Consider the following 57,671-nt stretch of genomic DNA (forward strand, 5'->3'; position numbering starts at 1 on the left):
ATGAGTCTTTGATACTCATTAATCAGTCTTTGATACTCGTGAATGAGTCTTTGATACTCATTAATCAGTCTTTGATACTCGTGAATGAGTCTTTGATACTCGTTAACCAGTCTTTGATACTCGTGAATGAGGCTCAGAAGTTCATTAATGAGGCTTTGATATTTGTTTACCTGCTTGTTTGGCTAGTACTTGGGTTATCTTACCTTGCGATCGTTTTTTTGATTGCAAAAATTAATAGCTTTGGTTTCTGTGGAAATAATTCCGAATTTTTTGGGTTGGCAATTATATAAATGCGCAGCAATAATTACATGATTATAAATTCTTTGCATCAATCAAAGATGTAATCATGAATAATTACGAGCCTGAACGGAAAAATGATAAACCTAAATATAAAGGTAAATATCGCGTTGATTCAACAAGGTTACCAGCATGGAATTATGCTAGCAATGGTGCATATTTTCTGACTCTTTGCACGCAGGGTAAAAAATACTTTTTTGGTGAGGTTGTGCAGGGGGAAATGCAGTTATCGTCAGTTGGAGAGGTTGTTCAAAGGTTGTGGGGTGAGATTCCTAATCAATTTTCTAATTGTGATATTGATGCGTTTTGCGTTATGCCTAATCATATTCACGGCATTTTGATAATTAATCAAGCACAAGGTTCTGTTGATTTTGAGGAAGGAGGGGACGCGGTGAATTGCGATAAACAGGGAGGGGACGCGGTGAATTTGATGAATTCGCAAGGAGACGCGATGAATCGCGTCTCTACAAGAGGGGGGGTGACGGGGTTGTTTAATCCGATGTTGTCGAAAAATTCGGTTTCTAAAATTTTGCGGTGGTATAAGGGACGATGTACGTTTGAAATTAATCAAATTTATCAAGGTTTTGGATGGCAAGAAAGATTTCATGATGAAATAATTCGCGATCAATTCGCCCTAGATAATATTCGACAATATATTATCAATAACCCAATCAATTGGCACCGCGATCGCCATCGACAACCCCATTAACCCCTTGTAGAGACGCGATTCATCGCGTCTCCCTGTGTGACGGAATTCATCGCGTCTCCTTCTTGAATCGATTCATCGCGTCTCCCTGTGTGACGGAATTCATCGCGTCTCCCTGTGTGACGGAATTCATCACGTCTTCTTCTTGAATCGATTCATCGCGTCTTCTTGTTGAATATTCATCGCGTCTCCCTGTGTGACGGAATTCATCGCGTCTCCATCGTAATGAATCCCGTCCAAATTTCAACCATCCAAACAAGGAACATCATAAAACCGATCCAGCATTGCCCGCACAGATGGCGGCAAAGATGTAAAGTGAATATAAAAGCTATTCTCCGGTGCTGGTTTTTCTAACACCTTGGCATAAAAATCTTCCCCTACCCCTGGCGACACATCCTTATTCAGCAAAATTAACTTCAAATTTGTCAAAGGTGGCGGTAATTCTCCCCCATCGCTGTTGTATTTAATCAAAGCTTCTCGATGGGAAAGTTGAATAATTTCTCCCGCATACAAGCGATCGCCTACATGTTTGCTTTCTAAGGTGACGTACTGGAGTAAAATCGGCTCAGGCAATTCGTGGAATTCTTCTGTAGACTTGGTGAGATATAAGTTATGCTCCCCCGCAATCCCGCTAATTTCATACAGATTAATCGGATCTTTGACTCCTTTCATCTGCACCTGTTGTTTACCATCTACTTTGACAATATCCCGTACTTCCTCTAACACATCCTCAGAAATAATAATTTGTCCGCCGACGCTACAGGCTTCAATGCGGTAGGCGAGGTTAATATGATTCCCCACCACACCATATTTTGTGCGTTTGACTGAGCCAATATTACCAACGACAACCTCACCTGTATGAATCCCAATTCCCATTTCTAGGGGAGGGAAACCCCATAGTTGCATTTGCTGGTTAACGGGAATCATGGCTTGTTGCATGGCGATTGCACAAGCGATCGCTCTTTTTGTATCATTCTCTCTCATGGTAGGCGCACCAAATAATGTGAGAATCCCATCACCCATGAATTCATCAATGGTTCCTTCATAATGGGTAATCACATCTGCCATATATTCCAGGTAAAAGTTGAGAATCTTAATTACTTCCTCTGGGGATAGTCGTTCGGCTGTCGCCGTGAAACCACGTAAATCGGAAATGAGGATGGTAATTTTTTTGCGGGTACCGCCTAACTCTAGCCCTTGGGGAGTTTCTAGCAAATTGCTGACAATCTCATCACTGAGGTAGCGCCCAAAGATTTGGCGAATCAGTGCATTACGGTTTTTTAGTTCCTGATTTGTCTTGGCTAATGCTTGAGTGCGATCGCGTACTTTTTGTTCTAAAGTAGCAAACAATTCCTTTAACTGTTGCGCCATGCTGGTAAAGGATTCCGCCAGTTCGCCAATTTCATAAGAACCTTCAATTACTAACTTTTGTTCCCAATTTCCATCAGCCAAATCCCTAGCTGCATGATTTAAGCGCTGAATTGGCTTAACAATCCACAGAGATGTTTGCAAACCCAACACCGTTGCAATAATTAGCGATAGCAGACACAACATAACTGTGAGTCTGGTATTTTCCTGAATCCGCGCCATAAAATCCGCTTCGGGAATCACCACCGCAATTAAACAATCCAATCCCCGGCTATCTTTTAATGGTGTCACCTGGAGAAATTGACGTTCTCCCTGAATCTCAAAATCTAGGAGTTGGCTATTGTGAATTTGCGCAAAATCGCCAAATTTCTGTTCTAAATGTTTCGCACTCTGCTGAATCAGATAATTTTGACTTTCAGAAGCTTTAATTCTTTGTGTGGGCGGATTCTTACTCTGGCGGTTACTTGCATCGGGGGTAGATGTCGCCACCAACAACCCGGATCGCTCCATAATAAAAGTTTGACCAGATTTACCAATCTTCAAACTTTGCAAAAATCTATTGACTTCGTAAAAAATAAATTCGCTACCCAGTACCCCCTTGAGTTTCCCCTGCTTGTCATAGACAGGTTGGGCGGCGGTAATTGCTAATCCTCCCGTACTAAAATCGCTGTAGATTTTACTCCAAGTTGGTTTACCAGCTGCAACAGCTTCCTGATACCAAGGGCGTTGACGGGCATCAAAATTAGGTAGAGATTGGATCAGTTTTGTGCGATCGCCTTGATTATTGGTAGCAAAATACTGATTATGTCCTGTAGTGCGATCGCGTTGCATTACCTGTAACTCACCATTGGCTAACCTTCTAGCGCCTAAATATTCCCCAGCCGCGTCACCATAAAAGTTATAAGTAATTACCGAAAAAGTCCGAATTTGCTGCCAAAAATACTTCTGTTTATACTGAGTATTTTGTATATCTAACTGCCCTAACTCAATCGCATTAGCATTGAGGCGATTAATTAAATGAGGCGTTTCAATATAAACCAGCAATTGATCCTTAACTCTTGCAGTCACCTCATCCCGCAACTGGGTGGCGACTTCATTCACCGCCTTTTGTCCATTAAGAAAAGAGAAATATCCGGTAAGTCCTACCGCAGTAATCACCTGGAGTAGTGTAGAAAAAACAAAAATTACTCGTAGGGGCATTTGTTTATACATAACTTCATAGCTGGATGCGCGATGACGCATCAGCCGATATCCTCCAGGTGAATGTTCCTCTCTACTCAGGATTCCCAGATTAGATAGTGAAGGTAATATTTTTTTCGTTGACGGTTGACGGTTGACGGTTGACTGTATTTACCGAACTATTTTAGAGATAATTGTGTTTAAAATAACAAAACCCGCATGAGCGGGCTAATACCAATTTGAAAAAAGAATGCGACAGATGGTAGGGGCATGGCACTGCCATGCCCTCTAGAATATATTGATGTGTCGCAAACATTATTTGAATTGGTATAAATAGAAGATGAAAGCACTTAGGGACTTCCAAATAAAAAAATATACAACTATTGATTGTGGGGTGGGCGTCTCGCCCGCCCATAGTCAAAGGCGGGCAAGACTTCGGCGTGAGCGCTCAGTCGAACGCTGCCCACCCCACAAGATTGGATAATTTATTTCTTGGAAGTCCCTTATTTAGGGAATAGGTTGCGATCGCAATAATCGCTCAACTACAGTGCGAGAACTGCGCCCGCCTCTTGTAATTAAACGATGCCCTAGTACATGGGGCACGAGAAATTTGACATCATCGGGAATGGCATATTCACGCCCTAAAATAAAAGCGAGGGCTTGGGTAGCTTTTTGTAACGCCACCGTACCACGGGGACTGACACCAAGGGAAATTTCCTCATCTTGCCTTGTCGCCCTTACCAAATCTAAGATGTATTGCTGTAAAGTCGGTTCTACCCTCACTTGCGCACAGAGTTGCCGTAATTGCGTCACTTCGTCCAAAGTAATGCAAGCTTGCAAATCTTCAGCTTTGATATTATCAGCCAAATTTTGCAGCATTTGCAGTTCTTCTGACTCGGAAGGATAGCCCAAACTCAAGGACAGCATAAACCGATCCATCTGTGCTTCCGGTAGCGGGAAAGTTCCCTGATATTCAATGGGGTTTTGGGTGGCAATCACAAAGAACGGCTTAGGTACAGGACGAGAAACCCCATCAACTGTTACCTGATGTTCTTCCATTACCTCTAACAACGCTGACTGAGTTCTAGGTGTAGCGCGGTTGATTTCATCAGCTAAGAGTACATTAGCAAATATTGGCCCAGGAAGAAAGCTAAATTCGCCGCTTTTCGGGTTCCAAATGTTAGTCCCTGTAACATCAGTTGGTAGTAAATCCGGGGTACATTGTAGCCGTTGAAACTTACCATCAACAGAACGAGCTAAAGACTTAGCTAGCAGAGTTTTACCAACACCAGGAACATCTTCTAATAAAGCATGACCACCGCCAAAAAGAGCAACCAGCACCAAACGTATTGCTTCAGTTTTACCAACGATAGTACGAGACAGGTTTTGTGTTAAAGCGTCAATTTTTTCTCTCATGCACCAGGATTGGGTGTATAGGGCATTGGGCATGGGGCATTGGGCATTGGGCAATTCAATTTTGGATTTTGGATTTCCGATTTTGGATTAGGGTTAAATCTAAAATCCAAAATCTAAAATCTAAAATTCCTAGCCCCTAACCCCTAGCCCCTTTATTGTTCCCAACCAAGCGGCACAACTCATCATGGAAATAGCAAAACTTCTTTCGCAATATTGCAATCGAGTTGAATTTGTGCTTTGAGTGCTTCTAGAGAAGAAAATTTTTGTTCGGGGCGTAAAAATTCCACCAGCTGCACAGCTAGCTGTTTACCGTACAAGTCTCCCGCCCAATCGAATAAATGGACTTCTACCGATGTATTGATACCTGCAACGGTGGGACGATTACCAATATTCATCACTCCCAATAGGGGGACAGATGTCTGTGATGTTTGCTCTGTGAGGAAAACGCGCACGGCATAAACACCAAAGCGGGGTAAAAATTTATCTTTTGGGAGTTGCAAATTCGCGGTAGGAAAGCCAATGGTTCTACCCAATTGTTGCCCTTGAATCACCAGCCCAAACAAAGTGTAAGGCCTGCCTAATAAAAGATTTGCATTTTTGACATCGCCATTTTCTAAGGTTTGGCGGATGAGGGAAGTGCTAATTGGTAAATCTGGTGTAGGTGAAAAGTTGGCACAATGATTTTCTGGTGGTAATTCAGCCTTACCTGCGTATTTTTCTAGGGTAACTATGGTGACAGGGATATCATATTTTGCGGCGAGTAGTTGTAAATCCCTGGCTGTACCGGTACGCTGTTTACCAAAACAAAAATCTTGTCCCACACTCAGCTGCTGACATCGCAGTTTTTGCACGAGAATTTTTTCCACAAATTCTTCAGGCGATAAAGCTGATAATTCTTTATCAAAGGGTAATAGTACTAGTTGTTCTATGCCGAGCGATCGCAATTGGGCAACTTTTTCATCTAGGGGAGTTAATAACGCCCTGGGTTGTCCCGAAAAAAACTCCTGGGGATGGGGATGAAAGGTGACAACAGTTGAGTATATATGGTTTGTAGCGTCTGTGGGTGAGAGTTCGAGTACATTGCTCTCTTCTGCATCCAAAGTCCTTGGTGGGACTTGTTTGTTTGCTCGCTGCAAAACTGGTTTAATTACTCTTTGATGGCCAAGATGCACGCCATCAAATTTGCCAAGAGCCACAGCCGTTGGCGTTAACAGTTCTTCGGTTGCAGAAGCAACCCACACAGAACACCCATTTTGAGACAAATTTAGCACTTGATTCTGGGATTTTAGGTTTATTTAGCTATCAGCCACAAGCTACCTGATGGGTAACCGCCTAGAGGAGAAAATGCGATCGCAACATCTGGGATTGCCCTGTTTGTCAAGGCGAGATGACATGTTTTGCCATCAGCCAAGGAAAGTCGCCAACGGTTAACCGCTCGTTACTCAGTCCATAGCACCCGATACCATAGCCATTTTGGCTTGAGGCTGACATTTTGGGTTGTGGCGAGGTTTGACTCGCAAAAGCCCCAACAGAGTTATTCTCCAGGCTTGTTTGCTCCTCTGATGAACTCGCAAAGCTTGTTCTTCAGTTTTCGCAGTTTACCTCAAAGGCCACTCTCTTGCTGAGAGCTTCCGATCAACAATCTAATCTAAAATCTCGAATCAATGCGACTGCTATCTTTAAACAAAAAATTAGCTGACTGATAAAGATTCCGATAAAGGCACGGAAACGGGAATATTGACTACTAGCCCTTCCTTGGCCATGATGGCATTAGGGAATTGCTCTACCGCTTGTTTGGCGATTTTATCTAAAAAATCATCGTTATGGGCAGGGTCGTGGTGGAAAATTACCAGAGTCTTCACCTTAGCAGCTTTAGCAATTTTTACCGCTTCTTGCCAAGTGGAATGTCCCCAGCCAATTCTCGGCGATGTGGGCAAATGATACTCTTCATCAGTATAAGTAGAATCATAAATCAGCACATCGGCATTCCGGGCTAACCACAGGACATTTTCATCGAGGCGATCGGGAAAATGTTCTGTATCAGTAATGTAAGCTGCAGCACCGCCAAGCCAGTTGACGCGATATCCCACCGCTTCACCGGGGTGATTCAGTGGTGCTGTTTCTACGGTAATGTCATTAATATGTATTGGTTGCCCCGGTGTAATGTCACAAAAATTCAAGTTAGCCTGCATAATTTGCAAAGGCACCGGAAAATTTGGGTGCAGCATTTGGTCATTCAGGCGCTGTTCAATTGTGGAACCATCGGGAGCAATTGCGCCGTAGATTTTAAAACTGTTGCCCTTGACAAACCCTGGTGCAAAGAACGGAAATCCCTGCATGTGATCCCAGTGAGAGTGGGTGAAAAATAGATGACCTTCTAACGGCATTTGTGACAATAAAGATTGTCCCAAAACATGTAGCCCGGTGCCACCATCGAAAATTAAGCGGTTACCACCTACTTGCATGGCGACGCAAGGGGTGTTACCGCCATAACGCACGGTATGTGTCCCTGGACTGGGGATGCTGCCGCGAACGCCCCAAAATTGCACGGTAAATTGGTGTTCTAACCTAGACATGGGTGTTGCTTTCTGGACTGAGCGGGCGATCGATAAAACAAATTGTTACTGATGATTCTTCAGTTTATGCGGTCTTACCATTTTAATAGAGGAGAATTTCTTGGTAAAACAGCATACCCTTTTTCAGGCTATTTTTGTCAGCTTGAGTGAGACATTACTAAGCAAAAATCCTAAGTTATTAGGATTGAGTTTAGCGATGGGAGCGAGAGCGCTCCTACTTTATAGCCTAAATTTCGGGAAAATAGATTTAAATACCTCCTCAGTTGCAAATTTTTCTAAAGAAGACAAAGTTATTACGTAAATTTAAATTCCCAATCCCCTAATTGGTTAATGCCAGTTGCGTAGGTAAGATTGTATTGTAATGGCGTGATACTAATGTAATTTTTACGGATAACATGCACATCAATGGGGATGTGTTGAGGTAAATTTAAACCCTCTGGGGGTTCAACATCCTCCAACACTTCACCGGTTAACCAGTAGTAGGTTTTACCACGAGGATCGACGCGCTTATCAAATACATCCACATAGCGCCGTACTCCCTGCCGTGTAATCGCTACGCCAGCAATTTCTTCCCACTTCACTGGGGGAATATTTACATTCAGTAACATTAACTCAGGCAGAGGTTTGGCAGCCAGTTGGGCTACGAGATTTTGGGCAAAGCGAGCAGCAACTTGATAGTCTTTATATGTATGACTGGCAAGGCTGAAAGCTATACTGGGAAGACCTTCTATTATACCTTCCATTGCGGCAGACACGGTTCCGGAATAGAGAATTTCCGTGCCTAAATTAGCGCCTTGATTAATTCCAGACAGTACTAAGTCGGGGGGAGATTCTAACAAAGCCCAAAGCGCCAATTTCACGCAGTCTGAGGGCGTACCATCGCAAGCCCAAGCTTTGACATCTGGATGAAAAATTGACTCGACAATTTCGGCGCGAATCGGTTGGTGTAAGGTTAATCCATGACCAGTTGCCGATCGCTCTCGGTCTGGGCAAACTACAGTCACATCATGACCGGCTTCTGCTAAACTGTTGGCTAAGGTACGAATACCTAAAGCAGAAACTCCGTCATCATTGCTAATGAGTAATTTCATGGTGATTGGTCATTAGTCATTTGTCATTGGTCATTAGGGACTTCCAAGTCAAAAAATATTCCATTCCTATTGTTCACTGTTGACCGTTGACTGTTGACTGTTGACGGTTCACAGTTAACAGCCAAGGACTTGAACCGAATAATTTATTTTTTGGAGTTCCCTTAGTCATTAGTTATTGGTTATTGGTCATTTGTCAATGTCGAGGGTCACAAATAGCAGACAAAAAACAGATGCAAACACTGAATCCCTTATAAACTGGTAAACAGAGGTTTGGTTTTAATGGCATACTACTAGGGTTATTTGCCGACAAGTCCAAAACTTTGGACGATTGACTATTGACCATTGACTCTTGAGTATTAACTAATGACTAGCAATTTAGAGGCTCAACTTTTAGCACTACGGCAGGAAGGAGAACAAGCGATCGCAGCTGCTGATACCTTAGAACGCCTAGAAGAACTCAGAGTCAGCTATCTGGGTAAAAAAGGGCAACTAGGGGCACTTTTGCGCAGTATGGGGCAGATGAGTGCAGAAGAACGCCCGAAAATTGGAGCGATCGCCAATACTGTTAAAGAATCTTTACAAGATAGTTTAGATAAGCAGCGTACCGCTTTAGAAACTGCGCAAATTCAAGCCCAGTTAGAAGCGGAAACACTGGATGTAACTATGCCAGGAATTTTCAGCCCCCAAGGTCGAATTCACCCCCTCAATGGTATTATTGACCGGGCGTTGGATATTTTTGTGGGCATGGGCTACACTGTGGCGCAAGGGCCAGAGATGGAAACAGATTATTACAATTTTGAGGCGTTGAATACTCCGCCTGACCATCCCGCCCGCGATATGCAAGATACATTCTACTTGCCTGATGGTAATTTGCTGCGGACTCACACATCCTCAGTACAAATTCGTTACATGGAAACTGAAGAACCGCCAATTCGGGTAGTAGCGCCAGGACGAGTTTATCGCCGGGATAATGTGGATGCGACGCACTCAGCCGTGTTCCATCAAATAGAACTTTTAGCCATTGATGAGGGGTTAACATTTACAGACCTCAAAGGCACAATTAAGGTATTTTTGCAAGCTATGTTTGGCGATTTGCCAATTCGCTTCCGTGCGAGTTACTTCCCCTTTACCGAACCTTCTGCAGAAGTGGATTTGCAATGGAATGGGCGCTGGTTGGAAGTGATGGGTTGCGGGATGGTCGATCCAAATGTTTTAAAATCTGTAGGTTATGACCCAGAAATTTATACTGGCTTTGCTGCTGGTTTTGGTGTAGAACGTTTTGCGATGGTTTTACATCAAATGGATGATATTCGCAGGTTGTACGCCAGCGATTTGCGGTTTTTACGCCAGTTTTAAAGCTGATATCTAAATAAACTCTTCTTCTTCGCGTTCTTTGCGTCTTCGCGGTTAAAAAATATGATTAAACCACGAAGGCGCGAAGTCACGAAGAGAAAAAGTAGGCAATTAAGCTAAAAATAGCCTCTGTCTTTGCTTTTTCGCCCGCCTTTCGACTTCGCTCAAGGCTAATAGTCCAAGTAGGGGCGGGTTAAGCGACATAGTCGTGAATTATTGGAGCATATCTGTGAACCCGCCCCTACTGAAGTAGACTCAAGATTTTGAGGATATTTAGTCATCTTGAGATGACTTTGGCTATTAGCAAGGAACTTCAGTTCCTTGCGGTAACTGGGACATTATTTGAATTGGTATTATTTAGACAAACAGCGATCGCAATGTCCACAACGCCAGTTAGCGGCTTCTTTGTCAAAACCAAAGGCGGTTAATAAAAATTGCCAGCGACAATGTTTACTATGTAAATATTGATGCATCTGCTTGGCGGCTGCAAGTTGGTTTACTGGCTGTTTGTTGACTCCTGGCTGAATTTGATAATGGAATGGGTCAAGCCAGTGTAATTGACCGCTACTATGGAGTAGAGAAAGAGCGATCGCACCTTGGGGAAATTGTCGCGCTACATTATTCACTTCTCCCTGTTTGGGTAGTTTTTTGATTAATTGCTGTGCGGTTTGTTGTTGCGATCGCATTTGTTGTGCAAAAAACTCCTGTCTTTGCTTATCTTCCCCATCTAACCATCCTGTAGGTTCGCTAATTAACGTTAAAGCTTCGGCTGGTTTTCCATCTCTTCCAGCGCGTCCGATTTCTTGCACATATTCCGAAAGCAGCAAGGGTGCGTGATAATGTATAACCCAGCGCACATCTGGTTTATTAATCCCCATACCAAATGCACAGGTACATACCACAAATGGCATTTTACCACTTAACCAGCTAGCTTCCACCGCCCGCCGTTCTGTTGCACTCAAACCTGCATGGTACGCAGCCGTAGCATAACCCATTTCCGTAAACCATGCGGCTAAATCCTCGCTATCGCGGCGGGTGCGCACATAGACTAATCCGGCTTGTTGCGGTCGATTTTGGATAAATTTGCGTAATTTCTGCTTTCTTCCTCTGGGAGTCCAAGCTATGCAGACGTTAAGATGCAGATTCGCACGGTAGGGATTGAGACGATAAATATCTGGTTGTTGTAATTGTAAAACTGTGGCGATGGTTTTTTGCGCTACAGGGTCAGCAGTGGCGGTAAAAGCTGCTACGCTAATTTTCGTTCCTGGTGGTTTCGATTGCAGCAAAGCTGGGCGCACTGCTCCTAATCTGCGATAAGCTGGACGAAAGGTTTCACCCCACTGCACTAAACAATGGGCTTCATCGAGAATAATGCCGTTAATCTGCAATTGCGGCTGAGATAAAATTTCCCAAACTGGCGCACTTAGTAAAGTTTCTGGTGATAAATATAATAACCGTAGTTTTTGTTGTGCTAATGCTTGCATTGTTAAACGACGTTGAGATGCTGGTAATTCGCTATGCAACAATGCGGCGCTGAGGTTTAACTGACGTAGTTCTTGCACTTGATTTTCCATTAACGCCACTAAAGGGGAAACTACCAAAGTTAATCCTGTTTGTAGCAGTGCAGGAAGTTGAAAACAAATCGATTTACCTCCGCCTGTGGGCATAATAATTAAGGCATCTTTTTGAGCTAATAAACTGCTGACAATTTCTCCCTGTGGGGAACGAAAATCATCGTAGCCCCAAATTTTCTTGAAGGTATCCAAAACTAAATTCCAAGATGTGGTACCTATTTGATTCATAATTAATAATAGATATATCCCTGCTCTTGCTGAATATAGCCTCTTTCATTCAGCTAACGTTTCAGTAGTTTCATCATTTGCATCTACATCTCGCAGATAAATCAATTTATTGGTAAATTTCTTGAGGTCGCTATGAATGAAGATTTAAAACATAGATTTTATATCAGCATAGATAAATCTAAACTGAATATCCCCATGATTCATCATTTTCTTTGCAGTGCTGATTTAGCAGAAAATATGCCCTTAGAAGTTTTAGCAAAATCAATTGAAAATTCTTTATGCTTCGGACTTTATGAAGATGAACAGCAAGTTGGTTTTGCTAGGGTAATTACTGATTATGCTACTTCTGCGCTGTTAAAAGATGTGTTTATTCTTGAGCCTTATCGCCGACAAGGATTAGGTAAATGGTTTGTGCAGTACATTTTGGAATATTCAGAACTGCAAGCTGTACCTAAGTGGTTTTTAGGAACGAAAGATGCTCATGGATTATACCGACGCTGCGGGTTTAAAAATTTAGCTGCACCAGAAAAAATGATGATGCGCTTTAGTCATTAGTCATTAGTCATTAGTCATTAGTCATTTGTCAGGGTAATTACTGTTGACGATATTTAATGAAATCAAACACAAGATAAAGATTAGGTGTGATTTTTGAGGAGGAAATGGGAATTATAAGAATTTGTCTTTTATTAGGGAATTATTAATTTTAAAAATCTCATATTTTCTTTATTTTCTCTTTATAGAATTAGCATCGGTGCTGAAATGAATTTTGCTGGCAGAGAAAATAAATTTATTATATGAGTACAGTTATTACTGGTAGTTATGACATTCGGTTATTAATTCTTTCAATAGCGATCGCACTACTGGCTGCTTACACCAGCTTAGATTTAGCGGAACGAGTGCGCAGATCAATAGGTTACGCGCAAATTGGCTGGTTAATTGGCGGTGCGATCGCAATGGGAACTGGTATTTGGTCTATGCACTTTGTCGGCATCCTCGCCTTTCATTTACCAATTCCTGTAAAATATGATATATTTACTGTGCTGATATCAGTTTTGGCAGCTATTTTCGCCTCAGGCTGTGCTTTATTTGTGGTCAGTCAGGAAGTAATGGGTATCTCTAATTTACTTGCTGGTAGTCTATTGATGGGGCTGGGTATTACCACCATGCACTATACGGGAATGGTGGCGATGCGTCTGAATGCGAGTATTCATTACAACTATCTATTAGTAGGAATTTCCATTGCGATCGCTTTTATCGTTTCCTTCGCAGCTTTATGGTTAGCATTTCATCTACCCGATCGCCATACTGTAGCCTATAGAAGGAAGAAAATATTTAGTGCCATGATTATGGGTGCAGCTATCCCTACTGTACATTATACAGGGATGACCGCTACTAACTTTCATGCGATCGCAGTATTACATACACCTTCAGCGATGACTGTTGATGCTGCTGTGCTAGCTACAACTATTGGTATCGTCACCTTTGCAATTTTAGGATTAGCATTAATAATTTCCTTAGAGACAACAGCAATTGAGAGAACAGTAGCTTTAGCCAATCTCGAAAATGAAATTATCCAACGTCAACATATAGAAAGATGTTTTCAGCAACAACAAGCGAGTAAACTAGAACAAGCTTTACAACAATTGCAACGCACTCAAGCCAAATTAGCACATACAGAAAAAATCTCTTCTTTAGGACAGTTAGTTGCAGGTGTTGCCCATGAAGTGAATAATCCGGTAAATTTTATCTCTGGTAATTTGTCTTTAGCTAACGACTATATTCAAGATTTAATTAATATAGTCAACCTTTACCGCCAAAAATTTCCCGAACCGGGTAAGGAAATTGAACAGCAAACAAAAGCTATTGATTTAGAATTCTTGCTGATAGATTTACCGAAAATGATTTCTTCCATGCAATTAGGTAGCGATCGCATTCAAGAAATCATGGAATCATTGCGCAATTTTTCGCGCCTAGATGGAACTGAGAAAAAAATTGCCGATATTCATCAGGGAATTAACACTACCCTAATGATTTTACAGCATCGTCTCAAAGCTACCACAAATCGTCCTGCCATTCAAGTTGTCAAGCATTATGGTAATTTACCGAAAATTGATTGCTATATCGGACAACTCAACCAAGTTTTTATGAATTTGTGCGCCAATGCGATTGATGCTTTAGAAGAGTCGAACCAGAACAAAAGTTTTGCTGATTTAGTCGCCCATCCTAATATCATTACCATCACCACCAGTAGCGACGATAATTATATATTTATCAAAATTGCCGATAATGGTACAGGAATGTCAGAAGAAGTGCGATCGCAATTATTTGACCCTTTCTTCACCACGAAATCAGAAGGTAAAGGTACAGGCTTAGGATTAGCGATTAGTCATCAGATTATCACAGAAATGCACGCTGGCAGTTTGCATTGTGTCTCATCTCTAGGAGAAGGTACAGAATTTACCATTCAAATCCCTCTAGTCACAGCAACTTCCCCCCACTCTCCATCTAAACTCTGCTTTTAAAGCGAAAAATATTCCTATTTCTCTCTGCGCCTCTGCGCCCTCTGCGGTTAATAATTAATTTATGAACCACAGAGACACAGAGGACACAGAGAATAAGAGATTACAGCAGAATTGATTGGGTGAAAACGTTTATCCGCCATAAAAATAACCCCCGCAATTCTCCAATTAAGAATAATTGCAAGGGCTAAAAGCTCAGATTTATCTAGACTTTCTGTGGAGTCGCTTCTTCCGCCTTCTCCTTACTTTGCAAAGAAGCATACAACCTATTTAGTGCATTTACGTAAGCCTGTGCCGAAGCCACAATAATATCTGTATTGGCTGCATGACCTGAGAAAATGCGCGATTCATGCTTTAACCGGATAGTTACTTCGCCAATCGCATCAATACCTGCTGTAACCGATTGTACAGAAAACTCAATCAACTGGTTAGGTACGTTAACTACACGGTTAATTGCCTTATAAACTGCATCCACAGGCCCCGTACCAATGGCGGCGTCGGTTAATTCTTGTCCGTCGGGAGTGCGCAAGGTAACGGTGGCGGTAGGTTGGGCGTTGCTTCCACAGGAAACTTGCACCAATTCTACTTTAAACAAATCCGGCGCTTGTTGGATTTCATCGTTGACGATCGCTTCTAAATCCCAATCGGAGATTTCTTTCTTTTTATCAGCGACTTCTTTGAATCTGACAAAGGCTTTATTCAATTCGCTTTCAGATAGTTCAAAGCCCAATTCTTTTAAGCGGGTGCGGAAAGCATTTCTCCCGGAATGTTTACCCAAGACGATTTGATTGTCTGTTAAGCCAATCAATTGGGCATCCATAATTTCATAGGTCAGCTTGTTCTTTAATACACCATCTTGGTGAATGCCGGATTCGTGGGCAAAGGCGTTAGCCCCGACTATGGCTTTATTTGGCTGCACCAACATCCCAGTTAAATTAGACACCAAGCGCGAGGATCTATAAATTTCCTTGGTGTCGATATTGGTTAAGGATTGTTCAGAATCGGCTGGTCTGCCCAAGAAGGGATTAAAATATTGTCGCCGGACATGCAACGCCATCACCAATTCTTCTAAAGCTGCATTCCCGGCACGTTCGCCAATGCCGTTGATGGTACATTCTAATTGTCTCGCGCCATTCTTGACTGCTTCTAGGAAGTTGGCAACGGCTAAACCTAAGTCGTTGTGTCCGTGAACAGAAATAATCGCTTTGTCGATGTTGGGGACGTTTTCTTTTATCCCCTTAATTATTGCCCCAAATTCGCTGGGGGTTGTGTAACCCACAGTATCGGGAATATTCACTGTGGTTGCGCCAGCTGCGATCGCTCTTTCTAAGACTTGGTACAAAAATTCTGGATCGGAGCGTCCGGCATCTTCTGGGGAAAATTCTACATCATCGGTGAAGCTTTTGGCATAGGCGACCATTTCCTCCGCGATCGCAATTACTTCTGACTTGGTTTTTTTCAGCTTGTACTTCAGATGAATATCAGATGTGGCGATAAATGTATGAATTCTGCCTTTTGCTGCTGGTTTAATCGCTTCGGCTGCGGCTTTGATATCATCATGCTTGGCTCTGGCTAAACTACAGATTACCGGGCCATTTTCTGTACCGACGACTTGGGCGATTTTGTTGACAGCTTCAAAATCTCCCGGACTGGCAAACGCAAAACCCGCTTCAATGACATCTACCCCAAGCCGCGCCAACTGCTTGGCTATTACTAGCTTTTCATCTATATTTAAGGTCGCTCCCGGACATTGTTCGCCATCGCGCAATGTCGTATCAAATATGATAATTCGCTCTGGTTGGCTGCTCATTTTCTCTTTGTTTAGTTTAGGGTGGACTTTTTGCTATAACTACACTTGGATTTTAGGTTTTTTACTATTTACGTTTGTAAATATTCATTAACTATAATTTAGGCTTCACTCTTTTCTATTCGGTCTCTAATATCATTCAAATCTATATATCTATCAGTAGCATTACGTAATTCTCTAGCAATCATGCCTTCTGTGGAAACTACTGTAATATGTGTATTTTTTGAGCGTAATAGTTCAATTGCCCGTTCAAAATCGCCATCGCCGCTAAATAAAACTACTCTATCGTATTGATCTACTGTATTAAACATATCGACAACAATTTCAATATCTAGATTAGCTTTTTGCGAGTACCTCCCGGAAGAATCATCATAATATTCTTTGAGAATTTTCGTTCGTACTGTATATCCTAAACTAATTAGAGCATCACGGAAACCTCGTTGATCTTGGGGGTCTTTTAAGCCAGTGTACCAGAAGGCATTGATTAAGGTTGTTTCTGCTTGTTCGTGTTTAAAATATTCTAATACTCGCCTGGGGTCAAAAAACCAGCCATTTTTTTGCTGCGCATAGAACATATTGTTTCCGTCTACAAAAATAGACAGACGATTCATAGGAGATACCATAAAAAATTACACCTAAATAATAGAAAAGAATTGTAGATTGAACAATAGATTATAGCAATTATCAATAGCTCAATTTGCTAATATCTATAAAGTGTATCTTCATGTATAGCTTTTATCTTAACCTCTTTAAATTCATTAATAATAGCGGCAACATTAGAGCAGATCCTGGAGACTCTGAGCTTTGGATATAGGGCAATACAAGGGTTACCCTCCGATCAAAATCTACCAATAAGTTAGACTTAATAACAGTAATCTTAACTGTCTAACAGTTCAGTTTACTCCTAAAGAGGTATGGTAGAACCTGTAGGGGAGAAGTTAGGCTAAAGCGCAGCTCTAATTTTTGCCATCATCAACAGGACAGGATTTTTTTGCTGGATTGGCGTTACCGCAGTGACAGAAGTTGCGGAAAATAAACTTCTGTGCAAAATCTGTGCTTCCCTAGTGGATGAGGATTTTGTCAGCTGTCAATGGCAAATATATATTGAGATCGTTGGCTGAGGGAGGGGGATAAAACCAGTTGCGATCTAACTTGCCCTCTGGGTGATGCTACGATCGTCATGAATACTGATGTCAGTTGCATAGATAATGCTACTGAGCAATGACTACTGACAAGTTTTGCACCATCAACTCGCGATTGGTGGTATAGATGTTGGGGTAGATCTCATCTTCAGCAAGTGTAAAGACCAAGGATTTTTAGCTGAGTTCTTGGGAAAATTACAGCTTGCAGCTGTTTGCAAGAATGAGGTCAGGATTGTAAAAATAACTATAAGTAAGCAAAGTACCGATATGAATCAAAATTTGGGGGAAATTAATTGATAGATGACAAATGTATAAGTTTCTCATTTAAGTCAGATTTCAATGTGGTTGCACGAAAACAGGGTCTGAATAAATAAAAGTTGTTGTACCTTAATTATTCAATAACACGATATGGCAGAAGAACCTACCTCTACCGCAACTAAACAAGATGTCTCTGCTAGCGATGGACGGTTAAGCAAACCGACAAAAGCCACTTCGACCACTTCAATTTACCGTTCCAAGCTGATAACTTGGTTTGGTCATCTGTTGACTGGTGCTTCAGCAATTGGCGCAGCCATACTGAGTACTTCTGGTATGGGTATGGTGCAATTGATGGAAAGTCAGGCGATTTCGACTTTTTTTCAACTGCGGGGGCCAGTAAATCCTCCAGAAGACATTGTGATTTTGGCAATCGACAATCAGTCTGTATCAGTCCCTGAACAGTACTATAAAACAAATCCACAACAGTATGCTTACCTGGAACCACTGAAATCTTTTCCATTTAAACGTGCTGCATATGCCCAAGTTATTGAAAAATTGGTGCAGGCTGGTGCTAAAGCTGTGGCATTAGATGTTGTGTTTGATACCCCAAGTAGTTATGGCCCGGCGGACGATCGCCAATTGCAAGCAGCTTTAGAAAAATACGGTGGTAAAGTTACTTTAGCTGCGCTGTACGAACACTTTGACACCCATCAAGGAACCTTTGTACAGCTAACGCAACCGCAAAGGATGTTTCATAAAGGTTCAGTATCAATTGGGACGGTAAATTTTCCCATAGAAGTAGATGGCAAAATTCACCGATTAGCCAGCGAGTATACGCAGTTACTGGCAACTCATGATTTAATTACTGATAAGATGCCCTCATTTGACGAAGCGGTACTGAGGGCGGCGCAAATTAATTATCCTCGACCTAAAGGCGATCGCATTCATTTTTGGGGACCTTCTGGGACATTTGAAGAAATTCCCTTTTGGTATGTACTCGATCCGGAAAATTGGCAAAATTATTTGCAACGGGGTAAGGTATTCCAAAATAAAATTGTGATTATTGGGGCGACAGCTCAGTTAGGCAATGATTTTTATGCTGTGGCGGCTGGTAGTCACTGGCTGTATCCCGAACGCATGGCTGGGGTAGAAATTCATGCGAATGCGATCGCGACTTTAATGTACGATAAAGCGATCGCTCAAGGTATCACTAGTCCCCCCTTGCGCGGTTTATTTGTACTCACCATCGTTGGGGGTGCAATCTTTATTTGTACTCGCAGTAAACGTGGTAGCACGCGATTTATATTGAGTCTGGGATTAGCCACGATTTGGGGCGGAATGAGCTATGTATTGTTTATCGCCAACGATTTAATTTTTCCCACAACTATACCTATAATTGCGATCGCTTTTAGTGGCTTCACCTATCTGGGAACCGAAATAATTAGAGAAAGTATTAAAAAACGGCAACTAATTGATATATTTCGCAAACATCAATCTTCAGCAGTGGTGCAAGAAATCATCAGCCAACAAGATGACTTGCAAGACTTACTCCAGCAACGGAATTTAGCCTTAGCTGGGATCATACTTGGCGGACGCTATAAAATTGTCAAAGTTCTCGGTTCTGGCGGCTTTAGCGAAACCTACATTTCCGAAGATACCCATCGTCCGGGAAATCCCCGTTGTGTAGTCAAACAGCTCAAACCTGCAAATACCAAATCCACAGGATTGCAACTAGCCAGACGTTTATTTAACTCCGAAGCCCAAACATTAGAAAGATTGGGTAACCATCCGCAAATACCCCAGCTATTAGCTTATTTTGAACAAAACGAAGAATTTTATTTAGTGCAAGAATTTATAGTTGGTCATCCATTAAGCCAAGAATTATCTCCCGGTCAATGTCTATCAGAAACCTCTGTTATTGATACTTTACGAGATTTATTGCAAACATTAGCATTTGTCCATGAAAATAAAGTAATTCACCGCGATATTAAACCTAGTAATATTATTCGCCGCCATTCTGACTGGAAACTAGTATTAATCGACTTTGGTGCAGTCAAAGACGTATCTGCACCGCCAATGGAAAATCAAGAACATACCCCCTTTACCATTGGTATTGGTACTAAAGGTTATGCACCTAACGAACAATGTTTTGGTCGTCCCCAATATAGTAGCGACATCTATGCAGTCGGCATGATAGGTATCAAAGCCTTGACTGGTATCTCCCCCCACGAGTTTAAAAGAGATAGTGAGGGTGAGTTGCAATGGCGCGATAAAGTAGAAGTCAGCGAACCCTTAGCAGACATTCTCAGCCAAATGGTATTGGAAGATTATAAGCAACGCTATCAAACTGCAAGGGAGGCTTTAATCGCCTTTGAGCAGTTGAGTACATATATCAATAAAAATACTATGAGGCAAAATAATTCGTCAATTCCTACTGCACCTTCAGACGATCCCGATGCACCGACTACACCTTGGCAAGATTGATTGAAAGCGGCGGGAAACTTCATCTTCTGCTGGGTGGAGAGGGATAGTCGCCCCGCCGCTTGGGGCATTGGGCATTGGTAAGCTATTCTGCTTTTAAGTTGCACAATCTATAGGATAAGGGACTTCCAAGAAATAAATTATCCAATCTTGTGGGGTGGGCAGCGTTCGACTGAGCGCTCACGCCGAAGTCTTGCCCGCCTTTGACTATGGGCGGGCGAGACGCCCACCCCACAATAAATAGTTGTATATTTTTTATTTGGAAGTCCCTAAATGTAGGTTGGGTTGAACGAAGTGAAACCCAACAAAGCGCCGAAAATGTAGGGTTTCGTCCCTCAAACGCCACTGAGGGAGCCGGGAAACCCGTCCAACGCAGTGGCTCCCCAACCTACGCCAAATCTGTTTTTTGACGCTAACTGAACCGTATTGTTCTATACCCAAAAACTCTACTCTGTTGTGGGTGGAGTTTTTATTATTTCCCTCGTACCAGTTTGCAGTAAAATTAGTCCTTTAGATAGAGGAGGGCAAAATAGATGACTAAGGTCATCATTGTACGCCACGGTCAAAGTAGCTATAACACCGAGCGGCGGATTCAAGGACGCACTGATGCGTCACAATTGACTCAAAAAGGTCAGAATGATGCTACCAAATTAGGCCAAGCCCTCAGTAATATTGCATTCAATGCCATTTACAGCAGTCCTTTACAACGGGCAAAACAGACAGCAGAAAGTATTCATCATCAATTAGTCAATGCTACGGGAAAAGCTGCTGTTATCCAAACTTCTGATAAATTGTTGGAAATAGACTTGCCTTTGTGGGAGAGAATGCTCACATCTGAGGTCAAGGAACAGTATGCTGAAGATTATAAAACTTGGCACGAACATCCTGACGAATTGCGGATGTTGTTAGAAGATGCACAGGGAACTAAAGAACATTTCCCTGTATTGTCTTTATACGCCCAAGCTAAAGAATTTTGGCAAGAAACTTTACCCCATCATCAAGGCGAAACTATTTTGATTGTGGGGCATAACGGCATTAATCGCGCTTTAATTAGCACAGCTTTAGGCGTTCCCCCCAGTCGCTACCATTCCGTACAGCAATCTAATTGTGGCATCACAATTTTAAATTTTGCTGGCGGTTTAGGCGATGCAGTCCAGCTAGAGTCTTTAAATCAAACACAACATACAGGCGAAATTTTGCCTTCATTGAGACCAGGACATGAAGGTGTAAGATTATTACTGGTACGTCACGGGGAAACAGAGTGGAATCGCCAAACTAGATTTCAAGGACAAATTGACGTTCCCCTCAACGATAACGGCAGAAGTCAGGCGCAAAAAGCCGGAGAGTTTCTGAAAGATGTAGCCATTGATTTTGCTGTTAGCAGTTCTATGCAGCGTCCTAAAGAAACAGCAGAGATTATTTTGCAGCACCATCCGCAGATAAATTTAGAATTGCAAGATGGTTTACGAGAAATTAGCCACGGACTTTGGGAAGGCAAATTAGAAGTAGAAATTGAACAAGAATTTCCCGGTGAATTGGAGCGCTGGCGCACAGTTCCCGCCGAGGTACAAATGCCAGAAGGGGAAAATTTGCAACAAGTCTGGGAACGTAGCGTTGCAGCTTGGCAAGCCATTGTGCAAGCCGCAGCAAAAAGTGAACTTAAAACCGGCATAGTTGTAGCTCACGATGCTACTAACAAAACTTTACTATGTCATATTCTGGGTTTACCCGCAGATAATTTCTGGAATTTCCGTCAGGGTAACGGCGCAGTGAGTGTAATTGATTATCCATCAGGCCCCGATGGTTTACCAGTGCTGCAAGCGATGAATATTACCGCGCACTTAGGTGGCGGGGTATTTGATAAAACAGCTGCTGGAGCATTGTAGAGATTGGTGTTAAGGCTGTTGACGGTTGACACTTCGACAAGCTCAGTGCGGCGCGGTTGACGGTTGACAGGATAATTGTAGGTTGGGTAGAGCGTCAGCGAAACCCAACAAAGGGGAGCATCTCAAATGTGCAAAAACGCCCTCACCCTATAAGGGTGGGGCTAGAAATACGAAGCCTGCCTACCCTTCGGGAACGTCTTCGACGAACGCAGGCTAAAAGTTTGATAGCCTGCGAAGGCAGGCTTTGGTGTTGGGTTACCCTACGGGAAGCCGCTCCGCGTCTACGTTCCTCAACCCAACCTACGCCTTTATTCCCCCTGCTCCCTGCCCCCTGCCTCTTTTACTCTGATAGATTGGATAATTTTATTCTGAAATTTCCTAGATGAAAATAGACTAACAGTGGCAGCACTGATAAATAATAGCTGATAGCTCACATGACAACTGAATTGTTACAACAAGTACGGGTTATAGATCCGGTTTCTGGAACCGATAAAATAGCGGATGTGTTGATTGCTGATGGTTTGATCCAAGCGATCGCATCTCATATTACCGATGTTAGTTCCGATACTCAAATTAGAGATTGTCGGGGTTTAGTTCTAGGGACGGGGTTGGTGGATTTGTACAGCCAATCTGGTGAACCAGGGTTTGAAGAACGGGAAACTCTCTCATCTCTGTTGCAAGCGGCGGCGGCTGGTGGCTTTACTAGAGTTAGTATTTTACCGAATACATCTCCCGCGATTGATAACCCGGCGCTTGTGGCACAGTTGCAGAAGGGTAGAAAAGCAGAGGAGGCTGCCGCTACACCCCAGCTGCAAGTATGGGGTGGGATGACGTTGGATTTGGCGGGGAAGCAGTTGACGGAGTTGGCAGATTTGGCGGCGGCTGGTGTGGTTGGCTTTACTGATGGGCAGCCAAGGGAGAATTTAGGGCTGGTAAGGCGGGTGTTAGAATATTTACTGCCTTTTAATAAACCAGTGGCTTTTTGGGCTTGCGATCGCCAATTGGCTGCAAATGGAGTAATGCGCGAAGGTGCCGATGCGTTGCGGTTTGGTTTACCGCCAATACCAGAGAGTGCAGAAACATCTGCGATCGCATCTTTATTAGAATTAGTCGCCAGCATCGGTAATTCTCTCGTGCATATTATGCGTGTTTCTACGGCACGTAGTGTAGAATTAATTGCCTCAGCTAAAGCATCGGGTTTACCAATTACCGCTAGTACTACCTGGATGCATTTATTATTAGATACCAAAGCTGTTAAGAGTTATCACACAAGCTTGCATTTAGATCCGCCTTTGGGTACGCCTAAAGATATGGCAGCGTTAAGGGAAGGGGTACGGACAGGAATTATAGATGCGATCGCGATCGATCATGCACCCTTCACCTATGAAGAAAAAGTCCAAGCCTTTGCAGAAGCACCACCGGGAGCCATTGGCTTAGAGTTAGCCTTACCTTTGTTATGGCAACATTTAGTAGAAACGGGAGAATTCACCGCTTTAGAATTATGGCGTGCTTTGAGTAGTCGTCCGGCAGAATGTTTGCGACAAAATTTGACAGGGTTAACAGCAAATCAAAAAGCAGAATTAACCCTATTCGATCCACAGCAAAGTTGGAAAGTTGAGAGTAAAAATCTGCATACACTTTCTCGTAATACACCTTGGTTAGGGCAACAATTGCAAGGGCGTGTTGTGCAGATTTGGTGTTAGTAGGGACAATACCGCAAGGAACTGAAGTTCCTTGCTAATAGCAAAAGTCATCTTTAGATGACTAAATTTATTTGCATATCCTGAGTCTACTTCAGTAGACTTGGGCTATTAGCCTGAGAATTCATTCTCAGGCGTGTGACAAAACTCAGAGAGAGGCTGTTTTTAGCTTACAGCAGTTTTCACCTATTTGAACCACATCTGTCGTAGGGGCACGGCAGCAGTCAAATTATTGTATGTACCAAAAGATTGTCGGTGCCCATTGGTGTCAACTTAACGTGAAACCCGCTTGGTGAATAAGTTATGCCCTCACCCCCAGCCCCTCTCCCTCAGGGAGAGGGGAGCAAGAGATTTAATTCCCCTTCTCCTGGGGGAGAAGGGGTTAGGGGATGAGGGCGAGGGTTTTTGTACAACAGGCGCAGTATATAGCTTTTAGCTTAAATTGACACCTATGGTCGGTGCCGTGCCCCTACAGCATGGTCTATTTACTTGAAAATAGCTGTAAGTTAACACCAATGAACAATGTTGTGCCCCACAACATATCACATTATTTTTTAAAATTAAAATGAAGATTCTATCCTAATTTGTGGCGGCTGGTTTCTTGCCATTACCGTTGCTATTTACATTAGGAATAAATTCCATTGGTGCAGAATTAGGAGTTGATGCGTCACTTTTTACGGCGCGGCGGCGTTGGTTTTTTGGTACTCCTCCCGCTTTGCCATACTCTACACTGCTTTTGCCATATTTTGTCGCAACTCCTAACAGTATAAGCTCTGTCATATCGCCTAATTCGCGCTCGGTTTCTAGCATTTCTCGGTATAATCCATCCAAGTTAGAAAGGGCTGTATTGTATGCATATTCTTGCGATTGCATCTTCTCAATGAGAGTGCGAAAGCCAGGTAAAGTCAGTCCATTACCTACATCTAAATTGGGATTGATTGAGTTCATGCTAGCAGCACGACGCACGGCTCTTTCTAAAACTTTAGAGCTTCTTTTTTGACGCGCCATATTCTACACCTGCTGATAAATAATCGTTGATATTATTTACCTTAAAAATTTTATGTACCGATCAGCCTGGGAATATTTCGGCAAATATAAAACAGCTTTTGCTACACAGAGATTTAGGTAATAAGTAAGTGAATTCTTGATATAAGTTGATAAATCAGGAAATTAAGCGCCTGATTTGCTGTTTACTTGCGGAAAACACCAAAATGACTGCGCGATTTACCGAAATGAGAAGGTAATAAGGCTTTTTGAGTAGATAAAATAGCTTTTTACTTGCGGAAAACACCAAAATGAGTGCGCGATTTACTAAAATGAGAAGGCAGTAAGGCTTTTTGAGTAGGTAAAATAGCTTTTTGCCTGCGGAAAACACAATAATGAGAAGGCAGTAAGGCTTTTTAAGAACTCGTTTAAGGATTTTGAGTAAGTAAAATGGCTTTTCGCCTACTAAATTCAGCTTTATGTGTTTTTTTGATATAGCGATCGCTAAAATTTTAGAGGATATTTTAAAAGTCTTTTTGTTAGTAGCCAAAAGTTTTAGATCCCCCTAAATCCCCCTTAAAAAGGGGGATTTAAAGAAATTTCCCCCCTTTTTTAAGGGGGGCTAGGGGGGATCGAAACGTTATCGGGCTAGGTTATAAGACAAATGACCAATGACAAATGACCAATGACAAATGAAAAACTGCATAACCCCCCACACCTCAAAGATATATGTAATTGCAACGCCAAAAAACTCAGCGCCAACAGCGTCAGCAGATGATTATGCACCGACAAACTTTATTAAATCTGGCAAAAAACACTAAAAAAATCCTAATCAACCCTGCTATACTAACTAAAATACCCAAAATCTATCTTTTCTGGTCACCAATTACGAATTACAGCCTCTTCAAACGTAACCCGATGAAATTGCTAACTTGGTCAATCGCTACAGCAATGACATTAGGACTACTGGTGAGTATACCAAGGGAAGTTGCCGGACAAACCCAACCACCATTATCAGCACAACAGTCCGCAGAGTTAGCCGAAGCCAAGCGGCTGAATCAACAAGTTGTGCAATTGTATCAGCAAGGCAAATATAGTGAAGCCATCCCCCTGGCAGAAAAAGCCTTAGCGATTGTGGAGAAAGTGCTGGGTCAAGAACATGCACTTGTGGCTATTAGCCTGAACAATTTAGCTGAACTTTACCGAGTACAAGGGAATTATGCCAAAGCCGAACCCCTGTTCCTCCGCTCCCTGGCGATTCTGGAGAAAGTGCTGGGTCAAAAACATCCCGATGTAGCTACTAGCCTGAACAATTTAGCTGAACTTTACCGAGTACAGGGGAATTATGCCAAAGCCGAACCCCTGTTCCTCCGCTCTCTGGCGATTCGGGAGAAAGTGCTGGGTCAAGAACATCCCGATGTGGCTACTAGCCTGAACAATTTAGCTCAACTATACTATTTACAGGGGAATTATGCCAAAGCTGAACCCCTATTACTCCGATCTCTGGCGATTGTGGAGAAAGTGCTGGGTCAAGAACATCCACTTGTGGCTACTAGCCTGAACAATTTAGCTGAACTTTACCGGGAACAGGGGAATTATGTCAAAGCTGAACCCCTATACCTCCGCTCCCTGGCGATTAAAGAGAAAGTACTGGATAAAGAACATCCTAGTGTTGCTACTAGCCTGAACAATTTAGCTCAACTATACTATTTACGGGGGAATTATGCGAAAGCCGAACCCCTGTACCTCCGCTCTCTGGCAATTTTAGAGAAGGTACTGGGTAAAGAACATCCCGATGTGGCATCTAGCCTGAACAATTTAGCTCAACTATACTATTTACAGGGGAATTATGCGAAAGCCGAACCCCTGTACCTCCGCTCTCTGGCAATTTTGGAGAAGGTACTGGGTAAAGAACATCCCGATGTGGCATCTAGCCTGAACAATTTAGCAACACTTTATTGGGCACAGGATGATATCAATCGTACCACCGATTTTCTCACCCGTGGACTCGCAATTGAAGAACAAAATTTGCAACTCATCTATGCTGTGGGTTCGGAACAAAGAAAACAAAACTACGTTCAAACCTTTAGTGCAACTACTAACGCTGCTGTTTCTCTCGCCCTACAACAATCTCCCAAAAACCCCACATTAGCCAAACTCGCCCTAACTACTGTACTCCGTCGTAAAGGACGAGTGCTAGATGCCATGACTGACACAGTGCAGACATTACGCACCCAGTTAGCAGCCAACCCAGAAACCAAAAAGCTGTTTGATGATTGGTTGAACGTGCAGCAACAGTTAGCCGCCCTAGTATATCGCGGACAAGGGCAAGAAAAAATTGAAGTTTATCAAGCGCAAATTAAACAATTAGAAGCCGAGAAAGAACGCTTAGAAGAACAAGTTAGTGCTAAAAGTGCCGAATTCCGCCAAGCAATTAAACCAGTGGAATTAGCTGCTATCCAAGCCCAAATTCCCCAAGATGCTGCAATGGTGGAAATTGTGCAATATCAGCCAGTTAATCCTAAAGCAAAAAAAGACAGCGAAAAATTTGGTAACCCCCGTTATGCAGCAGCAGTGCTGCGTGCTGCGGGTGAACCGAAGTGGGTTGATTTGGGTGATGCTGCAACTATTGATAAATCCGTTGCGAGTTTCCGCAATATTTTGGCTTATGCTCCCATATCTAGTCAAGAAAATAACACTAATTCCAAACAAGAGCGGGGAATTTTTCAAATTGATGGCAAAACTGCTGTAGTCCAGCTTCAGGAACTCGCCCGTAGCTTGGATAAGCAAATCATGGCTCCCATTCGTCCCTTGTTAGGCGATGCGCGTCACCTGTTGCTTTCACCAGATGGGCAGTTAAACTTGATACCCTTTGAAGCCCTCAAAGATGAGCAAAATCAATATCTCGTCCAACGTTACGCTTTCTCTTACCTCACCACTGGGCGAGATTTACTCAGCTTGCAAACCACAGCCAAAGTAGCCGCAAATCCTGTAGTCTTTGCAAATATCGACTACAACCAACAAGATACCACAGTAGCAGCTAAATCCCGTGGTTCAAATCAGCGTTCTATTGACTTTGCTAATTTAAAATTTAGCTCATTAACAGCAACTTTAGCAGAAGGGCAACAAATCCAAAAGATTTTTCCCCAAGCCAATCTCATATTAGGAAAACAAGCCACAGAAGCGGCGATTAAACAATTAAATGCACCGAGAATTTTACACTTAGCTACTCACGGATTCTTTTTACCAGATGAAGAAGTTAAACCCCCAACCAATGCTTTTAATCAGCAATTAGATAAAGCCCCAGTTTTAAATTTAGAAAATCCCTTATTACGTTCTGGTTTAGCTTTGGCTGGATTTAATAATCGTCAACAAAAAGCCGATACAGATGATGGAGTTCTCACGGCTTTAGAAGTTGCTGGGTTAAATTTACGGGGTACAGAATTAGTAGTTTTATCTGCTTGTGAAACTGGACTTGGTGATGTGAAAATTGGTGGCGGTGTTTATGGGTTGCGGCGGGCTTTGGTAATTGCAGGTGCGCAAACTCAACTATTAAGTTTATGGCTAGTAGATGATGATGGCACGAAAGATTTAATGGTGAAATATTATGAGAAATTGCGAGCAGGTAAGGGGAGACATGAAGCGTTGCGAGAGGTGCAGTTAGAGTTATTAAATAATCCCAAATATCAGCATCCTTATTATTGGGCGAGTTTTATTCCTTCCGGCAATTGGCGGGGGATGAAGTAAACTTGGGCATGGGGCATTGGGCATTGGGCATTGGGCATGGGAAAAGCTGCTAATGCCAGTGAAATCCTACTTCTGTGGAAAGGAGATACAGTTTACAGGGTTAACAGCAAATCAAAAAGCCGAATAAACTCTATTTGATCTGCTGCAAAGTTGGAAAGTCGAAAGTAAAAATCAGCTTAGACTGTCTAGTAATACGCCTTAGTTAGGGCAACAATTTCCAGACTGCGTTATCAGGATTGGTATTAATAGGTACAGAGTTCCCCAGTTATTATGGGAAAAAGTGACGATAAGAGCGATCGCATTAATTCAGTTTAGCGTTGATGTTTGAAAAAAATGCGATCGCGCTTCAACGTAATGTTAATGAATCAATAGAGGTTGTATTCGGTTCAATTTGTCGATATCAGAAGGATTTTAGTGAGTTGAGATTGTAATTTAGTAGAAATACGTAAGCATTTTAGTTGATTCCAGATTATAAAGAAATAGTGAAAAGGCGCGAATTGTTTCCAGACTTACGCCCAATCTCTTTGAACCTCTCTTTAGTTACTGTTCTTGGTGCCTTTTACAGTTTATAGTTGCGTTCTCACTGAGTAAGTCTTAATACTTAGAAATTAAATCAATAAAACTGAAATTTCTTGCACTTTTATAGCAGGTAAAAGTTCTGCGCCTAGTTAGAAAAATTTAGCCATAGGTTGAAAAATGAGCAACAAATTATATAAAGTATTTGCAGATGTCGAGCAAAATGCACAACTTCTCTCCAAATATTGGCATAATTTTTCTACAGAAATATCTGAGCATTTACCAGATACATATCACCCAGAACTGCAAGAACTGACAGATAAATTAGAGAGAGCTATTGATAATTTAGTCAACGAACTACAAAATCCTACTCTTACCCTCGCCACAACAGGAACAACTAGTAGCGGTAAAAGCACTTTAGTAAATTTATTATGTGGAGCAGAAATCGTTCCTGTCGCTGTGAGCGAAATGAGCGCCGGAGCAGTAACTATAGAATATAGCGAGCAAAAATCTTTAATCATCCATGAAACTCCTGGTGCATTATGGGAGTGTGGAGAATGGACAGGTATTAGTGATGAGCGTATTTATCAACGCTTGTACGATGTAATGATCAATTACATCGATAACAGAGAAAAACAACCTAATTTAGCTTGTCCACAGTCAAGCATTTCTTATCCTTTCAGACTCATCAAAGAATCCAAACTGGAATTACCCAGAGGTGTCAAGGTAAGAATTATGGATTTACCTGGTTTAGCTTATGTGAATGATGAAGGTAACGCAAATGTAATTAAACAGTGTCGTGAAGCTTTGTGTTTGGTAACATATAACAGTGCAGAAACCGACAAAGAAAAAGTTGGAAAATTATTACAAGAAGTAGTAGAACAGGTGAAAGATTTGGGTGGTTCTCCTGCACGTATGCTGTTTATTCTCAATCGTATTGACGTTTTCAGAGCAGATAGAAATTACCCGGAAACAGAGAATCGCTTTGTTGATAATGCGATACGTAGTATCAAGCACGAACTCACCGAACATTTAAAAGAATATACAGAAGATATTGAAAAATTGCAGGTTATAAAATTGAGTACTTGGGCAGCTTTATTAGCACTGCAAATAAAAAATAATGATGAAATATACAGTACAGAAGCCTGTAAGAAAGCAGATAATCATTTTAATGGTTTAATTGATGAAAGTATATTAGAAGACTTACCCCGTAAAGTTGAAAAATGGTCTAGACATGACCGAAATAGGGTTGCTGATGCATTATGGCAAAAATCCTATGCGGAAGAGTTTCAGCAAGGCTTGAGATCCCATATTAGTCAGCATTTTCCTCGGTTAGTAATTCCCCAAGCCATAGAACGTTTTAATGTTGCTGCTGGTAATGCTGTTAAAGAGTGGGCTTTACAGACAACGACAGCAATTCTAAACAGTTCAGAAGAACGATATCAAGAAGAATGTGAAAAAATATCTTGGATTAAATCAACAATTAATAGTTTCTTAGAAATTAGCGATGAAAATTTAAGAGAACCTTTTAAAAAAATAGATAACAAAATTAAGCAAGTTTTAGCAGACGAGTCAGAAGATGACCCTGTACTGTATTTAGAAAATACTATAAAAAGTTTTAATAAGGTTGAACCATACAATGAATTGGGAGACAAATTATGTTCACTATATGAATGGAGACGGGGAATCGGTCAAGGAATAAACCAGGTATTAGAATCAGTAGCAAAGTCTTTAGAAAATGGAAGAGTACTTTTAGATACTCCAAATTTGAAAAAAGCGAATGCTTTAAATGTTAACTTATTAGGTAATTGTTTAAAAAGACTAGTCAACTTGGGCTATACAGCTTCAGTTGCTAAATCTGGTAAGAAGATGGAAGCAAGAACAGAGGATGAGAAGAAGAAACTTAAGCAATTGAATGAAGAATTAAATGAACTGGCAATTCACTTGAATCTCGTAATGGAAGATGTATTAAAGCAAATTTCTAACCAAGAGCTAGATAGAATGTACCAGGCAGTAGTTGAGCTTTTTAAATGTCATTTATCGCATATAGAAAAAGGTACAAATGATATTGCACCTAATATCGCAATTAGATTTCCTGATTCTCAACTTATCAGAGTTGATAATAAACTCACATTTAATTTACGTTTTAAAGCAGGTTTTGCAATTACATCAGGAACTTGGAAAGAGGCTATACAAGTAGAGAAAACTAAAAGAACTTGGTATACATTATGGCTTGGTAAAAAAACGTATTACGAAACAGAATATAAAACTCGTGCTAGCGATAATGCAGAAATTCCTAGCATAGAAAAGTTACTTGAAAATTGGCAATTTCAGGTAAAAGCAGAAGATAAAGAAATAGTAAAAAAAATCTCACGTTGGTTGCTAGAGCAAATTGAATGTTTAAAAAAAAATGTAGATAAAGTTCAGAATGATGTTATCAATCGTTATCAGGATAGGCTTGATACTGCAAAGAAAGAAATCACCACAGATTATGAAATGCAAAAAAATGTCTGGCAACCTATGCAACAAAAAGCTAAAAGTCTTATTGAAGATTTTAACAGTTTAGGTAAAGCCTTAAAAGAGGAGCTTTAGATTAAAAGTGGTAAAACGTCATTTACAAGATTTACTCATTGTTTTTGATTATGTATATCCTGAGATAAAAGATTTAAACTATGGAATTTTACATAAGGTTTTATACATAATCCTTGATAATCAACCTCAAAATGCCGAATTTATTTGTAATAGATACGGTATCCAAGAATTAGCAAAAAAAGATGATGATGAAGCAATTATGGATATATTCATAAATAAAATAAATAGAGTAATAGCTAATCCAATAAGCATTTTAAATCCTGAAAAAAGAGAATTTTTTTGGATTGTACTAACAGCTTGTCTACTTGTTGGTTCAATTGGATATGTTCAATTTATTCAAAGGCGAAGAAATCAAGGAAGAGCAGGTAATATTAGAAATGTACAACAACCCGTAGCTGTACCTTTACAACCTTTAGTACCTACCCTACAACCTATTACCGTGGCCTTATGTCTTGTTGTACCCGCCTATGTAGTACAGAATTTAAAAGAACAATCTCTAATATATGCTGATGGAATAGAAAAACTCATAGATAATGCATCATATTTTCTATGTACAAAAGTTGCTGATGCTGAATTAGCGCAGCAGAATCTAGATTTGACTGATGAAAATATATTATTGATTGGCGAACGAAGAGAAGTTTACGTCAAAATCCATATTGCAGATGGGCAAGAAATACTTGATAAAACAGTTCCATATATTTTAAAGAGAAATCTACCATCTCATGGTCAAGGAATTGTTAAAAAATTAGCTTGTCTGGGAGATTTATCTGGTTTAGAAAAATTTAATCGTGTATAAGGAGCCTTTAAATGGATTGGAAAACAGCATCTTCTTACTATGAGGCTCGTTTAAGCGAAGCCTTAAACGTACAACGATACGCGGTTAATTTAGCTAATTTACCCCAAGCGGAAGTTCCCTCGCAATTAAAAGAAATACTATTACAAGAGGCAGAACCAGCACGCCGTCAACTTGAAAGACTCAGAAAGCGAGAGTTTCGCATTGCAGTTGTCGGTTTAGAAAAAGCGGGAAAGAGTACTTTTATTAATGCTTGGTTAGAATGCGATTTACTTCCAGCCAAGGGTGGAAGGTGTACATTTACAACCACACAAATTTATTCAGTTCAAAATGACACAGAGCAAAAGCTGGAAGTCCAAGCGAAAACCGAAGAACAGTTTATCAATTTATTAAAGGAACTTGAAGCAGCAAAAGCTCAAGAAGATATCAAAACTATCCGCGAAAATGAAATCACTTTACAGCAAGTAAGAAGAGAAGGTAATCGGACTTTTCCATTTACTCGTCTAGAAGATATTAAAGAATCACTTAAAAAGTATGTAGCCGATGAAAAGTATGCTCATGCTGTTTTAGAAGCAAGACTTTATACTAACAAACTTGCTCAAGCTGAAGGTGTTGTATTTTATGATGTTCCTGGTTTAGATTCAGGTTTAGCAAAGCATGTTGACGAAGCCAAGGAAATGCTGTCAGATTGCGATGCTGTCATATTAGTACAGCGTTTTACTAGCCTGAGAGAGAAAGAACTAGAAATAATTAAATTTACAGAACTTGGTGATAAAAATATAACTGTTGCTGATAAACTTTTTGTATTTTTAAGTCGTATTGACTCATTAGCTACGCCAGAAGCACTGAAAACTCATCTAGAAGAAGCATCTCAAGATTGGTTTAAACGTGCGAGACTTCCACAGGAACGTATTGTATATGGTTCGGCTGGGGCTTATCTACTGTTGAATGGGTTAGCTGGAGAACAAACAAAGTTAGAGATTGGTGATGCACATAATATTCAATCCCAGCTAAAAAGATTAACTGGAATTATTGATGAGGAAGCTTTAAAACAAAAAGGTACTGGTATTCCAGTAATTAAAGACAAAATATTTAATTATATAAATACTGAGCGTGTATTTATTTTAAAAAAGAGATGTGAGGCTTCTATAAATACAATCTTAAGCACCTCAGAAGAAATTTATAATTTAGTCAGAAAACGGTATTCTGAAAATCCTGAAGAAGCAAAACGATTTGAAGAGGATAGAAGACGAGTTTTATTCAATGAATGGTGGAATATTCAATGGGAACAGAAGAAAGCCGATCTGCAAAAGTTTTATTACTCTTCTGTTAGCAATAACTCTCTAGATAATTTAACCGAGAACTATGCAAATAGCATTGCTAAATTTAAAGAGCGATATCTTCAAATTGTTGCTAGCGAAGTTCAAAAGCTGAGAGAAGAAGCATTGAGAAAAAAAGATATTATCTTTGCTGCTAATTCTTACCCACAATTTGACCGCATGAAAGCTAATTTCGCTTGGCGGGAAGATTTATATGGCGATATTAGCAAGCTTTTAGCTTCCATAGCGCGACAACTTGCTATGGAATTGAAAGATGAAGCATTAACTTTAGTCGAATACATGACAAACTTATTATGGGGTAGTAGTCAAGTAAAAGAAAGATTAATTGATAAATCAGAAGAATACTTTTTATCAAAGCTAGAAAATAGCTTAAGTGTCCTATTTTTACGTTTTGCTCGTCCCGTTGCTGAAGTATTAATTCGCGCTCCATTGAATAGCGATGCCCGTGATAAAATTGCTAAGAGTCTTGGGGTAGATATTGAAATAGTTGATAATTATTACACAGGTGAAGAAGCAGCTTTTAAAGTTCTCAAAAGATACGCGAAATATGGTTACCAATTACTTTATAATTCAGTAACCAGACAACAAGTTTTAGGCGTAAAAGAAGTTCCAGCAGCTATTATTAATATTGTCAGCGAATTACAATCACCCCAAAATGATGTCATCTTTGAAGTTGAAAATGATATTAACGCTTTTGAAGAATACTTGCGTGCAGCAATTTTTGAAGCTGCTGGCTTTGAATCTTATTGTATTCAAGAACTCAAGGGGTTGATTGATAATTTTAGAGAAAAGCAAGGAACATGGACAGGGATTGCGCTTAATGAATGGTTGCAAGGTAATCCACTTTTATTGGCAGAAATCCCACCAGAATTGCGATCGCAAGAATCGAACCTAGAAGTTAGCGAACGCTTGCGACAATTATCTACAGCCTTAAAACAAACTCGGATACCAGAAATGCGATCGCAATCCGTGCTAGTTGAAGTGTAACTTCACCTGCTTTGACGGTGGGTTATGCGATCGCGTAACTCACCCATGAACAAAACGAACCGCCAAGACGCCAAGTACGCCAAGGAAGAGAGGTAAACTCTACTCTTCTTTGCGCCTTTGCGCCTTTGCGTGAGATAAAAAAGATATGCTTTATCTAGCCAACTAACTCTTTCACCTTTTTAATAATGCCCACCGGATCGATACCTTGATGGGGGTACTGTTCCCACAAACCACCGCAACCTTCTTTATAAGTTCCCAGGTGCGCATATTTGGGAGTTAACCCCCGTTCTAATAACCAGGTACCGAAACGGCTACCTAAGCCTGTGCGACGGTTGAAGGCTTCGACGACTAAAACAAAGGGTGCTTTACCAATTTTAGCGATCGCATCCTCATCCACGACATTTAAAGTCGGTTTGTTAATCAAACCCACATCTAAGCCTTCCTGCTTCAAGCGTTCTACCGCATCCAAACAACGGTATAAAGCATCGCCAAAGCTAACTATATAACCTTGGGTGCCTTCGCGGATGATTTCATCTTTACCGGGGATAAACTTGTAATTATTGCCAAAAAATTCATTTCCGTTACTATCCAATATATTGGGGACTTTGGAACGGGTGGAGAAAATAAACCGCAATCCCGGATCGAAAAATATCGCTTCTATACAAGCTGTCATTTGATTGACATCGGCGGGAAAGTAGAGTTTTGTGTCATAGCGATCATCCAAGCCATTATCGGCAAACATATTATTTAAGCCGAAGTGACAGGTATTATCCGCCATGTCATCGATACCTGCATGGGAAAAATGACACAGAACGTTAGATTGGTTCAACCGCGCCATTGTAATTTCGGAAATGCACATTTCTAAAAAGGCGCTGAAGGTGGCGAAAATCCCTTGTTTGCCTTTTACCATCCCAAACCCAGCCGCAGCCGAGAAATTACCTCTTTCCATGATGCCTGAGGGGATAAATACTTCGGGATAGGTATCGTGGATTTTCTTCAATCCGCAGGAGCCTTCTAAGTCGCTATCAATTACTCTGACTTTCTCCTTGCGTTCGGCTTCACTCATGCGGCTGAGGACATTTACCACAGCTTCGCCAAAAACGTTGCGATTTGCGCCCCATTTGTCGCTAGCACCGAGAAATGTATAGGTTTGCTTGGGTTTTTCGATATTCTTCAGGTATTCCACCGCCGCAGTCTGTCCGCGAGATTCGAGATATTTAATCGCCAAATCGACGGAAATCACATCATGTCCGTGGGTTGAGCCTTCTAAACCTGCAATACCGGGACACATGGGACGTTTGTTAATAACTGCGATCGCGCCTGGTGTATTTACAGCTTCGCACAGGCGGCTGTACAAATCGTCTAAATCTTCCCCATCGCCCTCAAGTATCTTTAATCCATGTCCTTCTAAGGTTTTGGCGACGGTGAAACCAGGTAAATATTTAGAAGGATGTCCGGCGATTGTCACATCATTATCATCAATGATGAGTTTAACATTGAGATGTTGCGCGATCGCCAAACGCGCCGCTTCTGCATCGTTACCTTCCTGCTGAGAACCATCGGAACCGAGACAGAAAACCACTTTCCCCGGATTCGCCATTGCGATACCATTTACGTAAGGCCACACATGACCCAAACGCCCAGAGCTAAATTTTACACCAGGTGTAAACCCTAATTCTGGATGCCCCGGTAAATGAGAATGGGCTGCACGATATTGTAGAAGCTGCTCTGCGGGTAAATCTCCATGCAGCGCTGACATGAGATACTGAGTAGCCACGCGATGTCCAGCTTCATCAAAGAAAATCGGCACAAATTGTTCAGCAGCACCCCGGAAGAAGGCATCAAGAATCATCACTTCTGGAACTGTATCATAGGGGCCGCCAGTATGCCCGCCCACGCCTCTAGCTGCGCCTGTGGCTGTGAAAAACACGATCGCATCTCGGCAAAGTTGAATATTTGCTTTGAGCGTATCTCGCTGTTCTGCTGTTAGGTTAGCATTGGCAGGATTGAGCGCTAAATATTTGTAAGCACCGAGATCGATAGGAAATTTAGTCATTTGTTATTAGTCCTTTGTTAATTATTGGGCATTGGGCATGGGGCATTGGGCATTGGGCATTGATAACCGTCAACCGTCAACCGTCAACCGCGCCGCACTGAGCTTGTCGAAGTGTCAACAATCAAATTTGCACGAATGTGCTTGAATGCAAGTGAAGATACGGTTAAATGTACGAAAACATGCACTTTACCGCTATTGTGAAATGAATAACCCTAGCAGCAATCTCTCTTTTGGCAGAAGATAGGCTGAATTGTCGGGAGTATCCCAATTTTGACGCAATACCCTAGAAGGGTAGGCAGGCTTCGTATTTCTAGCCCCACCCTTATAGGGTGAGGGCGTTTTTGCACATTTGGGATGCTCCCGAATTGTCTCCTTCCTGGTATGGGAAGCAGCAGTTAAAAGTTATATCAAGTCCGGTAAAATACCGACCGATATGTTGACAGGCTTCTAGCGTAACCCTTACTCTGTAAGGATTCAGAGCAATGGATACAGGGAGAGTTTTATTGATCGGTAATTAGGCGGACATCAAATTGAGTCTAATGCTTGTGATTTGCTGGTATTGAACTGTATGTAATAAGTATAAACTCACAAACGTGCAATTTCAAGATTAAAAACGCAACTTCAGGAAAATTTTTATGTTGACTGCTGAACGCCGACAATTCATCCTTGAACTTCTCAATCGTGATAAGAAGGTGCTATCAACGGAACTGAGTGCTGTATTGAAGGTTTCGGAAGATACGATTCGGCGGGATTTGCGGGAACTTGCAGAAGCAGGACTTTTGCAGAGGGTACATGGTGGTGCATTGCTGACTTCCCCTGCTACCGCCAGTTATGCAGATCGGCAAAAACAAGCACCGAAAGAAAAAGAAGCGATCGCACGGGCAGCAGCTAAATTAGTTTGTCCAGGGCAGGTGGTAATATTAGATGGCGGTACAACAACGCTGCAAGTAACGCGCCATTTACCGCCAGATTTGCAAGCTACTGTGGTGACAAATAGCCCACCAATTGCGATCGCTTTAGCCGAACATCCTTATATAGAAGTTGTGATGTTAGGTGGTAAGCTCTACAAAAAGGCTTTAGTTAATGTGGGTACAGTCACCATTGAGTCATTGCGGATGATTCGTGCAGATTTGTGTATGTTAGGAGTGTGCAGTTTGCATCCAGAGGTGGGAATTAGTGTGCCAAATTTAGATGAAGCCCATGTAAAACGCGCTATGATTGCGGGTTCGGCTGAGGTAGTCGGATTAGTCACAGCGCAAAAATTAGACACAGCCGCACCTTATGTAGTTGAGTCAATTCATGCATTGACTTATCTTGTCACTGCACCCACAGTATCTAATGATATGTTGGCGGCTTATAAAAATTTAGGTTTAACAATTATCCGCGACGAAGATAAATAAAAAACATTTAATATCCTTTCTGCTTCAATACTTATAATGAGAACTAATACCAATTGGAAAAAAGAATGCGACAGATTGTAGGGGCACTGGCACTGCCATGCCCTCTAGAATATTTTGATGTGTCGCAAAGATTATTTGAATTGGTATAACATCAAGACAAGGTGAAAATTTAATTGGAGCTTGAGAAAATAGATAATATAAGTTCCTTTAGATGCCTATGAAACTTTTTTTCAGTTGCCATTTACGCAAATGATTATTCAACAATATCAATTAATATTAGTAATTTATGACATTGACAATGAGGTAATCGTCCAATGGCTAAATTAGAAGAATATAGAAAATATATAAAGCAGGTATTAACAGAATATAGCCTGTACTATAAATCTGACAATCAGGTAGAGGCACAAACTATATTTGATAGCGAACACGACCATTATCAATTAGTATATGTTGGTTGGAAAAACAAACGGCGTGTATATGGTTGTGTTTTGCATTTAGATATTAAAAATGAAAAAATTTGGATTCAGCATAATGGCACAGAAGCCAATATTGCTGATGAATTAGTAGCTTTAGGCGTTCCTAAGCAAGATATTGTTTTAGGATTTCACTCACCTTATAAAAGACAGTTTACAGATTTTGCTGTTGGGTAAAATGCTGATATAGCAGCAATCACCTTTCAATCCCGTTGCCGGGTTTCATTAATTTGAAAGCCAATTATTATCTAGCTGCTGCTCGTTGGGGATATTGTTTCAATCCCGTTGCCGGGTTTCATTAATTTGAAAGGAATAAAACCACTACTGCCACTTACTTGACTATTGCCAGTTTCAATCCCGTTGCCGGGTTTCATTAATTTGAAAGGCGTACATGGATGGATTACACGACCACATTCAGGCGTTTCAATCCCGTTGCCGGGTTTCATTAATTTGAAAGCAAGATGTCTGTATCTTCAAAATCAATAGTATCGTTTCAATCCCGTTGCCGGGTTTCATTAATTTGAAAGCTTGATATCTTTGTGCTGTTAAACTTACTGGATTAGGTTTCAATCCCGTTGCCGGGTTTCATTAATTTGAAAGGATTAAACAAGTACCAACTATGGAATATATTTATGGTTTCAATCCCGTTGCCGGGTTTCATTAATTTGAAAGTTATCGAGCGATTTGATGGAATGATCCAGCTAGTCGTTTCAATCCCGTTGCCGGGTTTCATTAATTTGAAAGTCCGCCAGCCAGAACCTAGTCACAGACAAAATTCTAGAAGCAATTTTGGCGGGACTATTTTAAAAGTCCATTTCAGCCGTTGTCAACAGCGAGCTAAACATTACTCTAAACGCTGAAACTATTTAATTATCAAGGTTCTGACGATTTTGCGGGAGGTGGGGGGTTTTCGCCCGCGCTTTCCCATGCCAAAAAAACGCTTTACCAACTAGATGGTGACATCATAATACGATTATTTCTTGTTGTCGAGGTTGCCAAAAACTTCACGCTAGTCATTTCCGAGCAAATCTCACAATCAAACTTGAAAATATCTCTTCTCTAGCCCCATGCCCCATGCCCCATGCCCCATGCCCCTAGACTAAAGTATTCGCGCATAAAATCCCAGATGCGGCGACTGCGGGGACACCAATTCCGGGTATGGTGCTGTCACCAACGCGGTACAAACCTTGTATTGGTGTGTGGGTGCTGGGAAACATACCTTTATCAGCTGCGATCGCGGGGCCATAGCTTCCCTGATATCTTCTTAAATAACGGGCATGAGTTAAAGGTGTCCCAATTAATTCAACTACTATACGCTGACGAATATCTGGAAGAACTTTCTCTAAAGCACGATATAATGTTTGCGCTTTCTCCTGTTTCTTGGCTTCATAATCTTGATTTCTTACCCAGCCACTATAAGGTTCTAAAGTGTAAGCATGAACTACATGATGTCCTTTTGGCGCTAAATTTCCATCCCACAAGCTAGGAATAGAAATCATGCAAGTATTTCCTGGGGTGGTAATATCCTGCTGGGAATCGTGAACTACTACATGATGTCCGGTTAAATTCTCCAAACCATCAGCGCGGATACCTAAATGTAAATGCATGAAGCTGTCAACGGCTGGCGTTTCTAAAGCTTCCTGGCGATATTTGGCAGGTAAATCTTCAGGACGCAATAAATAATTGTAGGTATCCCAAATACTCGCATTAGAAATGACAATCGGCGCGTGAATAACTTCGCCTTTTTCCAACCTGACACCCACAACTTTACCCGATTCCACCAAAATTTGCTCGACATGACAGCCTAAGCGTAACTCTCCCCCCCAGCGTTTTAAACCCCTCACTAATGCTTGCACAATTGCCGCACTACCCCCCACCGGATACTCAACTCCTGCACGGGAACGTTCGCCGAGCATAAAAGCTACCTCCGGTGTAATTGTCCCATGTGCCTTTAAACCAGAGAGCAGAAAGCATTCCACATCAATCAGCCTGCGTACCCAAGCATCTTTTACAGTTTCATCCATCACCTTACCAACCGAACTTTGCACCAGTGGTAAGTAAGGCAGCATTTTGATTAAGGAAGGTAAGTAATTTTTAAGTAATGTAAATATTACCCGCCAGTCCGAGCGCAAAGCTAAAGTAGGGATATCGCGCATAGCTGCATATAGCCCTAACAAGCGTTCTGTAAAGCGTTGGAGTTCCTGCGCACCTTGGGGTGTAACGCGCTGTACTTCCTGCAAATAACGCTGTGGATCGCGATAAATAGCAATAGTAGCTTCAGGAAAATGGTAGTGTCCTAGAGGATCGTAGGGTATAACTTGAATGGATTCGCCAAGAAGATCCAAAACTTGTTTGAGCGGATTCAAGCTTTGGGTATCAGTTAAACCACAATAGAAAGAAGGGCCAGAATCAAATTCAAAACCTTGTCGTCTAAAACTGTGAGCCGCACCTCCGGGAATCACATGACTTTCGCAGACGATCGCTCGTTTGCCATAATAAGCCAATAATCCCGCAGCACACAATCCGCCAATACCGCTACCAATTACTATGACAACATCTTTATCTTGCATACAGTCTATAGTCAAGAGTCAAGGATCAAAAGTCAAGTGTCAACAGTCAACAGTCAACAGTCAACAGTCAACAGTCAGTAGGGGCGGGTTTATGGGAGATCTTCATTAATCAGTGAGAATATCTATGAACCCGCCCGTACAAAAGTCAACAGTCAACCATTAACCATTGAACATTAACCCTTAACCATTGAACATTAACGATTAACTATTGAACATTAACCCTTAACCATTGAACATTAATGATTAACCCTTGAACATTAACCCTTAACCATTGACCATTGACCATTGACCATTGACCATTAACCATTGACCATTGACCATTGACCATTGACCATTGACCATTGACCAATGACTAATGAACCATTAATTGAACTAAAAGGCGTGTCTAAGTCCTTTGGTAGTAATAAGGTTTTAGATAATATAGATTTAACTATTTATCGAGGCGAGGCTTTAGGAATTATCGGCCCTTCTGGGACTGGTAAATCAACAATTTTACGCATCATTGCGGGATTACTGCTTCCCGATGCGGGAGAGATTTACGTCCAAGGGGTGCGGCGTAAAGGTTTGATTGAAGATGGGGATGAAACTGTGGGGATTGGGATGGTGTTTCAACAAGCGGCGCTGTTTGATTCCTTAACAGTAGAAGAAAATGTCGGATTTTTACTGTATCAGAATTCCAAAATCTCGCGATCGCGGATTCGCGATTTGGTACATACCAAATTAGAGATGGTAGGTTTACCGGGAATTGGGGATCTCTACCCTTCGGAATTATCTGGCGGGATGCGCAAACGTGTCAGCTTTGCACGGGCGATTATGTCTAACCCAGATAACGACAGAGAAGGGCCAGAAATCTTACTTTATGATGAACCTACAGCTGGACTCGATCCCATCGCCTCCACAGTCATCGAAGATTTAATTCGCCATTTGCAACAGGCGCAAGGTGTTTGCAGCACTTATGCCATTGTGACTCATCAAGACAGCACAATTCGTCGTACCGCCGACCAAGTTATATTTCTGTATCAGGGTAGAGTGCAATGGCAGGGTACAGTGAGTGAAATAGATAGCACAGACCATCCATTGATTAGACAATTCATGAGTGGAAGTGTGCAAGGGCCAATACAGGTTGTCGGCTAGATGGATGGAGGAAAATTATGCGATCGCGTACAGTTAGAGAAGGTTCTGTAGGGCTAATTGTCCTTCTAGGCTTGGGAGTCTTTGGGCTAATCGTTATTTGGTTGAATCGCGTGAGTACTAGTCGCAATTCCTACAAAGCAATTGTGGAATTTGCCAATGCTGGGGGAATGCAAAAAGGTTCAACAGTCCGCTATCGGGGTGTGAAAGTGGGCAGTATTTCTGCGATTCGCCCCATGCCCAATAATATAGAAGTAGAAATTGAAATCTTTCAACCGAATCTCATCATTCCCAGAGATGTGGTAGTAGAAGCCAATCAAAGCGGATTGATTAGTGAAAGCATGATTGATATTACACCGCGCACTGCGATCGCAACTACAGACGTAACTGCTAAACCCTTAGATACAAATTGCGATCGCGAAGTAATTATCTGTAATGGTACTCGCTTAAAAGGGCAAATTGGCATCAGTGTAGATGAACTGATTCGCAGTAGCACGAATATAGCTAATAGATATGGTGACCCAGAATTTAAACGCGATATCAAAAGATTACTAGAAACATCCACCGCCGCCGCCACAAGTTTCACAGCGCTGAGTCGGGATTTGCAAAATTTATCCAGAAGCGCCCAAGGACAATTAACCACATTTTCAAGTACAGCCAATTCCGTCCAACGGGCGACAAATCAATTAACTGCATCTTCCACCCGCACAGTTAACGAACTCGGTTCAGCCGCTAAACAATTTAGTCTCACCGCCAATCAAGCCAGTAGATTATTAACTAACTTAGATAACTTAGTTACAACCAATCGGTCTTCATTAGTGGCGGCTTTAAATAATCTTACCGAAACCAGCAATCAATTACGAACTACATTTACAGCTTTATCCCCAGCAGTGGATCGTTTAGCCCAAGGTGAAATCATCAAAAATTTAGAAACACTCTCAGCTAATGCAGCCCAAGCATCAGCTAATTTACGCAATGCAACTAACACTTTAAACGATCCCAAAAACGCCTTATTATTACAACAAACTTTAGACTCCGCCAGACTCACCTTTGCAAATACCCAAAAAATCACCTCAGATTTAGATGAATTAACAGGCGATCCCCAATTCCGCAGCAATCTGCTTCGATTGGTAAATGGTTTGAGTAGTTTAGTATCTTCTACCGAACAAATGGAACAAACTGCACAAGTAGCAGTCACCTTAGATTCCCTCAAAGCCTCAATTAATCAACCAGATGTAAAACTTCCCACCCCTGCGATCAAACCACCAGCCGTCACTATTAATCCTGTACCCACATCTGTGAAAATTGTCGATAAAAATCCACAGCCACCAGCCACCTTATCTCCTCCCCAACCAACGCCAGAAGAACTGTTACAAAAATTGCGCGAATATAGCAAGCAACGAGAACAAGAAAATCTAGGAAAGGTGGATTAGAGCAGAGGCAGGGGGACTCGGGGCCCCCTCTGGGGATAGGGGGAGAGGGGGCAGGGGGCAGGGGGAAGAAATGATTGACTATTGACCATTGACCATTGACCATTGACTATTGACCAATGACAAATGACAACTTTTTCTTACGTAATGTTTGGTATTATGCTTTGCCAAGCGATCGCTTAAAACCCGGTAAAGCGATCGCGCGGACTTTTTTAGGCGAACCAGTTTTACTCTGTCGTACCCAAGCGGGTAAGGTATTTGCACTCCGAGATATTTGTCCCCATCGCGGTATACCGTTAAGTTGCGGGCGATTTGATGGACAGGAAGTAGAATGCTGTTATCACGGTTGGCGTTTTGATTATGGTGGACGTTGTACGGTGATTCCTTCTTTAACCGAAGGGCAAAACGTCGATTTAAATCGCTATAACGTGCAATCCTACGAAATTCTGGAAAAGCAGGGTAATATATGGATATATATGCCCGAACCAGGTAAATATCAGTCTCCACCACCAGAAATGGAAGTACCAGAGATTCCCGGTTTTGGCGATCGCCCGCCCCAATTAGTCGAGGTGATGCGCTTCCCCTGTTTTGTCGATCATGCAGTTTTAGGCTTAATCGATCCCGCCCATTCGCCTTACGTACATCGTGTTTGGTGGTGGCGTTCGGGACAATTGCACGATGAAATTAAGCAATTTGACCCCTCACCCTATGGGTTTACCATGCGTAAACACCAATTACCCGCCAATACAGGTTCAGCTTATAAGTTCATCGGCGGCGGCATCCCGGAAACAGAGATTTCCTTTCGCATTCCCGGAATACGCATCGAAAACACCACCACCACCAAGCATCAAGTCTGCAACCTAACAGCCATCACACCCATTTCCGAAACCGAAACCGAAGTTAACTTTGCCTTTTATTGGACACCCACCTGGGCAGGATTTGCCAAGCCTTTGATACGTTTATTTACCAGAGCATTTCTCGACCAAGACCGCAGAGTAGTAGAAAAACAGCAAATTGGTTTAAAATACGACCCCGTGCTGCGATTAATCAAAGATTCCGATATGCAAGCGCTATGGTATTACCAATTAAAGCGCGAATACGCCCGTTCTATAGCCGAAGACCGTCAATTTGTCAACCCAGTCAAAAGTCAATTATTACACTGGCGAGCTTAGTGCAAAATCTTATTCTCCGCGTACCTCTGCGCCTACCTTTGCGCGCCTTTGCGTTTAAATTCCACCCCTAACCCCTAGCCCCTAACCCCTAGGGCGTGTTTTCAAACCCCGAAAGTAGGTTGCAGAAAGTAGACGCAACCCAACGCAGTAACGTAAATGTTGGGTTACCCTGCGGGAAGCCGCTCCGCGTCTACGTTCCTCAACCCAACCTACAATTAAGTCGAATTTAGAGTTTGAAAACAGTCCCTAACCCCTATTTCTGATTCATAGGAATTTCGATTTTAAACTCAGTTCCTTTTCCCGGTGCAGAAATAAACTTCAGCTTACCCTTGTGCTTATCTACGACAATTTTGTAACTCACAGATAATCCTAAACCTGTACCTTGTCCCACCGGCTTAGTTGTGAAAAAAGGGTCAAATATGCGCGATTGAACGCTCTCACAAATTCCCGATCCATTATCTTTAATACTAATTCTAATTCTACAATCTTCTATAATTTCAGTATGAATTTTAATCAAACCATGCTGGTTTTTATTTTCTTGATTTTCTAAAGCATCAATAGCATTTACCAAAATATTCATAAATACTTGGTTCATTTGTCCCGCATAACACTCGATTTTTGGTAAATTTCCATATTCTTTAATTATGTTAATTCTTGTACCATTAGGCTTATGTTTCAAGCGATGTTGCAAAATTAGCAAAGTACTATCAATGCCTTCATGAATATTTACTAATTTCATATCGGCTTCGTCAAGTCGCGAAAAATTCCGTAAACTCAAGACTATTTCACGGATGCGTTGCGCACCCACTTTCATAGAATTAATAACTTTTGGTAAATCATCATAAATATAATCTAAATCTATATCTTCAGTCATTTCTAATATTTCTGGATCTGTGTAACCATAGCGTTTTTGATAAATCTCTACTAATGAAAGTAAATCAGTTGTATAGTTACTAATATGTGAAAGATTGCCATAAATAAAATTTACTGGATTATTAACCTCATGGGCAACACCTGCTACCAATTGACCAAGTGCAGACATTTTTTCAGCTTGAATCAGTTGCGATTGCGTCTGCTTTAATGAATCTAAAGCGTCACTAAGTTCTTGAGTTCTTTCTTCTACCCGACTTTCTAAATTTTGGCGTGCTAATTCTAATTCATGGGTATATTGCGATAAGCGTTGAATCAGACTATTGAGTGATGTGGCTAATACTCCCACTTCATCTCCTGTCGTCACAGGAGCTAATCTATTAAACTTTAATTCTTCAGTTGTGCGCCTTGCTACATCCGTCACAGCCAAAATCGGCTCTGTGAGAATACGACTGGTGTAACTAGCAACAACAGCAGCCAGCATCACTGATAATAAGATACTGGACACAACAATTCTAAAGCGAATTTTTTCGGCATTAATTAGTGCTGCATTCGCTATTTTTTCGTCTTCATAAGAGGCAGAAATTACATGATTTAGTTGATCGTCAATAACATCATATTTAAGCGCTAATTGACTGCTAGAAAATTCTACCCAAACTTCCTGTCTAATTTCGATTTCTTCAGAATTTAAATTCAAATCCACAGGATTTTTATTAATTAATTCTTCTACTTGAGAGATATATTTTTTAATTACACTTGAGTAAGTTTTCAGAAAAAATGGTATCCCATCAATATGCACATCTTGTTGATAATTTTTGCTATGTAGATGTAAATTTAGTTCAGACCATAGCTTTTTAAGTTCTGCTGAATCTTGAGAGAAATCAGCATATTGTTGATGTAATAATTCCTGCTTGTGAGTGAGCAAGGGAATAATTTGTAGTTGACTAGTTCTGGTTTGTAATAAAGCAGTTTGCAACCGATGTAGTAGATTTATTTCGTAGTAAGCATCATTTCGTTGCTGCTGGGCAAATTTTTGGTAGTAATCTCCAGCCATTAAACCACCAACTATACCCACAACAGCAATACTGAGGCTAATTACATATCCATAACGAATTTTTTGACCAATATTTAAGTTATGAATTTTCTTCCTCAAAAAACTTACCCTTGTCCGTAAAAAATTATTGTTTAAGTTATGAGGAATTCGTTTAGCCTGCATATATTTAAATTTTTATCTAATAATTTAATTTTAGATGGCAAAAACTCTAAATAGAGAATTTATATCGAACCTTTAAAATATCAGTGGCAAATATTCAAAAACTTCAGATTATCTTCCTTTGTAGCAAGCTAGGTGGAAGTTATATATCAGCCTATTCAGTTCTTACACCCACTATCTCCTCTAAATATTACAGCTTTCGGGCTAAGTATTGTATGTATTAATAATTTTGTATTTACAGCATATTACCAGTTGCTGAGGTACAGATTATCGTTGATTGTAGGGGCACTGGCACTGCCATGCCCCGAAGCGCGTACCTCATTTACTTAAAATTTGCTGTATAAGTAATAACCTCAATTAAGTTGGGTGGTTGTTTGACTTAATTAATAGAAATATTACGGAGGAAAAATGAGAAAAAAATGAGGATGGCTAAATATTTAAGGGACTTACAAAAAATAAATTACCCAAATTTCTTAGTGCGAGCAGCGTTCGACTGAGCGCTCACGCCGAAGTCTTGCACGATGAGTGAACACCAGCGAGCGAGACGTTTGTCCTTCGGACACGCTACGCGAACGCACTACAAATTGATTGGGTATTTAAAAAATTAGATATCCCTTAATTGAATCTTGGTTAATAAATGAAGATATCGGTGAACCCACCCCGACGAACAACTGACAATTAAAGAGGGAATAGAAAAACTGTTCCCTATTCCCTGTTCCCTATTCCCTCCTTCGATGACACAGGAAGCGCAATAAAAAAGCATCCTGTGTGGATGCTCTAATTTTTTTTTGACAATCAAGTGTTAGCCTAAGCGCCAACAGCTTCTTTGGCTGCGTAAAGTACTTCAGAGTTAATGTCTTTAATGCCGCGATCGCGTGCAAATTTTTCGGTATTGCGTTTCACTTTCCCGCGCACAAACCCAGGAATTTTGTTTAACTCTGCTAAACCATCTTTTGTCCAATTTAAGTCTGATTCGGCGGAAATTCCTTTGGTAATGACTTCTTTGGTATCATGTCCCCCAAAGATTTCTAAGAGATGATCTTCCATTCCTAAAGTAAAGGAATTGTAGATTAAATCTGTGACTATAAATTATTCATCGAATCTAAACAGTAGAATTTCTGAGGTTAACTATATAATCTAAAACTTAAAATTTAGATATATATTAAAATCGTGCTATTATGCCAGAAAATTCAGCTTTTGTGCGTGCCTTCAACCGAGGAGTAGACCTACTTCAGAACGGAGATAAAGCAGGAGCAATTTTAGCTTTTAGTGAAGCAATCAGTATTAACCCTGATAATGCTTATGCTTACTACAATAGAGGTAAAACTAAAGCTGAACTACAAGATTATGATGGTGCTATTCAAGATTTGAGCCAGACTCTTCATCTCGAACCCAAGTTTTCAAATGCTAAATATCAAATAGGAAAAATTTATCAACATATAGATGAGCAACCGTTATCACCACCAGGGCACCCAGTTCAACTAGATCTCAGAAAGTATCAAAATGGACTACTTAAGTTACAATTCCAAGAGTATGAAGAAGCAATTAAGGAATTTAATCAAGTTTTACATATAAATTCCAATTTTGCACCAGCATTCTACAATCGAGGTAAAAGCTTTCATAAACTGAAGAAAAATGAGGAAGCTGCTAAAGACTTTCAAATAGCTGCCAAATTATTTTGCGAAAATGATCAATCAGAAAAACTAGCTGTTTGGAATCCTTTTGAGTTAGGTGAATCTAATAGAGAGGAAGCAATTACCTATCTTATTCCATACTTATCAAGAAAAAGCTCCTACGACGATAAGAGATTAGCTGCATCAGCTATGCGTAAACTTGCTATGAGATTCAGCAATATTCCTGATTTAGCTATTGAACTTTTGTTAGATAACTTAACTTACCCTGCTCCACAGGTTAGGCAGTATGTTTTGAAAGCTCTCGCAGTAATAAAATTACCTAGTAATGCAATTGCAATTATTGAAAAAATAGCTAATAATGATCCACAGGAATATAATAGAACAGTAGCAAACAATATATTACAAGAATTCAGAGCTAATTCTAATAAACCTCTCCAGAAGCAGAATAAAGATGAACTAGATAATATAGAAGCTTTAGAGCAAGCATATTTAGGTTCTGAAGAATTTGATGATTTTTGGAATCAAGAGTCTTTTTATAAAGAGGATCATGACACATCTATGGATTACGGTTATTTGAGCGACCTAAGTAATCCAGAGGATTATATTTACAACTATTAATAATTTATTAGACTAAGGGCATTTGTTAAAAAATGCCCTTGAATTCATAGAAATTAGCTGTAGGTTTCTAGTTTTGGTCTTGGTGATGGTGGAATAATATCTACTAAATTTGAATGATTAAAGTAATCTTTTATATACTGAGCCTCCTGTCCATAAAATTCAATATTTTCCTGAGTAGGAGTAACTAATCCAATAATCACTTTCTCCCCAGAAAAATCAACAGTTGTTATTGCATTTAAGTTAATCAGTCGATGCCCAATTTTAATGAATTTCATACCTATAGCTAGAAAGAAGGATTCACTATTATACACACTTCGTTTTGTTTGTAATCCCTAAGTAGGTAAACGTGAAAATTTACAAGGGTTTCACGTTTACTTAGCACAGGTGGGCAGTGCGTTGTCTCTAGCCATTTGTCCCATTCTTTTTCAACTTACTCAGAGGTTACGCACATCTGAATCATTGTAATAAGGTAGTCAATGGTATATCTTTCATTCAGAGTATGATAATAAATGGTAGGTGACACTGCGTTAATACACACTGCTAGCTTCTAATTCACTGGGATAGATTATCACTTTACCTAGTAACTCGCTGAAATAGATAACTTGATAATTAGGTGCTAGCTCCGTTTGTAGTTGCTTCCACAGGTTAATTCCTTCTTCCTCAAAAGCTGCTTCAGCTTCTGGGCTTAAATCTGGTGAGTTAGCAGGATCTTGCCAGTTTAAGCTTGCATTATAATCACTAGCCCAATTTTTTAAGCGATTTATGGTTTCTTGACTGAGGGGCAATTTTGCTGGATCGATATTACCAACTTTATCAGCATCTGCCCACCATAAAGGGTCGCACCCATAATCAGCCATTAGTTTTATCGTTATTGGCATAGCTATTCAGGTGGAATTATGGTAAAGAAGCGGGATTAGCTCCAACTATATAACCATTATCACCTACTGTTACAGCTATGTATTGTGTTTTGCCATTAAAAATTACTTCATATATTTCTCTTCGAGGTTCTATTGTTCCTTGATAGCCAATAAAGGTTCCTCTGGTGATAGCAGCCATAACAGCATCTGGGATTTCATTCTCAGAAATTCCGCGTCTGGAAAAATTCTCTTGATGTTCTTTTAATATATGTGCTAAACCACTGCCTCTTCTACCAGCTTTTCCCTCTTCTAAAAATACGATTTTGCCATCAACTTGCTTGGCAATCCGCACAACTTTTTCTGGACTATGCTTAATACCAGACTCACGAAGTTCTGCAAACAACGCCGCTTTTTCATCATCCATATTTAAATTTAGTCATTTAAAATACTCATTATTTGTAATTAAAAAAATCAGGGTAAAAAGTATCTATTACTCTTCACCCTGATTTTTCTGAATTCAACTACTCAACTAAGCCCCAACAGCCTCTTTCGCAGCATATAGCACTTCAGAGTTGATGTCTTTAATACCGCGATCGCGCGCAAATTTTTCGGTATTGCGTTTGACTTTACCGCGCACAAACCCAGGAATTTTGTTTAATTCTGCTAAACCATCTTTTGTCCAGTTTAAGTCAGATTCGGCAGAAATTCCTTTGGTAATCACTTCTTTGGTGTCATGTCCCCCAAAGATTTCTAAGAGATGATCTTCCATTCCTAAAGTAAAGGAATTGTAGATTAAATCTGTGACTTGATTTGTACCCTCATAACCCAAGAATGGTTTGTAACCAATGGGGAAGTTTTGCACGTGGATGGGTGCAGCTATGACACCGCAGGGAATATTCAAACGCTTACCAACATGGCGTTCCATTTGCGTACCGAAGATTGCTGAAGGTTCCACACGGGCGATCGCATCGCCAATTTCCCCGTGATCGTCGGTGATTAATACTTCGTCGCAATATTCGCTGACTTGTTCGCGGAACCAGTCTGCATCATATTTGCAGTAAGTTCCCGCCCAAACCACGTGAATCCCCATTTCCCGCGATAAAATCTTTGTCATGGCGGCGGCGTGGGTGTTATCGCCAAAGACGACAGCTTTTTTCCCTGTCAAGTTTTGGCAGTCAATGGAACGAGAAAACCAAGCAGCTTGGGATACATACAAAGTTTGCTCGTTGATGAAATCTTCGTAATTTACATCAACACCTTGAGCGTTAATTACCTGCTGAATTTTCCGGATACAACGGGCAGTTTCAACTACACCCATTGGCGTAATATCTACGTAGGGAGTACCAAATTGTTCTTCGAGAAAACGCGCCGTTGTTAAACCCAGTTCGCGGTAAGGTACTAGGTTAAACCAAGCTTGGGGCATTTTCTTTAATTCGTTGACAGAAGCGCCTTCAGGAATCACGGTGTTTACCTCAATTCCCAAATCAGCCATCAGTCTTTTCAATTCGGTGCAGTCATGCTGGTTGTGGAAACCCAGGGTAGAAATCCCGATGATGTTAACTGAGGGTTTAGCAGTTTTACCTTCGGGAAGTTCGCCTTTTTTCCGGGCTTTTTCAATGTAGAATTGGACAATTTGTTGCAAAGTGCGATCGGCGGCTTGCAGTTCGTTGTAGCGGTAGTGGTTAACATCCGCTAGCATGACATCGCCTTTAGTTTCTATTTGTGCCCGTTCGACAAAGTTATGCAAATCTTCTTGCAAAATACTTGAGGTGCAGGTAGGAGTTAACACAATTAAATCTGGGTGTTCCTCTGCATCTTTGCGGGTGATATTTTCTACTACCTTCTCCTGAGAACCGCGTGCCAAAACGTTGCGATCTACTACACTGGCTGTTACCGGAGTAAAGTTTCGTTCCCGCGATAGCATGGAGCGCATGACGTTAAAATAGTCATCGCCTAGCGGGGCGTGCATAATGGCATGGACATTCTTAAAAGAACTAGCGACTCGTAGCGTACCAATGTGCGCTGGCCCTGCATACATCCAGTAAGCCAATTTCATCAGTTTTTCTCCCTTTTAAACTGAAACAATACGCAGTCCGTTAATAGATGGACTTTATGATTGCGGAATCTCTCATCGTTGTTTGATTCTCTCAAAACTTGTAGCCTGAATAAAATGGGGTAATTATTAAGTTTCAATTCATGCGATCGCCCAAACCCTGTTACCATCAGCAATCTAGAGTTTAATTTAAACAACATTGTTGTTGTTTAAGTGACATAAATCTTTATTTTCTGCAAACTTTCCTCAAACAAACTGGGGATTGGGAAACTGCGATTCTTGGAGATGAAAGAATTACCTATAGGACTTACGCGCCGAACACAAAAACCCTCAAAAGGGTGGTCAAAATTCAGGTTTTTGGACTATGGACTATTGACCATTGACAAAAAGCATGAAAAATATCTGACACTGCTTAAGTCCTAACCTAATTACTTAAGCTATTGCCCTGCAGACAGAAGATATGCATAACAAAATAATTCTATTCTGACGATAAAACTGTCTGTGGGTTTAAAAATGACAGCAAATAATTTGGCTTTCCGTAAACGTTTACCACTAATTACTGCTGGGATTTTTTTAGGTCTAGGTCTAGGTGGCTTCGTTGATGGTATCCTACTGCATCAAATTCTTCAGTGGCATCATATGTTAAGCAGTGTTCGACCCTTAACGAGTGATACTAATACAGACGTAAACATGGTATGGGACGGCTTATTTCATGCTTTGGATTGGGTATTAACTGTGATTGGAGTAGCATTACTATGGCGTGCGGGAGGGCGTGCTGATGTTCCTTGGTCATCACGAACTTTTGTTGGTTCTTTGCTCATAGGTGCTGGGTTGTTCAATGTAGTGGAAGGAGTAATTAATCATCAAATTTTAGGTATCCATCATGTAAAACCAGGGGTAAATCAATTAGCTTGGGATCTAGGTTTTCTCGCCTTGGGTGCGTTGCTTGCAATCGTTGGATGGATAATGCTAAATCAAGAGCAAAATTCTTCAAAAGTCAGCTTTTCTTCTGAGGATAAGTCTGGATAATTAAAGGAGTAAAATTTGCCTTCATTATGAATATTTTCGCTTCATAATGGTAAATTTATTCAGGTAAATTAATTGCTGGATTGCGGCTAAAGAATCCTCTAGGAGCAAGTTTAAAACTAACTCGGTGTGTTGGCATTACAGGCCAATCTTCCGGACGGGGAATATGGGTAACGCCCATTGTGTACCAAAGTACGATATCTTCACCCGTTAAAGATTCATCATTGGCAATATATTTAGGTAAACCTTGTCCTGGTTGAGTTTGGTTTGGATAATCGCCGCCAGCATAAAGTTCATCTGGGTGATATTTTGTTACCCATACATGATGTGTTGCAAAGCCAGCTTTATCGCGAATCTTAGCACCTTCTACGGGGAAAAATACCGCATTACCTCCTGGCATCAGCATATATGCTGGGGGAGTTCCTATAGTATTTTGACGATTAGGGTTAACAATCATCCATTCGCGGCTGTGTTTCATGTCTAAATCGCGCACAGCAGCTTTTTCTGTGGTTAAGGGAGTATCTGTAACTGCGATCGCATTTCCTAAAGAATTATGATTATCTAAAGGTAAGGCTTGCACATTCATTTCCATGACAGAATTAGCCTCACCATCTACATCCATATCTAGGCGGTAGTTAAAGAAGTGTTGATGATTTACGCCAAAGATATTTTTGGCTAATAGTCTGCCATAAGAATTATCTGGAGATTGTGTTTTTGCATTTGTACCCTGTGCTAACACAATTCCCGTTAAATCATTCTCAATTTCTAAACTGCCATCTTGGTGAAAAATCCAATTTAAACTGTAATCATAATTATCAACTGCCGCCGTCATCGTCATCACTAATTCTCGATTAGGACGGACATAATTTTTTCGGGTATTGTATTCGTAATGCTTCCACAATAGCCCATTATCTCTTTCATAAATACCAATTACCTTGGGCATTTCATAAGGTTCCCCCTGTTCGTTAGCCATCACCGCATTTAATAACAAACCATTCTCCGGAATATCCTTACCTAACTCCATTGAAGTGGCGAGGGAACCAAAATTATATTCACCTACATCAAAGGCATTTCTAAAAGCCCAAGTAAAGTCAGGATGACCATAAGGTACTACCATTTCTGATAGGCTAGCACGGTATAAAACCGGGCGAATTTTTTCTCCATCATCATAAGTTATTTGATAGAGAATTAACCCATTGCGGGGATGCATTAAATAGCGAAAATTCCAACCTTGCCAGCTAATTGCATTACCACGAATGCGGAAACTAGTACCTTGAGGTTGGATTATTTTTAATAATTTTGGTGGTGTTAGTAATTTACTAAAAGATTGAACATCATAATTCCAATTTTCTGAAGATAACGGTAATACCCCGTTATCTATAAAGCTATCGATTTTACCTGTGTTTAAATCAACAGTAGCTACTACCCCTTCAATGGGACTGGCAAAGTAATTCCAATTCTTACCTTTATAGTAAGATAATGCTCGACAAAGACGTTTACCTGTAGTCGTTTCCTTATCAGTTAAAATACCTGGTGCCCAGCAATTAATTTTTACTTTATCAAAATCTGTAATTCCCCGTTTTTGCATAGCTGCTTGCCATTGGGGATCTGATTGGACAATCTGTCGTGCTAAATCGTATTCAGGATTAATTATTGCAGGTTGAGCGTTAGGTATTAGCTTCCAAGAAGTGAGGGTTTGAGTTTTCAAGTCAACTACAGCTTGGTATGTTTGATTTTGCGATCGCTCATACACCACTAAGAAAGCTTGGCGTTGAAAAGACTTACCAGGTGTAAAATTTAGAACTTCTTTTTTATCTGGTTCTTGCAGATTGATTAATGGGAAAACTACATTTTCAGTGAGATTCTTTTCTTTCTTTACCACTGCAACTGCTGTCTTAATTTCTCCTGCTGTTAAGGCTGTGAGGGGATGGGAAATTGACGGTTGTTGTGCAAATAAAATTTCTCGATAACCAAGAGCGCCAATAATGAAAATAATAATGGCAATAATTAAACTCAATAACCGTAGCCGCTTCATCATTATTTAAATATTTATCGGAATATATAGCTATATATATTCTTGGCTGAAATTGATAAACCGCATAAATTTACTGAAATTTTAATATTAATTATGGATGATAATACCAATTCAAATTATGTTTGCGAAACATTAATGTGGGAGCATCCCAAATGTGCAAAAACGCCCTCACCCTATAAGGGTGGGGCTAGAAATACGAAGCCTGCCTACCCTTCGGGAACGTCTTCGACGAACGCAGGCTAAAAGTTTGATAGCCTGCGAAGGCAGGCTTTGTTGGTATAGCAATACCCTAGAAGGGTATTGCGTCAAAATTGGGATGCTCCCATTAATGTATTCTAGAGGGCAAGGCATTGCCTTGCCCCTACAATCTTTCGCCTTCTTTTTTTAAATTGTAATAATTATTCATCTAACTATATTTTTAAATTAGATATTTTGAAAATATATACAGCAGATTGCAAGTTGATGAGGTACAGATTATCGTTGATTGTAGGGGCACTGGCACTGCCATGCCCCTACCTGCGTACTCGCGATCAAGTTAATAATTAAGCAGAAACCAACCGCCGCAAAGATTCAGCACGACGTTTAGCTGTAGAATTATTAGGCGCAAATTTCAGGGCTTCTTCGTAAGTTTGTAGCGCCTGGGCGTTTAATTTTTTCCGCTCATAAGCATGAGCAAGATTATTCAGCGCTGTTACGTAGTCAGGTTGATTTTTCAGAGCTTCTTTGTACTGACGAATTGCTAAATCATATTGCTCTTGAGTAAAGTAAACATAACCTAGCCCATTGTAGATAGGAGCAATATTTTCTTCCCCTTCTTCTTCCGCCGTTTTCAGAGCTTTTTGAAACAGCGTAATTGCTTGGGAATAGATTTTCTTTTGCGAATAAATACTGCCTAACTCGTAATATTCTTGAGTTGTACCCTTCTCTTTACTCAACTTGTTTTTTAAGCGGGACAACGAACTTTCAATCCGACGAGTTTTGAAAATTTGGCGAAAAATAGCCACAACTGCAAAGGCGAGTATACCTACGAAAATCGAGAGATAAACAACCGCTAGACTGTTATCCATTGTCTTGAAAGAGAAAATTATAAAGAGTCTTCTTATTTATTATCAGCTGCAAGGGGAACTGGGAGACGGTTGACGGTTGACGGTTGACGGTTGACGGTTGACGGTTGACTGTTGATTTATGGTAATCCCCAGTATTGGGCGCGTTGCTTGAGCCAACCTTCAGCGATGTAACGCGCGATCGCTTCATTTACCTGTAATCTTAAATCAGCGTACTGCAAGCCCTTGGGCATGGCTACAGATAAGGGTGCTGTGGAGAGTTTGTCTGGGAGTAGGCGATACTGGGGATATTCTTGTATCCAACCGCTCAAAAGGCTAGCATCAGCAGCAAAGGCTTGTACTTCCCCAGTTTCCATTTGCGATCGCGCTTCTGCGTAAGAATTCACCCCGACTAACTCAGCATTGGGCACATAGTACTTCACATCAGCAATGCTGCTAGAGTTATTCAGGACGGCGATTTTACGGTTTACTAAATCTTTTGTCTTCTGGATTCCTGTATCTTTTACTACTAAATATGTGCCATCAAAGTAGTAAGGAACACTGAAACTTACTAAGCGAGAGCGTGACTCTGTGGCTGTAACTCTCGCAATAGCAAAGTCAACTTGATTGTTAAAGACTACAGATAAGCGATCGCGATTTGCTATTGGTTGTAACTTTACAGCATTTGCTTTCCCTAACAAATCACTGGCTAAACGCTGTGCTAAGTCAATTTCCAAGCCTTGCAAATTCCCGCTAGCATCTCTAAATCCCAAGGGACGCAAGTTATCTTTAACCGCAATAGTTAAATAGCCTCGCCGCAGAATTTCTGGCATTTCGGCGGCAGATGCAATTGATCCTGTGGCTAAAAAGCAACAGCTAACAATTAATAATAAGGATAAGGAGTAAAGGATAAAGGATGAAAACCAAAATTGCTGTAAAACACCTATTTTCTGGATTAAGGTGTCTTTTTTCCAGCCCCCAGATTGATTTTTGGGGTATACTTCAGCCTTCATACTTCATGCTTCATCCTTAATCCTTTATCCCTTTGCTTGAATAGCCAATGCAGCTACTTTGCCAAAGCTAGCTGGATCGACAACTGCCATTTGTGCCAACATTTTACGATTGAGTTGGACATTAGCTTTTTTGAGATTACCGATTAGCTGGCTGTAGCTCAAACCATGTTCTCTTGCAGCAGCATTAATCCGAGCAATCCAGAGGCTACGGAAATCGCGCTTTTTCTTTTTGCGATCGCGGTAGGAACTCCGCAGCGCTTTCATTACCTGTTGGTTAGCGGTTCTAAACAGAGTTGAGTGGGAACCGCGAAAACCTTTAGCTATTTTGAGAATTTTATTGCGGCGTTTACGAGCTACATTACCGCGTTTTACCCGTGTCATAACTTATATTTTCCTGAAAATTCCTGAAAAACTTACAAATAGGGGAGCATCAAACGTACATTCTCTTCATCGCGCTCATTTACAATCGCCATTTTGGAGAAGCTGCGCTTTTTCTTGGTAGTCTTATGCTCTAAAAGGTGGTTTTTGAAGGCTTTG

41 protein-coding genes, 2 pseudogenes and 1 CRISPR repeat array (1 of these 44 running past the window's edge) are annotated in these 57,671 nt (G+C 41.0%); of the genes and pseudogenes, 20 read left to right on the forward strand and 23 right to left on the reverse strand.

Features of this window, described 5'->3' with window-relative positions; genetic code table 11:
* Positions 1–346 precede the first annotated feature (346 nt).
* Positions 347–1,006: a transposase gene (locus AACW45_RS25275; RefSeq protein ID WP_190635522.1), complete on the forward strand. Its 660-nt coding sequence runs from the start codon at positions 347–349 to the stop codon at positions 1,004–1,006.
* A gap of 240 nt (positions 1,007–1,246) precedes the next feature.
* Here the strand turns inward: AACW45_RS25275 and AACW45_RS25280 are convergent, their stop codons facing one another.
* From AACW45_RS25280 to AACW45_RS25295, 4 genes are all read right to left on the reverse strand, one after another.
* On the reverse strand, positions 1,247–3,613 hold the full coding sequence (locus AACW45_RS25280; protein WP_190635523.1) for an adenylate/guanylate cyclase domain-containing protein: 2,367 nt from the start codon (positions 3,611–3,613) through the stop codon (positions 1,247–1,249).
* 444 nt (positions 3,614–4,057) lie between these two features.
* The gene (locus tag AACW45_RS25285) at positions 4,058–4,966 is read right to left on the reverse strand and encodes an AAA family ATPase (protein ID WP_190635625.1); all 909 of its coding nucleotides are present in this window, start codon (positions 4,964–4,966) and stop codon (positions 4,058–4,060) included.
* Positions 4,967–5,148: 182 nt separating this feature from the next.
* The gene (locus AACW45_RS25290) at positions 5,149–6,237 is read right to left on the reverse strand and encodes a bifunctional riboflavin kinase/FAD synthetase (protein WP_190635526.1); all 1,089 of its coding nucleotides are present in this window, start codon (positions 6,235–6,237) and stop codon (positions 5,149–5,151) included.
* A gap of 420 nt (positions 6,238–6,657) precedes the next feature.
* Positions 6,658–7,542: an MBL fold metallo-hydrolase gene (locus tag AACW45_RS25295; RefSeq protein ID WP_190635528.1), complete on the reverse strand. Its 885-nt coding sequence runs from the start codon at positions 7,540–7,542 to the stop codon at positions 6,658–6,660.
* 100 nt (positions 7,543–7,642) lie between these two features.
* Here AACW45_RS25295 and AACW45_RS25300 point away from each other — a divergent pair, with 100 nt between their 5' ends.
* Positions 7,643–7,843, forward strand: a complete 201-nt coding sequence (locus AACW45_RS25300) for a hypothetical protein (protein WP_190635530.1) — start codon at positions 7,643–7,645, stop codon at positions 7,841–7,843.
* Here AACW45_RS25300 and surE read toward each other — a convergent pair.
* On the reverse strand, positions 7,836–8,633 hold the full coding sequence (surE, locus tag AACW45_RS25305) for a 5'/3'-nucleotidase SurE (RefSeq protein ID WP_190635532.1): 798 nt from the start codon (positions 8,631–8,633) through the stop codon (positions 7,836–7,838). The two genes, AACW45_RS25300 and surE, sit on opposite strands and share 8 nt — an antisense overlap.
* Before the next feature lie 363 nt (positions 8,634–8,996).
* Here surE and pheS point away from each other — a divergent pair, with 363 nt between their 5' ends.
* Positions 8,997–9,989: a phenylalanine--tRNA ligase subunit alpha gene (gene pheS, locus AACW45_RS25310; protein ID WP_096646015.1), complete on the forward strand. Its 993-nt coding sequence runs from the start codon at positions 8,997–8,999 to the stop codon at positions 9,987–9,989.
* 350 nt (positions 9,990–10,339) lie between these two features.
* On the opposite strand, the gene AACW45_RS25315 is transcribed toward pheS, so the two are convergent.
* On the reverse strand, positions 10,340–11,788 hold the full coding sequence (locus tag AACW45_RS25315; RefSeq protein ID WP_190635534.1) for a RecQ family ATP-dependent DNA helicase: 1,449 nt from the start codon (positions 11,786–11,788) through the stop codon (positions 10,340–10,342).
* Positions 11,789–11,920: 132 nt separating this feature from the next.
* Between AACW45_RS25315 and AACW45_RS25320 the strand changes: the two genes are divergently transcribed.
* Both AACW45_RS25320 and AACW45_RS25325 read left to right on the forward strand, forming a co-directional pair.
* Positions 11,921–12,343, forward strand: coding sequence for a GNAT family N-acetyltransferase (locus AACW45_RS25320; RefSeq protein WP_190635536.1), 423 nt, complete (start codon positions 11,921–11,923; stop codon positions 12,341–12,343).
* 239 nt (positions 12,344–12,582) lie between these two features.
* A complete protein-coding gene (locus tag AACW45_RS25325) occupies positions 12,583–14,310 on the forward strand; it encodes an MHYT domain-containing protein (RefSeq protein ID WP_190635539.1) in 1,728 nt (575 codons plus the stop codon).
* Positions 14,311–14,512: 202 nt separating this feature from the next.
* Here the strand turns inward: AACW45_RS25325 and AACW45_RS25330 are convergent, their stop codons facing one another.
* Positions 14,513–16,117, reverse strand: coding sequence for a 2-isopropylmalate synthase (locus AACW45_RS25330; RefSeq protein WP_190635541.1), 1,605 nt, complete (start codon positions 16,115–16,117; stop codon positions 14,513–14,515).
* A gap of 98 nt (positions 16,118–16,215) precedes the next feature.
* Entirely contained in the window at positions 16,216–16,737 is a 522-nt protein-coding gene (locus AACW45_RS25335) for a LabA-like NYN domain-containing protein (protein ID WP_190635543.1), read from the reverse strand.
* Positions 16,738–17,664: 927 nt separating this feature from the next.
* On the opposite strand from AACW45_RS25335, the gene AACW45_RS25340 reads away from it, so the two are divergent.
* From AACW45_RS25340 to AACW45_RS25350, 3 genes are all read left to right on the forward strand, one after another.
* Complete coding sequence (locus tag AACW45_RS25340) at positions 17,665–19,998, forward strand: serine/threonine-protein kinase (RefSeq protein WP_190635545.1); 2,334 nt, start codon at positions 17,665–17,667, stop codon at positions 19,996–19,998.
* Positions 19,999–20,528: 530 nt separating this feature from the next.
* Positions 20,529–21,881 (forward strand): histidine phosphatase family protein, encoded by a 1,353-nt coding sequence (locus AACW45_RS25345; protein WP_190635547.1) that lies wholly within the window; start codon positions 20,529–20,531, stop codon positions 21,879–21,881.
* A 434-nt stretch (positions 21,882–22,315) separates the two neighbouring features.
* Complete coding sequence (locus tag AACW45_RS25350; protein ID WP_190635549.1) at positions 22,316–23,584, forward strand: dihydroorotase; 1,269 nt, start codon at positions 22,316–22,318, stop codon at positions 23,582–23,584.
* A 576-nt stretch (positions 23,585–24,160) separates the two neighbouring features.
* Here AACW45_RS25350 and AACW45_RS25355 read toward each other — a convergent pair.
* Complete coding sequence (locus AACW45_RS25355; protein WP_190635551.1) at positions 24,161–24,589, reverse strand: hypothetical protein; 429 nt, start codon at positions 24,587–24,589, stop codon at positions 24,161–24,163.
* A gap of 894 nt (positions 24,590–25,483) precedes the next feature.
* Here AACW45_RS25355 and AACW45_RS25360 point away from each other — a divergent pair.
* The 4 genes from AACW45_RS25360 to AACW45_RS25375 all read left to right on the forward strand — a co-directional run bounded on the left by AACW45_RS25360 (position 25,484) and on the right by AACW45_RS25375 (position 34,540).
* Positions 25,484–28,312 (forward strand): CHAT domain-containing tetratricopeptide repeat protein, encoded by a 2,829-nt coding sequence (locus tag AACW45_RS25360; RefSeq protein ID WP_190635553.1) that lies wholly within the window; start codon positions 25,484–25,486, stop codon positions 28,310–28,312.
* 696 nt (positions 28,313–29,008) lie between these two features.
* The gene (locus tag AACW45_RS25365) at positions 29,009–31,420 is read left to right on the forward strand and encodes a dynamin family protein (RefSeq protein WP_190635555.1); all 2,412 of its coding nucleotides are present in this window, start codon (positions 29,009–29,011) and stop codon (positions 31,418–31,420) included.
* Positions 31,421–31,427: 7 nt separating this feature from the next.
* The gene (locus AACW45_RS25370) at positions 31,428–32,216 is read left to right on the forward strand and encodes a hypothetical protein (protein ID WP_190635557.1); all 789 of its coding nucleotides are present in this window, start codon (positions 31,428–31,430) and stop codon (positions 32,214–32,216) included.
* Between the two features lie 11 nt (positions 32,217–32,227).
* A complete protein-coding gene (locus AACW45_RS25375; protein WP_190635559.1) occupies positions 32,228–34,540 on the forward strand; it encodes a dynamin family protein in 2,313 nt (770 codons plus the stop codon).
* Positions 34,541–34,694: 154 nt separating this feature from the next.
* On the opposite strand, the gene AACW45_RS25380 is transcribed toward AACW45_RS25375, so the two are convergent.
* Positions 34,695–36,596 carry a transketolase C-terminal domain-containing protein gene (locus AACW45_RS25380; protein WP_190635561.1) on the reverse strand — a complete coding sequence of 634 codons (1,902 nt, stop codon included), beginning with the start codon at positions 36,594–36,596 and terminating at the stop codon, positions 34,695–34,697.
* 635 nt (positions 36,597–37,231) lie between these two features.
* Between AACW45_RS25380 and AACW45_RS25385 the strand changes: the two genes are divergently transcribed.
* From AACW45_RS25385 to AACW45_RS25395, 3 genes and pseudogenes are all read left to right on the forward strand, one after another.
* Positions 37,232–37,996, forward strand: coding sequence for a DeoR/GlpR family DNA-binding transcription regulator (locus AACW45_RS25385; protein ID WP_190635563.1), 765 nt, complete (start codon positions 37,232–37,234; stop codon positions 37,994–37,996).
* Positions 37,997–38,209: 213 nt separating this feature from the next.
* Positions 38,210–38,323 (forward strand): annotated as a pseudogene (locus AACW45_RS25390) (element excision factor XisH family protein); the annotation flags it as partial.
* Positions 38,311–38,646: a XisI protein gene (locus tag AACW45_RS25395; RefSeq protein WP_190635565.1), complete on the forward strand. Its 336-nt coding sequence runs from the start codon at positions 38,311–38,313 to the stop codon at positions 38,644–38,646. The pseudogene AACW45_RS25390 and the gene AACW45_RS25395, both read left to right, overlap by 13 nt.
* Before the next feature lie 23 nt (positions 38,647–38,669).
* Positions 38,670–39,213: a CRISPR direct-repeat array (repeat unit 37 nt; unit sequence GTTTCAATCCCGTTGCCGGGTTTCATTAATTTGAAAG).
* Between the two features lie 350 nt (positions 39,214–39,563).
* Here AACW45_RS25395 and AACW45_RS25400 read toward each other — a convergent pair.
* Positions 39,564–41,039, reverse strand: coding sequence for a phytoene desaturase family protein (locus AACW45_RS25400; protein WP_190635566.1), 1,476 nt, complete (start codon positions 41,037–41,039; stop codon positions 39,564–39,566).
* 205 nt (positions 41,040–41,244) lie between these two features.
* The gene (locus tag AACW45_RS25405; protein WP_277880437.1) at positions 41,245–41,367 is read right to left on the reverse strand and encodes a hypothetical protein; all 123 of its coding nucleotides are present in this window, start codon (positions 41,365–41,367) and stop codon (positions 41,245–41,247) included.
* 20 nt (positions 41,368–41,387) lie between these two features.
* Here AACW45_RS25405 and AACW45_RS25410 point away from each other — a divergent pair, with 20 nt between their 5' ends.
* The 3 genes from AACW45_RS25410 to AACW45_RS25420 all read left to right on the forward strand — a co-directional run bounded on the left by AACW45_RS25410 (position 41,388) and on the right by AACW45_RS25420 (position 44,772).
* Positions 41,388–42,173: an ABC transporter ATP-binding protein gene (locus AACW45_RS25410; protein ID WP_190635568.1), complete on the forward strand. Its 786-nt coding sequence runs from the start codon at positions 41,388–41,390 to the stop codon at positions 42,171–42,173.
* Positions 42,174–42,190: 17 nt separating this feature from the next.
* Positions 42,191–43,603 carry an MlaD family protein gene (locus tag AACW45_RS25415; RefSeq protein WP_190635570.1) on the forward strand — a complete coding sequence of 471 codons (1,413 nt, stop codon included), beginning with the start codon at positions 42,191–42,193 and terminating at the stop codon, positions 43,601–43,603.
* A gap of 116 nt (positions 43,604–43,719) precedes the next feature.
* On the forward strand, positions 43,720–44,772 hold the full coding sequence (locus AACW45_RS25420; protein ID WP_190635572.1) for an aromatic ring-hydroxylating oxygenase subunit alpha: 1,053 nt from the start codon (positions 43,720–43,722) through the stop codon (positions 44,770–44,772).
* A 253-nt stretch (positions 44,773–45,025) separates the two neighbouring features.
* On the opposite strand, the gene AACW45_RS25425 is transcribed toward AACW45_RS25420, so the two are convergent.
* Positions 45,026–46,858, reverse strand: a complete 1,833-nt coding sequence (locus tag AACW45_RS25425; protein WP_190635574.1) for a sensor histidine kinase — start codon at positions 46,856–46,858, stop codon at positions 45,026–45,028.
* Positions 46,859–47,662: 804 nt separating this feature from the next.
* Positions 47,663–47,938 (reverse strand): annotated as a pseudogene (locus AACW45_RS25430) (ferredoxin:protochlorophyllide reductase (ATP-dependent) subunit B); the annotation flags it as partial.
* Between the two features lie 95 nt (positions 47,939–48,033).
* Between AACW45_RS25430 and AACW45_RS25435 the strand changes: the two are divergent.
* Entirely contained in the window at positions 48,034–49,107 is a 1,074-nt protein-coding gene (locus AACW45_RS25435) for a tetratricopeptide repeat protein (protein WP_190635576.1), read from the forward strand.
* Positions 49,108–49,160: 53 nt separating this feature from the next.
* Here AACW45_RS25435 and AACW45_RS25440 read toward each other — a convergent pair whose 3' ends face one another.
* From AACW45_RS25440 to bchB, 4 genes are all read right to left on the reverse strand, one after another.
* On the reverse strand, positions 49,161–49,382 hold the full coding sequence (locus AACW45_RS25440) for a hypothetical protein (protein ID WP_190692806.1): 222 nt from the start codon (positions 49,380–49,382) through the stop codon (positions 49,161–49,163).
* 252 nt (positions 49,383–49,634) lie between these two features.
* Positions 49,635–49,964, reverse strand: coding sequence for a hypothetical protein (locus AACW45_RS25445; RefSeq protein WP_373462069.1), 330 nt, complete (start codon positions 49,962–49,964; stop codon positions 49,635–49,637).
* A 37-nt stretch (positions 49,965–50,001) separates the two neighbouring features.
* Positions 50,002–50,388 carry a hypothetical protein gene (locus tag AACW45_RS25450; protein ID WP_190635582.1) on the reverse strand — a complete coding sequence of 129 codons (387 nt, stop codon included), beginning with the start codon at positions 50,386–50,388 and terminating at the stop codon, positions 50,002–50,004.
* A gap of 105 nt (positions 50,389–50,493) precedes the next feature.
* Complete coding sequence (gene bchB / locus AACW45_RS25455; RefSeq protein ID WP_190635583.1) at positions 50,494–52,020, reverse strand: ferredoxin:protochlorophyllide reductase (ATP-dependent) subunit B; 1,527 nt, start codon at positions 52,018–52,020, stop codon at positions 50,494–50,496.
* A 510-nt stretch (positions 52,021–52,530) separates the two neighbouring features.
* Between bchB and AACW45_RS25460 the strand changes: the two genes are divergently transcribed.
* Positions 52,531–53,046, forward strand: coding sequence for a DUF2243 domain-containing protein (locus AACW45_RS25460; RefSeq protein ID WP_190544314.1), 516 nt, complete (start codon positions 52,531–52,533; stop codon positions 53,044–53,046).
* A 55-nt stretch (positions 53,047–53,101) separates the two neighbouring features.
* Here AACW45_RS25460 and AACW45_RS25465 read toward each other — a convergent pair whose 3' ends face one another.
* The 5 genes from AACW45_RS25465 to rpmI all read right to left on the reverse strand — a co-directional run.
* Positions 53,102–55,081, reverse strand: a complete 1,980-nt coding sequence (locus AACW45_RS25465; protein WP_190635585.1) for a primary-amine oxidase — start codon at positions 55,079–55,081, stop codon at positions 53,102–53,104.
* 539 nt (positions 55,082–55,620) lie between these two features.
* Positions 55,621–56,145: a tetratricopeptide repeat protein gene (locus tag AACW45_RS25470; protein WP_190635586.1), complete on the reverse strand. Its 525-nt coding sequence runs from the start codon at positions 56,143–56,145 to the stop codon at positions 55,621–55,623.
* A gap of 116 nt (positions 56,146–56,261) precedes the next feature.
* Entirely contained in the window at positions 56,262–57,134 is an 873-nt protein-coding gene (locus AACW45_RS25475; protein ID WP_190635588.1) for a transporter substrate-binding domain-containing protein, read from the reverse strand.
* A gap of 24 nt (positions 57,135–57,158) precedes the next feature.
* Positions 57,159–57,515: a 50S ribosomal protein L20 gene (gene rplT, locus AACW45_RS25480; RefSeq protein WP_096646205.1), complete on the reverse strand. Its 357-nt coding sequence runs from the start codon at positions 57,513–57,515 to the stop codon at positions 57,159–57,161.
* 32 nt (positions 57,516–57,547) lie between these two features.
* Positions 57,548–57,671 carry the 3' portion of a 50S ribosomal protein L35 gene (gene rpmI / locus AACW45_RS25485; protein ID WP_190544299.1) on the reverse strand. The gene runs 74 nt beyond the window's last position, so only the last 124 of its 198 coding nucleotides appear in the window; its start codon lies beyond the right edge, outside the window; the stop codon is at positions 57,548–57,550.

The organism is Calothrix sp. FACHB-168 (assembly GCF_963889195.1).
In the GTDB taxonomy this organism is placed as follows: domain Bacteria; phylum Cyanobacteriota; class Cyanobacteriia; order Cyanobacteriales; family Nostocaceae; genus Aulosira; species Aulosira anomala_A.

Coding starts and splice junctions, on each gene's coding strand:
- AACW45_RS25275 (WP_190635522.1), top strand. CDS start 347: ATGAATAATTACGAGCCTGAACGGAAAAATGATAAACCTAAATATAAA.
- AACW45_RS25280 (WP_190635523.1), bottom strand. CDS start 3,613: ATGCGTCATCGCGCATCCAGCTATGAAGTTATGTATAAACAAATGCCC.
- AACW45_RS25285 (WP_190635625.1), bottom strand. CDS start 4,966: ATGAGAGAAAAAATTGACGCTTTAACACAAAACCTGTCTCGTACTATC.
- AACW45_RS25295 (WP_190635528.1), bottom strand. CDS start 7,542: ATGTCTAGGTTAGAACACCAATTTACCGTGCAATTTTGGGGCGTTCGC.
- surE (WP_190635532.1), bottom strand. CDS start 8,633: ATGAAATTACTCATTAGCAATGATGACGGAGTTTCTGCTTTAGGTATT.
- pheS (WP_096646015.1), top strand. CDS start 8,997: ATGACTAGCAATTTAGAGGCTCAACTTTTAGCACTACGGCAGGAAGGA.
- AACW45_RS25315 (WP_190635534.1), bottom strand. CDS start 11,788: ATGAATCAAATAGGTACCACATCTTGGAATTTAGTTTTGGATACCTTC.
- AACW45_RS25320 (WP_190635536.1), top strand. CDS start 11,921: ATGAATGAAGATTTAAAACATAGATTTTATATCAGCATAGATAAATCT.
- AACW45_RS25325 (WP_190635539.1), top strand. CDS start 12,583: ATGAGTACAGTTATTACTGGTAGTTATGACATTCGGTTATTAATTCTT.
- AACW45_RS25330 (WP_190635541.1), bottom strand. CDS start 16,117: ATGAGCAGCCAACCAGAGCGAATTATCATATTTGATACGACATTGCGC.
- AACW45_RS25335 (WP_190635543.1), bottom strand. CDS start 16,737: ATGGTATCTCCTATGAATCGTCTGTCTATTTTTGTAGACGGAAACAAT.
- AACW45_RS25340 (WP_190635545.1), top strand. CDS start 17,665: ATGGCAGAAGAACCTACCTCTACCGCAACTAAACAAGATGTCTCTGCT.
- AACW45_RS25345 (WP_190635547.1), top strand. CDS start 20,529: ATGACTAAGGTCATCATTGTACGCCACGGTCAAAGTAGCTATAACACC.
- AACW45_RS25350 (WP_190635549.1), top strand. CDS start 22,316: ATGACAACTGAATTGTTACAACAAGTACGGGTTATAGATCCGGTTTCT.
- AACW45_RS25355 (WP_190635551.1), bottom strand. CDS start 24,589: ATGGCGCGTCAAAAAAGAAGCTCTAAAGTTTTAGAAAGAGCCGTGCGT.
- AACW45_RS25360 (WP_190635553.1), top strand. CDS start 25,484: ATGAAATTGCTAACTTGGTCAATCGCTACAGCAATGACATTAGGACTA.
- AACW45_RS25365 (WP_190635555.1), top strand. CDS start 29,009: ATGAGCAACAAATTATATAAAGTATTTGCAGATGTCGAGCAAAATGCA.
- AACW45_RS25375 (WP_190635559.1), top strand. CDS start 32,228: ATGGATTGGAAAACAGCATCTTCTTACTATGAGGCTCGTTTAAGCGAA.
- AACW45_RS25380 (WP_190635561.1), bottom strand. CDS start 36,596: ATGACTAAATTTCCTATCGATCTCGGTGCTTACAAATATTTAGCGCTC.
- AACW45_RS25385 (WP_190635563.1), top strand. CDS start 37,232: ATGTTGACTGCTGAACGCCGACAATTCATCCTTGAACTTCTCAATCGT.
- AACW45_RS25395 (WP_190635565.1), top strand. CDS start 38,311: ATGGCTAAATTAGAAGAATATAGAAAATATATAAAGCAGGTATTAACA.
- AACW45_RS25400 (WP_190635566.1), bottom strand. CDS start 41,039: ATGCAAGATAAAGATGTTGTCATAGTAATTGGTAGCGGTATTGGCGGA.
- AACW45_RS25405 (WP_277880437.1), bottom strand. CDS start 41,367: ATGGTCAATGGTCAATGGTCAATGGTTAATGGTCAATGGTCAATGGTC.
- AACW45_RS25410 (WP_190635568.1), top strand. CDS start 41,388: ATGACTAATGAACCATTAATTGAACTAAAAGGCGTGTCTAAGTCCTTT.
- AACW45_RS25415 (WP_190635570.1), top strand. CDS start 42,191: ATGCGATCGCGTACAGTTAGAGAAGGTTCTGTAGGGCTAATTGTCCTT.
- AACW45_RS25420 (WP_190635572.1), top strand. CDS start 43,720: ATGACAAATGACAACTTTTTCTTACGTAATGTTTGGTATTATGCTTTG.
- AACW45_RS25425 (WP_190635574.1), bottom strand. CDS start 46,858: ATGCAGGCTAAACGAATTCCTCATAACTTAAACAATAATTTTTTACGG.
- AACW45_RS25435 (WP_190635576.1), top strand. CDS start 48,034: ATGCCAGAAAATTCAGCTTTTGTGCGTGCCTTCAACCGAGGAGTAGAC.
- AACW45_RS25440 (WP_190692806.1), bottom strand. CDS start 49,382: ATGAAATTCATTAAAATTGGGCATCGACTGATTAACTTAAATGCAATA.
- AACW45_RS25445 (WP_373462069.1), bottom strand. CDS start 49,964: ATGGCTGATTATGGGTGCGACCCTTTATGGTGGGCAGATGCTGATAAA.
- AACW45_RS25450 (WP_190635582.1), bottom strand. CDS start 50,388: ATGGATGATGAAAAAGCGGCGTTGTTTGCAGAACTTCGTGAGTCTGGT.
- bchB (WP_190635583.1), bottom strand. CDS start 52,020: ATGAAATTGGCTTACTGGATGTATGCAGGGCCAGCGCACATTGGTACG.
- AACW45_RS25460 (WP_190544314.1), top strand. CDS start 52,531: ATGACAGCAAATAATTTGGCTTTCCGTAAACGTTTACCACTAATTACT.
- AACW45_RS25465 (WP_190635585.1), bottom strand. CDS start 55,081: ATGATGAAGCGGCTACGGTTATTGAGTTTAATTATTGCCATTATTATT.
- AACW45_RS25470 (WP_190635586.1), bottom strand. CDS start 56,145: ATGGATAACAGTCTAGCGGTTGTTTATCTCTCGATTTTCGTAGGTATA.
- AACW45_RS25475 (WP_190635588.1), bottom strand. CDS start 57,134: ATGAAGGCTGAAGTATACCCCAAAAATCAATCTGGGGGCTGGAAAAAA.
- rplT (WP_096646205.1), bottom strand. CDS start 57,515: ATGACACGGGTAAAACGCGGTAATGTAGCTCGTAAACGCCGCAATAAA.